Genomic DNA, 53,107 nt, shown 5'->3' with positions numbered 1-53,107 from the left:
GAGCCCACCGGCACCGTCGACTTCCCCACCACCAGACATGGCCGGTCGAGGTGGGGCGCGAGGGTGTCGATCGCGGCGTCGACGTAGCTCATGTCGCAGCCGTACTCGCCGTGCTTCTGCGGCGTGTTCACACACACGAAGTGCACGTCGCCGAAGGCCGCCGCCTCCGCGTACGAGGTGGTGAAGCGCAGCCGCCCGGTCGAGCCCTCGACCCCCGCCACGTGCTTGCGCAGCAGGTCCTCCAGGCCCGGCTCGTACATCGGCACCCGGCCCGTGGACAGCAGCTCGACCTTCTCCTTGACCACGTCCAGGCCGAGCACCTCGAAGCCCAGCTCCGCCATCGCGGCGGCGTGCGTGGCACCGAGGTACCCCGTGCCGATCACAGTGATTCTCAACGACATCCGTGCAGGTCCTTCGAACTATCGGCGGATTCGGCGGAGTCCGCGCCGGGCGGCGCTCCGCAGCAGGTCGGTGGCGCCGCCCCGGCCTCCGGGAGGGCCGTCGGCGGACGCCGGCTTCGGTGCGGTGGCGGCGGCCGTCGCGGTGGCGGTGGACTCGCCGGGCCCGGAGGAGTTCGGCCCGGCGGTGTCCTTCGCCGCCGTGGCGGCCCTGGTATCGAGCGAGGACTGCGCGAGCAGTGCGCCGATGACCGCCTGTGCCGCCGCGGCGGCCGTGATCGTCGCCTCCCCCGGCGGCGAGGCCCGCCCGCTCGGCCGTTTCGCCAGCGAGGCCAGGTCGCCGACGACGTCGACGCCGAGTCCGGCGATCGTGGCGGTCATGTCCTCGGCCAGCTCGGTGGCCTCGGCCACCGCCCACTCGGGGGTGGTGACGCGCGCCTCATCGCGCCCGGGCTGGTACTTGTCGCGCATCCGGCGCAGCGCCCCGGCGCGTACGACCTTGCCGTGCCGCTCCACCGACCAGCCGCGGCGGTGCGACTCCTCGTTGAGCAGCCGGACCAGCTCGGCCTCGCCGTGGGTCATCGACCGGTTGTCCTTCTCGTCGTAGACGAGGAACCCGGCGGGCAGCCCGGCCAGTTCCTCGAAGACCCGCAGCTGCATCTGCTGGTCGGACTCGTCCTGCACCAGGACGGTCACGTTCTCCGGGCCCGCGGCTGCCGCCCAGCGGGCGATCAGCTGGTCGTGCCGGTGCCGACGCCAGAAGCTGGGCGTCGGCTCGATACCCGGCTCGCGGTGGAACATGGCCTCCAGCCAGTCCTCGTACGACGAGCGCAGCCCGTTGCGTACGTACTGCTGCCACTGCGACGGCAGGATCTTCAGCAGCGGCCGCAGCGTGACGACCACCTGTACCCGCTCCCCGCCGCCGAGTTCGGCGACGACCTCGCGGGCGGCGTCGTCGCCGGCGTTGGAGAAGTACTCGCTGCTGATGACCACCCGCCGGTCGCCGGCCTCGGCGCACTGCTCCAGCAGCCGCCGCCAGCGCTCCATGCCCGGGCGGTCGCGCTGCAGGAACACGTCGAGGTGCTCGCGTACGGGCGTACCCGCCGGCCCCGGGAACTCCACTCCGATCTTGGCGAGCGCCGCCGAGACCGGCTGCCGCTTGGTGCCCGCGTAGACGACGTCGTACGCGGGCAGCCGGTCGCGGGCGCTGTGGAAGGCGCCCTGCAGCGCGGTGGTGCCGGTCTTGTGCGGGCCGATGTGCAGGATGCGGCCCCCGCGGGGCACCGTGGGCACCAGCGTCGGCGGCGTTGGCTGCGTCGGCATCAGGAGTCCTCTCATCTGACGCTCCCGGGCAACTGGTCGTTCAGCCAGTCCGTAAGCGTCTCCATGTACGTCTCGGTGATGTGCTCACCCGCCCGGTAGACGATCACGTTGCCGATGACGGCCGGGCAGGTCCCGTCCGGGCACAGCTCGGGCGCGAGGTCGATGACGCGGACCCCGGCCCGCTTCGCGGCCTCGGCGGTGACCGGCTCGTAGTCCATTCCCTCGCGCAGCGGGAACGCGCAGTCGGTGAGCTGGTCGGTGGCTGCCGACACGCACGAGGGTATGTCCTGCGGCGGGTACGGAATGTCGGCGAACGCTGTGACGTCCGCCCCGTTCTTCTCCAGCTCGCGCAGCGTGGCGGACATCCCGTCGCGCAGCGCGGCGGTGTTGGCGTCGCCGTCGAGCTTGTCGCCGCCGCGCATTGCCGCCTGGTCGTCGCGGTTGCCGACGAGCACGAGGTCGGCGCCCTCGTCGGCGATGTGGTCCACCGCGGAGGCCCGCCACTGGTCGCACTCGGTGTAGTCCCGCTCGTACTGCCGGTTGTAGATGGTGACCTTGGCGGGGGTGCAGGCGGACTTGGTGAGGATCAGCAGCCGCCAGCCGCGCTCCTCGGCGACGGTGATCAGCGCCGGGGCGTACTGCGCGGCGTGCGAGTCGCCGAAGAGCGCCACGGTGGTGTCCGCCTTCTTGTCGCCGTAGACGCAGCCCTCGGCCTCGGTGTCGCGCTGCCCGGCGTGGCAGCCGTTGCCGTACACCACGCCCTCGTCGGCGTCGGCGTCCTCGGGCAGCGGGCTGAGCGCGGAGGCGGACTCCTGCATCCGCGTGGAGTCCTTCAGCGCGGCGGCGCCGACGGCCTGGTCGGGGTCGGCGAGCTTGATGGTCGGCACGGTGGCCCAGGTCAGCCAGCCCAGCAGCGCGCCGGCGGCGGTGCAGGCGAGGCCGAGGACGAGGCCGCGGCGCACCGGGGCGAGCGCCCGCGAGACCCGTACCGGGTTCTCCACCAGCCTGTGCGTGAGCGCGGCGGGCACCCAGCTGGCCGCGACGACGACCGCCAGCTGGGCGGTGCTGATGCCGGGCCACTTGACGGTGGCGAAGGCGACCGCCGGCCAGTGCCACAGGTACCAGGAGTACGAGATCCGCCCCACGTACCGCATCGGCGCGGTGCCCAGCAGCCGCGCGCCCAGGGTGTCCTGCCGCGCGGCGCCGGCCGCGATGACCGCGGCGGCGCCCAGCACGGGCAGCGCGGCGGCGGAGCCGGGGAAGGGGGTCTCGTCGGTGAAGGCGAGGGCGGCCAGCGCGATGCCCGCGAGCCCGGCGGCGGCGAGGCCGCCCGCGAGCCACCCCGGCACCCGGCGCCAGGCGTCCGCCGGCACCAGCGCCAGCAGCCCGCCGACGGCCAGCTCCCAGCCGCGGGTGAAGGTGGAGAAGTACGCGGCGCCGGCCTCCTCGCGCGTGAGGTAGACCGAGTACGCGAACGAGGCCACGGCGATGCCGCCGAGCGCGACGGCCAGCCGCGGGCGCACCGCCTTGCCGCCGCGGCGCGTGCACCACCAGCCGATGGCGATGATGAGCAGCGGCCAGACCAGGTAGAACTGCTCCTCGACCGCGAGGGACCAGAAGTGCTGTACGGGGCTGGCGTCGGCGCCCAGCGCGGAGTAGTCGACGGCGAGCGACGCCTGCTGCCAGTTGACGACGTACAGCGCCGCGGCGGCCAGGTCCTTCGCGACCGTCTTGCGCTCCACCGGCGACATCAGCAGCCACGCCAGCAGCGCGACCGCCGCGAGCACGACGGCCGTCGACGGCAGCAGCCGGCGGGCGCGGCGGGCGTAGAAGCCGGTGAGGGAGATCCGCCCGCTGCGCTCCAGCTCGCGCACCAGCAGCCCGGTGATCAGGAAGCCGGAGATGACGAAGAAGACGTCGACGCCGACGTAGCCGCCGGAGATCAGCGGCACCCCCGCGTGGTACAGCAGCACCACGCCCACGGCGACGGCCCGCAGGCCCTCGACGTCGGGGCGGAATCCGCCGCCGGGACCGGACGCGCGCCGCGCGTCCGGCCGGGACCGGCGCTCGGTCGGATCGTGCGCTTCGAGCGCCGGGGCCTGCTGGCCGTGCATCAACCCTCCGGGTAACGGGACTGGCGGTGTCGTCGCATCCGCCGGGACTTCACTTGCGGGCGGCGAGCCGGGCCCGGGCACCGCGCAGCACCCCGGCGAGGGTCCGGCCGCGGGCCGGTGGCGCGCCGGAGGAGTCGCCGGGGCCGGCTTCCGCGGAGCCTACGGGCACGGTCCAGCCGAGGTCGCCGGCGTGCACGGTGACCTTCGGGGTCCACGCGTCGCGCCGGCCGCGCACCTCGCGCGGCAGCCGCAGCCGGGCGCGGTACGTCCGGACGGCGCCGGAGGTCCTGCGCGGCTCGGCCACGGTGGAGGCGATCACCCCGGCGGGGCCCTCGACGTCGAGCCTGACGGCGTCGGCGGGCAGCCCGGTGAGGGTGGCGCGCACGTCGACGACGAGTTCGTCGCGGCGCGTCTCGCGCTGGGCGGCGGCCTCGATCCGCTGGTCCGCCTTGTGCTTGATCTCGCCGACCTCCAGGGTGAGCAGGCCGGTGGAGCGGATCGCGTAGAGCGTGACGACCTGGCCGGAGCCGGCGTACGCCGGGATCACGTGGGCCGCGGGCCGCCTGAGCTGGCTCGCGGTGCGCTGGTCGCCGAAGCGGGTGACGTGGGCGTCGCCGCAGGCCAGGGAGAGGTCCCAGAGCGCCTCGCCGAGCGGTTCGCCGCCGCCGGCGGTCGCCGGATCGACGTCCAGCCGGAAGTTCTGGTAGCCCTCGTCGTCCTGCTGCGGCTCCAGCGTCAGCGGCAGCCGGTGCCGGACGATGCCGCCGCGCTGCTCCAGCAGCAGCTCCGGCGGGGCGCTCCAGCCGTCCGGCGCGGGCGCCTTGACCTTGCCGGAGAGGTGGACGACGCCGGTGTCGGCGTCGAGGTCGGCCTTGCCGACGCGGAACGGGACGGGCAGCTGGTCGGTGACGTCGTAGAACTCGTCCGGGATGCTCCTGGCGGGATCGCGGAAGAACGGGTAGCGGGCGTAGACCCGGCCGTTCTCCACCAGGTGCGCCGCCTCCCGGTCGCCCAGCTTGCGGTGGTACTTCGACGCCGTGATCAGGTCGTCGAGGTCGCCGCGGCGCACCAGCTCCATCAGCAGCCGCTCGATCACCGACAGCCCGGCCGCCGTGCCCTCGGTGTACCACTGGCCGAACAGCTGGCGCATGTCCTGGAAGGCCGTCTGCCGGTCGCCGGCGTCCTTCTCGCGGCGCAGCTGGCGGATGGTGTGCGGCAGGTCGATGGAGTAGTGCCGGGCCAGCAGGTGGTCGCGGCGCGGGCCGTCCGGGACGTGCTCGCCGACCAGCTCGAACATGGCGCGCATGAAGCGGATCCGCGGTGCGGTGCCCTTGGTGACGGAGGTGTTGTTGCCGCCGTCGTCGCGCTTGACCCAGTACACGCAGTCGTAGTCGGCGATCACGCTGATGCCGCCGGCGTGCAGGTAGGCGGCGCTGGTGAACGGCTGGTCCTGGCCGACCCGCAGCTCGGGGCGGAAGCGCAGCTTGTGCCGCTCGACCAGCTCGCGCCGGAAGAGCTTCATCGGGTTCAGCGTCCAGTAGACGCGGGAGCTGAACACGTCGGTACGGGCCAGGTTCTGGTGGTACATGGAGGTCGGCGCGTTGCGGCCGTTGACGCCGACCATCTTGCCGGCGACGACGTCGGTGCCGTTGGCGTCGGCGGTCTCGACCATCCGGGCCAGCGTCTCGCGGCCGAGGTAGTCGTCGGCGTCGAGGAAGAACACGTACCGCCCGGTGGCCCGCTCCAGACCGACGTTGCGCGGGCCGGCCGGGCCGCCGGAGTTCTCCTGGTGGATGACGGTCAGCCGGGGGTGCGCGGCGGCGAGCCGGTCGAGTTCCGCGCCGGTGCCGTCGGTGGAGCCGTCGTTGATGACGAGGATCTCCAGCCGGTCGACGCCGATGGTCTGTTCCAGTACCGAGGTGACGCTGCGGGTGATGTACGGCATCGAGTTGTACGCGCCCGTGATCACCGTGACGTCGGGTATGGATGTCATCGTGCTGATCTCCTTCAGACGGCGCGCTCGAGGTTGCGGCGCTCGGACTTCTCCGCGAGCGCACGCACGGCCTCCCCGAACCGGACGACGGACGCGGGCTCGTCCGGCCCGAGCAGGTACTCCTTCAGTTCCTCGCGCGCGGCGCGCAGCGGGTCCGCCGCGGGGTCGGGGACGGCGGCGAGCAGGTCGTCGAGGCTGGCGGCCTCGGGGTCGAGGATGACCGCCGCGCGTACCGCGGTGTTCTGCCGCATGAACTCCTCCTCCCCCAGGCCCGCGGAGTCGGTCACCGCGTACGGCTTGCCGCTGGCGATGAAGTCCGACACGACGCTGGAGATGTCCGAGACCATGCCGTGCGAGACGTTGAAGCAGTCGTACAGCCGCGGCCGGTCGCCGGTGACCACGCGGTGCTCCCACCAACCGAAGGAGCGCCAGTACGCGTCGTTCCACTCCTCCTTCAGCCGGGCCACCTCCGCCTCGCGGGCCGGGTCGACCACGGCGTCGCGGGAGGTCTGCGCCTCGTCGGCGGCCTCGTCGGTGAGCCGGCCGAGCCGCTCCAGCTGCGCCTCGATACGCACCAGTTCGGCCCGCGCCTCCTCCCGCCCGGCCTGTTCGGCCGCGGCGGCGCGCACCCAGCGGGGCTCGGCGGCGCGGCGCGTACGGGCCTGTTCGACCATGGCGACGATGCGCTCGTGGGCGGCCTTGGCGAGCGGGCTGACCATGCCGGTGAACGGGTGCGGCTTGTACAGCACCCGCACCGGCTCCGCGGCGGCCAGCAGCCGGCGGACGATGTTCTCGCCAGCGAGGATCAGCGAGGTGTTGCCGGGGTCGTCGGTCCAGCCCTCCCACGTGGGCGCGTAGAGGATGGTGGGGATGCGGTCCGCGGCGGGCGCCTCGGCGGGGCGGATCGGCGCCAGCTGCGGGCGGCCGACCTCCACGATGGCGTCGTCGCGGACGCCGACGTCGGCCAGCGCGTAGCGGTCGCGGCCGGCCCGGCCGGCGGTCCACACCTCGTCGTAGACCTTGGCGTACGGGTTGATGCTGGCGACCTTGTCGCTGTCGCCGTGGCCGATGAAGACGTGCTTCATCGTGGGCACCCGCAGCAGGTGGATGTTCTTGCCGACGTTGGCGGGGTAGAGCGCGACCCGCACCGACGACAGGTCCATGTTCATCAGGTGCACCGCGGACGGCACGCACGCCACCGGCACGGTCGTGGAGGCCAGGCCCGGCAGCGTGTGCTGCTCGCGCACGATGAGCAGCGGCCGCTCGTCCAGCGCTGCCAGGTCTCGCAGTGTCTCCAGCCACATGTTGATCTGGTACGTGGACTCCTTGGTGCCGGAGAAGTAGAGCACCAGGGTCGGCCGGTAGGCGCGCAGCCACTCGTCGAACCACTCCAGCACCGCGTCCCGCTTCGGCGGCAGGCCGCCGGGCCGCAGGTAGTACGTCACCACGGCGATGTACAGCAGCACCAGGCCCAGCGTCACGGCCATGCCGGCGTAGCCGTACGCGCCGCGGCCGGTCTCGGCGGCGACGAGGACGCCGGTGACCGCGAACAGGTCGAGGTGCTGGACCTTCTCCGCGGCGCGGTGGGTGAGCCAGCGGGGCGCGGCGTCGGAGATGCCGAGCGGCGTCAGGTCGATGTTGCGGGTGACGACGGGCAGCTTGCGGCGGTTGCGCAGCAGGGTGAGCAGGCCGCTGTGCGGCGCCTGCAGGGTGGCGACGAGGGCGAAGCAGGCGATGGCCTCGTAGCCGAGGGTGTCGCCCGCGACGTCCATCCGGGCCAGCAGCAGCACGAGCAGCAGCTGCCGCAGCATGAAGCGCAGTGTCAGACCGGCGCGGGCCCGGGAGAGCCGGTTGAGCAGGTAGACGTTGCGACGGTGCAGGAAGTGGTCGGAGGCGTAGCTCACCGCGGCCGCCGCGGCGAACGTGCCGAGGCTCGGGATCAGCGCGGCGAGCAGCATCAGCGGGTACGAGACCAGCATCAGGACGGCGGCGGCGAACTCCGCGGGGCTGCCGACCCGGACCAGGCGAAGGAGTGCCCCCGTCACCGCACACCCGCCTCGGCGCCGCCCTCGCTGCGGTCGAGGACCGCGGCCAGCGCGCGGTCGACGTGGGAGCCGCTGGAGCCGCGGGTCGGATCCTGTTGGCGTACGTCGATGACGTGGCCTGTCATCTCGGAGAGCAGCACGTCGAGGGAGGTGCGGGCGACGGCCTCGGAGGGCAGCAGCGAGCCGTCGGGCTCCTCGCCGAACGCCTTGGTGCGCATCGGCGTGGCGGTGCGCTCGGGGTTGATGCAGTTGACGCGGACACCGTCGCCGGCCCACTCGTCGGCGAGGGCCTGGGTGAGGTTGACGACGGCGGCCTTGGTGGAGGAGTAGAGGCTGTACTCGGCCCGGCCGCGGGTGTAGCTGCTGGAGGTGTAGAGCAGCAGCTGGCCGCGGGTCTCGGCGAGGTACTTGTGGGCGGTGCGGGCTATCTGCACCGGGGCGAGGTAGTTGACCCGCAGGGCCTCTTCGAGGGCGGCGTCGTCGGTGTCGGCGAGCCGGCCGATGCGCAGCACGCCGGCGGTGTTGACGACGTAGTCGATGCGGCCTGTCTCGTCGTAGGCGCGGCGTAGCGCCTCCTCGATGTCGGCGGGGTTCTCCACGTGGGTGCCGGTGGTGGAGCGGCCGAGGGCGTAGACGTGCGCGCCGCAGCCGCGGGCCAGCTCGCTGATGTCGCCGCCGATGCCGTACGAGCCGCCGAAGACGACGAGCGTGCGGCCGTCGAGGAGGCGGCGGTGGGCCTCGCCGTCGCCGTGCTCGGGGGCGGAGGTGGAGGCGAGCTGGAAGAGCTTGTCGGCGATGAAGACGTCGACGGGGTGGGTGACCTTCATGTTGTACTCGTCGCCCGCGACCACGTGGATCGGCACATCGGGCAGGTACTTCAGCACCACCGAGCAGTCGTCGGTGGCCTGGAAGTTCGGGTCGTCCGCGGCCACTTCGTACGCCCGCCGGATGGTGGAGAGCTTGAACGCCTGCGGCGTCTGCCCGCGGCGCAGCCGGGAGCGGTCCGGGACGTCGGTGATGAACTCGCCGTCCTCGCCGTGCCGCCGGGTGACGATGATCGTGTCGGCGGAGGGGATGGCGACGTCCACGGCCTGGTAGCGCTCCAGGGCGGTGACGCAGTCGGCTATCACCCGGGCCGAGAGCAGGGGGCGTACGGCGTCGTGGAAGAGGACGTTCGCGTCCTCGCCGGCGGCGAGGTCCGCGCCGATCGCGGCGATGGCGCGCTCGGTGGTCTCGTTGCGGGTCTCCCCGCCCTCCAGCACCCGGCGCACCTTGGTCAGGCCGGCCTTGGCGACGATCCGCTCCACGTCCTCGACGTAGCCGGGGGCCATGAGGACCAGGATCTCGTCGACGCCGTCGGCCTGCTCGAAGACCGCGAGCGTGTGCTCTATCACGGTCTTCCCGGCGATCTTCAGCAGTTGCTTGGGTATGGAGAGCCCCACGCGTTGCCCGGTGCCACCCGCCAGCACCACGGCGGTGGTTCGGGTGGCCTGGGCGGACGTGCTGGCTGCCGGCTCCGTGGGGGCGCCTGTCGACACTGCTGCTCCTGGATGGTCATCGTGAGCGTCGGTCGAATTCGGGGTGAATTCGGCTCGACTGGAAGACATTTTAAAGATGTGCAAAGTTGTATCCGGTTACGGGCTGAGGACGAGATCGTCACCTCCCCGTGATCAGGACGCCGGCCGTGCCACCCCCCGGCCACTTCGGCCGAGCCACGCGCGCAGGACGCGCGCGGGATTGGCGCTCTCCACCCGTACCGACTGAAGAGGCAACTCGGACCTGCTGTTTCCGGCGATCCGCAGGGCGAGGTGCCAGACGCCCGGCTGGGGCACCCGGATGCGGGCGGTGAAGTCGCCCTTGCCGTCCGTGCCTTCCGTGCCGATGGCGCCGTCGGTCGCGGGGGCGGGGAGGGCGACCGTGACCGTGCGGCCGTCGCTCGCGCGGGTCGCCGTCAGCTCCAGCGCCACGGCGGGCAGCCGCGTACGGCGCCGGCCGCGGACCGCTAACACCCGGGCGTCCCGCCGGTCCTGCGCGACGGTGAGGGACGCGGGCCGCACGAAGGAGCGCGCGCCGACCTGGTGGGTGACGTCGAACACGGCGTCGGGCAGGCCGAGGCGGGAGTCGCGGAAGTACGGGTAGTGGGCGAAGACCCGGCCGTCCTCGACGGTGAAGCCGGCGGGCGCCGGCCAGCGCACCGGCTTGCCGCCGTCCTGGGCCGCGAGCGCCCGGCGGCGCCTGCGGATGTAGCGGACGACGGCCACCGCCTCCTCGTACAGCCCGCGCCGCACCAACTCCCCCTGCAGCCGCACGATCGCCGGGACCTGCGCCATCGCCGCCTCGCTGTACCAGCGGGCGACGGGCGCGTGCAGCGCGGCGAACAGGGCGCGGGAGCGGGCGGGGTCGTGCTCGCGCTCGCGGTACACGCCGCGCAGGGCGCGCTGCAGGTTGACCTGGAAGAGCCGGGCGAGGAGGTGGTCGCGGCGGGGTCCCGCGGGGGTGTGCTCGCCGACGAGGGTGAACATCGCGGCGAACGGGCCGGTGCTGCCGCCGCCGGGGCGGGGGGCTCTGCGGACGGTGGTGGTGAGGTTGCCGCCGTCGTCGCGGAGCACGTAGTAGACGCAGTCGTAGGAGGCGAGCACGGAGATCTTCGCGGCGTGCAGGTACGCCCGGGTGACGAAGATCTGGTCCTCGCCGGTGCGCATGTCCTCGGGGAAGCGCAGCCCGTGGCGCTCGATCAGCTCGCGGCGGAACAGCTTCATGGGGTTGAGCACCCAGAAGACCCGGGAGCGGTACAGGTCGGCGTTCGGCTGGTCGCGCGTGAACATGGACGTCGGCGGCGTCCGGCCGCCGACGCCGACGAGCTTGCCGACGACGACGTCCGAGCCGTTCTCGTCGGCCATGGCGGTCATCCGCTCCAGCGCCTCGGGGCCGAGGTAGTCGTCGGCGTCGAGGAAGAACACGTACCGGCCGCGGGCCAGCCCGATGCCCGCGTTGCGCGGGGCGGACGGCCCGCCGGAGTTCTCCTGGTGCACGACGCGGACGCGCCCCGGGTGCAGCCGCGCGAAGCGGTCCAGCTCCGCGCCGGTGCCGTCGGTCGAGCCGTCGTCGACGGCGATGACCTCGACGGTGTCCGGCGGCAGACTCTGCCCGATCACGGAGTCGACGCACCTCGTCAGGTACGGCATGGCGTTGTACGCGGCGATGACCACGCTGACGTGCGGCTGTTCCACTGGCCCCCCAGACCGATCTCCTTCGGTGCAGACGCAGACCGGTCCGGAGGGCGAATGGTTGTCCTGTGTTGCCGGATTCGTGGCGGGTTCAGCCGACCTTCACGGGCTGGGCTCCCGGCTCGGCGGGGGCGGCGGCCGGCTCCTCGGCCTCCGCCGCCGCGGGCGCGGGCACGGGCGCGTGGTCGTCCACGAGGGTCGCCTCGTCGAACGGCACCCGGCCGGCGAGGACCTGCTCGACCCGGTCCTTGTCGATCTCCTTGGTCCAGGTGCCGATGAGGACCGTGGCCACGGCGTTGCCCGCGAAGTTGGTCAGCGCCCGGGCCTCGCTCATGAACCGGTCGATGCCGACGATCAGGCCGACGCCGTCGACCAGTTCGGGCCGGTGCGACTGCAGCCCGCCGGCCAGGGTGGCGAGGCCGGCGCCGGTGACGCCCGCGGCGCCCTTGGAGGCGACGATCATGAAGACGAGCAGCGAGATTTGCTGGCCGATGGAGAGCGGGTCGCCCATCGCCTCGGCGATGAACAGCGAGGCCATGGTGAGGTAGATGGCGGTGCCGTCGAGGTTGAAGGAGTAGCCGGTCGGCACGGTGATGCCGACGACGGGCCTGGAGACCCCGAGGTGCTCCATCTTCGCGATCAGCCGCGGCAGCGCCGACTCCGAGGAGGAGGTGGAGACGATCAGCAGGAACTCCCGGGCCAGGTACTTCAGCAGCCGGAAGATGTTGACGCCGGTGAAGAACCTCAGCACCAGCCCGAGCAGCACGAAGACGAACAGCGCGCAGGTCGCGTAGAACCCGATCATGATCACGGCCAGCGACTTCAGGGCGTCCATGCCGGTCTCGCCGACCACCGCGGCGATGGCGCCGAACGCGCCCACCGGGGCCACCCACATGATCATGGCGAGCACCCGGAAGACCAGCCGCTGGATGTGCCCGATGCCCGTCAGCACCGGATCCCCCACGCGGCCCATAGCCTGCAGCGCGAAGCCGACCAGCAGCGCCACGAACAGCGTCTGCAGCACCTCGCCCGCGGTGAAGGCGGAGACCATCGTGTCCGGGATGATCCCGAGCAGGAACTCGGTGGTCGACTCCGCCTCGCCTTCCGCGGCCTGCTCGGCGCCGGCGTCCCGGGTCGCTTCGGTGATGTGCAGGCCGTCGCCGGGCTGCAGGATGTTGCCGACGACCAGGCCGATGGCCAGCGCGGCGGTGGACATCACCACGAAGTAGCCGAGCGCGAGCCCGCCGACCGCGCCGACCTTGGCGGCCTTGCGGACCGAGCCGATGCCCAGCACGATCGTGCAGAAGATGATCGGCGAGATCATCATCTTGATGAGGTTGACGAAGCCCTCGCCGATCGGCTTCAGCTCGACGGCCGCGTCGGGCGCGGCGAAGCCGACCGCGATGCCGGCCAGCACGGCGAGGATGACGGCGATGTAGAGATAGTGGGTGCGGTCGCGCTTCACGCGCCTTGCTACGGGGGTGGGTGCAGCCACGTCGCTGCCTCCTGACGGCTCGGTGTCCCTGCGGTCCCGGTGAATATGTCGAGCGGGGCGGATGCCGTCACCATTGCGTTCATTTCGTTCATGTGACCGCTCCGGTCACACTGGGGCCATGCGCGTCCCCCGTCCCCGCAGCCTGGCCGGCCAGCTCTTCGCGATACAGGTCGTGCTGGTCACGCTGATGGTGGCCGGGGCGGCGGCCTTCATGTACGTCACGGCGCACGACCGCGCGGAGGAGGCCGCGGCGCGGCAGGCGGAGAGCACGGCGCGGGCGGTCGCGGCGGCGCCGGGCGTGGCCCGGGCGCTCACCGACGGCCCTGATCCGTCCGAGGCGCTGCAGCCGTACACCGAGCGCGCCCGGCGGGACACTGAGGTGACGTTCATCACGGTCATGGCCCCGGACGGCACCCGCTTCACCCACCCCAACCCCGACGTGGTCGGCGAGCCGTTCCTCGGCCACACCGCCCGCGCGCTGCGCGGCGAGACGTTCACCGAGACGTACACGGGCACGCTCGGCCCGTCGCTGCGTGTGGTCACGCCGGTGCGGGCGGCCGACGGGCGGATCGTCGGGCTGGTGAGCGCGGGGATCACCGTCAAGACGATCAGCGACGAGGTGCGGCGGCAGCTGGTGCCCGTGCTGTACGTGGCGGCGGCGGCGCTGGCACTGGCGGGGCTCGCGACGTACCTCCTCAACGCGCGGCTGCGGCGGCACACGCACGGGATGAACGCCGGCGAGCTGAGCCGGCTGCACGACTACCACCAGGCGACGCTGCACGCGGTCCGCGAGGGCCTGCTGATGCTCGACGGCGCGGGGCGGATCGCGCTGGTCAACGACGGGGCGCGGGAGCTGCTTGGCCTCCTGGGGAGCGGCTCGGGCCCCGGCTCCGGGGACGACGTCGTGGGCCGGCCGGTGGCCGACCTCGGGCTGCCGGGGCCGCTGACACAGGCGCTGCTGTCGCCGGAACCGCGGGTCGACGAGGTGCACCTGACCCGGGACCGCACGGTGGTCGTCAACACCTCGCCGGTCACCGGCGGCGAGCACCGCGGCACGGTCGTCACGCTCCGGGACGTCACGGAGCTGCAGACGCTGACCGGCGAGCTGGACTCCGTACGGGGTTTCGCCGAGGCGCTGCGCTCGCAGGCGCACGAGTCGGCGAACCGGCTGCACGCGGTCGTCTCGCTGATCGAGCTGGGCCGGGCGACGCAGGCGGTGGAGTTCGCGACCGCGGAGCTGGAGCTGGCGCAGACGCTGACGGACCGGGTGACGGGCGCCGTGACGGAACCGGTGCTGGCGGCGTTGCTGCTGGGGAAGGCGGCGCAGGCGAACGAGCAGGGGGTGGAGCTGGTGCTGAGCCCGGACAGCCGGATCGACGACGGCGTGCTGCCGCCGACGCTGCCGGTCCGGGACCTGGTGACGGTGCTGGGCAACCTGGTCGACAACGCGGTGGACGCGGCGGCGGAGGGTGCGAGGTCCCGGACGGCGTCCGGGGTACGGAACGGCGGCGGCGGTGCGCCGCAGCCGCAGGTGCGGGTGACGGCGCGGGCGGCGGGCGGCGAGCTGCTGCTGCGGGTCGCGGACGACGGCCCGGGGGTGGACCCGGAGCGGGCGGAGGAGGTCTTCGAACGCGGCTGGACGACGAAGCGGGCCGGCCCCGCGGGCCGCGGCCTGGGCCTGGCGCTGGTCCGCCAGGCGGCGCGCCGGCACGGCGGCGAGGCGACGCTGACGCGGGCGGCGGAGGGCGGCGCGGTGTTCACCGTAACGCTGCCGCTGGGGGCGGGGGCGGGGGGCGGCGCGGAGGGCTGGCCCGCCGAACCCGCCGACGCGAAACCCCCCGGGGGCTCCGGGTGACCGCCGCCGGGCGCTCCGCGCCCATCCGCGTGCTCGTCGTCGAGGACGACCCCGTCGCCGCCGACGCCCACCGGCTCTACGTGGAGCGCGTCCCCGGCTTCGTCGTCGCCGGGTCGGCGCGCTCGCGCGCCGAGGCGGTCCGCCTCCTCGACCAGGTCCCCGTCGACCTGATCCTGCTCGACCTCTACCTCCCCGACGGCCACGGCCTCGCCCTGCTCCGCTCGCTGCGCGCCGCCGGCCACGCCGCCGACGTCATCGCCGTCACTTCCGCCCGCGACCTGGCCGTCGTCCGCGAGGGGGTGTCCCTGGGGGTCGTGCAGTACGTCCTCAAGCCCTTCGCCTTCGCCACCCTGCGCGACCGCCTCGTGCGCTACGCCGGGTTCCACGCCGCGGTCGGCGAGGCCGGCGGCCAGGACGAGGTGGACCGCGCGCTCGCCACGCTCCGCGCGCCCGCGCAGGCCGCACTCCCCAAGGGCCTGTCCGGCCCCACCCTCGCCGCCGTCACCGACGCCCTGCGCCGGGCGGGCGACGACGGCCTCACGGCCACCGCCGCCGGCGAGGCCACCGGCACGTCGCGCATCACCGCCCGCCGCTACCTGGAGCACCTGGCGGAGACCGGCCACGCCGTCCGCGCCCCGCAGTACGGTCAGGTGGGCCGCCCGGAACTCCGCTACCGCTGGTCCGACGCCCGCCCCTGACCGCGCCCCCCGCCCGAAGCGCACCGACGCGGGCTGCCCGTACGGTGCGTAGGGGATCCGGACCGTGGTCGTTCCGGGTCGGCTCCGGCTCGTCCGGCGAAGGCTCGACGCCGGCCCGCCGCGCGAGCCGCCCGCGCCGGCCTCCCCGCTATCTGATGCCTTGGCGGCGCAGCGTCTGGGCCAGCTCGTTGGCGTGCTGCAGCATCGTCTCGGCAACGTGGGCGACCTCGCGGTCGGACGCGCGGGATGCCGGCATCGAGCAGCTGATCGCGTCCGTGGCCGGGATGCGGTAGCCGACCGAGGTCGCGACGCAGCACAGCCCCGGGGTGTTCTGCTCCCGCTCCAGCGCCCAGCCGCGGGCCTGGCTCGCCTCCAGCTCGGTGTGCAGCGCGGAGCGGGTGGCGACGGTGCTCTCGGTGAGCCGGGTCAGCGTCTCGTCGGGGAGGATCGCGTTCACCTCGTCCGCGGTGCGTTCGGCCAGCAGCGCCTTGCCCAGCGCGGTGGCGTGCGCGGGCAGTTGCCGCCCGACCCGGGAGACCAGGCGCTTGGGCTCGGTGGCGTCCCTGGTGGCCAGGTAGATGATGTGGGGTGCGTCCAGGCGTGCGTAGTGCGCGGTGTATCCAGTGGCGGCGCGCAGGCTCTCCAGCTGCCGGACGGCGAAGGGGAGCGCGGGGTCGTGGTCGAGATAGGCGGTGCCGGCGAGCAGGGCGCGCGGGCCGACGCCGTAGGTCTGCTCGCCGTCCGTGGTCTCGATCCACTTCAGGGACGTGAGCGTGCGCAAGAGCGCGTAGAGGCTGGAGCGCGGATAGCCGGTGCGCTCCTGGAGCTGGCCCAGGTTCAACGCGTCCGCGGACTCGGCCAGCACCTCCATGATCCGGGCCGTGCGCTCGGCCGACTTGACGGGGCCGCGGCCGGACTTCGACTCGGGCACCCCCGTCGCGGTGTCGCTCTCCACCACTCTGTCACCCCTTGAGAAAGTGCGCTCCATCATACGGGACGGGCATCTGATGGTGACTGCCCTCCATGGATACAGCTTGCATCCACATACGAGAACGGCTACCTCCGAGATCCTCATACGCGGGCATTGTCTTCATCCGTAGACGTATGACAGGGTGTCGTCATGTCCCCTGCTGCTTCAGGCGCCGGGAAGCACCTGATCACCGATGTACGGGTGACCCCGGTGGCCTTCCGCGACCCGCCCCTGCTCAACACCGTCGGGGTACACGAGCCCTTCGCCCTGCGCACGGTCGTCGAGGTGGTGACCGACAGCGGCGCGTACGGCCTCGGTGAGTCCTACGGCGACCTCCCCCACCTGCGCCGGCTGGAGCACGCCGGCCGCCGCATCGTCGGCCTCGACGTCTTCGACCTGAACGGGCTGCTGCGGGCCGTCACCGCGTCGCTCGCCGACGACAGCGGCGAGGGCGGCCACGGCATGGGCGGAATGGTGCTGACCTCCGCCGGCGCGGATCGCGTGGTCTCCCCCTTCGAGGTGGCCGCGCTCGACCTCCAGGGCAAGATCGTCGGACGGCCGGTGAGCGACCTGCTCGGCGGCGCCGTCCGCGACCGCGTGGCGTACAGCGCGTACCTCTTCTACAAGTGGGCCGGTCACCCCGGCCAGGACGAGGACGAGTGGGGCGCGGCACTCGACCCCGACGGCGTCGTCCGCCAGGCCCGCCGCATCGTCGACGCGTACGGATTCACCGCGATCAAGCTCAAGGGCGGCGTGTTCGCCCCCGAGGAGGAGGTCGAGGCGATACGCGCCCTGCGTGCCGCCTTCCCCCACCACCCCCTGCGCCTGGACCCGAACACCGCCTGGACGGTGGCCACCTCCGTCGAGGTCGGCCGCGCGCTCGACGGCGTGCTGGAGTACCTGGAGGATCCCACCCCCGGCATCGACGGCATGGCCCGGGTGGCCCGCGAGGTGCCCATGCCGCTGGCCACCAACATGTGCGTCGTGGCCTTCGACCACCTCCCGCCGGCCGTGCGCGCGGAGGCCGTCCAGGTCGTGCTCTCCGACCACCACTTCTGGGGCGGCCTGCGCCGCTCCCAGCTGCTCGGGGGCATCTGCCAGACCTTCGGCATGGGCCTGTCCATGCACTCCAACTCGCACCTCGGCGTCAGCCTCGCGGCCATGACCCACCTGGCCGCCGCCACCCCCAACCTCGACTACGCCTGCGACACCCACTGGCCGTGGAAGGACCCGGCGGAGGACGTGATCGTGCCCGGCGCACTCACGTTCCGGGACGGCGCCGTCGCCGTGCCCACCGGCCCCGGTCTGGGCGTCGAGCTAGACCGGGACGCGCTGGCCCGGCTGCACCGCCAGTACGTCGACTGCGGCATCCGGGAGCGCGACGACACCGGCTACATGCGCCGGTTCGAGCCCGGCTTCGACCCCACGTGCCCGCGGTGGTGAGCACGCCGCTGCACGTCCTGGTCACCGAGCCCGTGATGGGCCGGTTCCGGGACGTACTCACCGCGGCGGGCGACGGGCCGACGCACCGCTGGACCTTCGCGTACGGCGGACCCCCCGCCTCCCGCCGGTCCCCCGCCTCCGGCAGCCCTCCCGCCTCCGGCAGCCCTCCCGCCTCCGGCAGCCCTCCCGCCTCCGGCAGCCCTCCCGCCTCCGGAAGCCCTCCCGCCTCCGGCTACGAAGCCGCGGTGCGCGCGGCGGCGGCCACGGCGGACGTCCTGGTGTGCTCGGCAGCGCCCGTCGAGCTGCTGGCGGGCATGCCGCGGCTCAGGCTGCTGCACGTCACCGGCGCCGGCTACGACAAGATCCCCCTGGCCGCGCTGGGCCCCGGCGTCCGGGTCGCCAACACCTTCCACCACGGCCGCTCGATCGCCGAGCACGTGATGATGGTGTCGATGATGCTCCTGCGCGGTGTCGCGCGCGCCGAGCGGAACATGCGGGCCGGTGTCTGGCGCAACGCGATCGTCGACGACTCCTATCCCTTCGGCGGCATCCTCGCCGGCCGGACCCTCGGCGTCCTCGGCCTCGGCGAGATCGGCGCCGCGGTGGCCCGTACCGCCGCCGCGCTCGGGATGCGGGTACGCACGGTGCGGCGCAACCCGGCCGCGCCGCTGCCCGCCGGGGTCGACGTCGACTGGATCGGCGGCCGGGACCGGCTGCACGAGCTGCTCGGCGGCTGCGACGTGGTCGTGGTGACGGTGCCGCTGAGCGAGGAGTCCCGCGGCCTGGTGGACGCGGCGGCGCTGGCCGCGATGAAGCCGTCCGCCGTCCTCGTCAACGTCGCCCGCGGGCCGGTGGTGGACGAGAAGGCGCTGCACGCCGCCCTGTCCGGGCGGACCATCGCCGGCGCCGCCCTCGACGTGTGGTGGCGCAACCCGCGCGAGCCCGGGGCGCCGGCGCCGTCGCACCTGGACTTCACCGGGTTCGACAACGTGGTACTCACCCCGCACCAGTCGGGCCACACCGAGGAGACGTTCCGCGGCCGGGCCCGCGACATCCGGGACAACGTCGACGCGCTCGCCGAAGGGCGGCCACTGCGCAACGTCGTCAACCGCTGAACCGCCCGGTGGTACGGCCCGACCGGGGCGTCGGGCGGCCCTCAGATCAGCTGCCGGCCGATCAGCAGCACGGCTCCCACCGCCGACATCGCGATGGCGGACCAGCGCAGCCGCCGCTTGTCGAGATGCCGGTTGACCTGGCGTGACAGCGCGTACCCCAGCAAGGTCCCGGGCGTCAGCAGGGCGGCCGTCACCAGCGTGTCCGTGCCGACGGAACCGGTGAGCGCGAGCACACCCACCGACAGCACGGAGCCGATGAGGAAGAAGCCGCTCATCGTGCCGCGCAGCACCGGGCCGTCCTTGCCCTGCCACACCAGCGCCATCGGCGGTCCGCCGATCGACGTCGCCGTGCCCAGCAGCCCGGACGCGGAGCCGGCCAGCACGAGGTTCTGCCGGCGCGGGCGCGGCGCCCAGCCGAACGAGGCGAGTGCGACGCCGCCCAGCACCACGCCCGCGAGCAGCAGCGCGAGGCCGCGCGCCGGCAGCGTCGCCACCAGCAGCGCCCCCGCCAAAGTGCCCGGCACCCGGCCCACGAGCGCCCAGCCGGTGCCGCGCAGGTCGATGTGCTCCCGCTCGACCATGGTCACCAGCAGGGTGACCATGGCCGCCAGCATGATGAGCGTGCCCGGGATGAGGGTGGGGTCGACCAGCGCCACCACCGGCGCGGCGAACATCCCCATGCCGAAGCCGATGGACGCCTGTAGGCAGGACGCGAGCACCACCGCGACCGCGATCACGAGATAGCCGGTGAGCGTCACCCCGCTCCCCGGCCCGCCGGCACCGGCTCTGCCCCCTCCCCCATCGGGTGGAAGCACGCGGCGGTGTGCCCGCCGTCGTCCGGGTCGGGGGTCAGCTCCGGCGAGGTCGCGGCGCACTCGTCGGTCGCCTTCCAGCACCGGGTGCGGAAACGGCAGCCGGACGGCGGGGAGAGCGGGGACGGAAGCTCGCCCTCCAGGATGATCTGCTCGCCGCGCCCGTCCCCGTCGAGCGAGGGGGCGGCGGACATGAGCGCGGCGCTGTACGGGTGCCGGGCGCGGCCGAAGACGGCCTCGGTGCCGCCCTGTTCCACGATCCCGCCGAGGTACATCACCATCACCCGGTCCGCGACGTGCCGTACCACCGACAGGTCGTGGGAGATGAAGACGTAGGAGACCCCGAGCTGCCGCTGCAGGTCGTTCAGGAGGTTGAGCACCTGGGCCTGTACGGACAGATCGAGCGCGGAGACGGGCTCGTCGCAGACGATCACGTCCGGGTCGAGCGCGAGCGCGCGGGCGATCCCGATCCGCTGCCGCTGGCCGCCGGAGAACTCCTGCGGGTAGCGGTGCTCGTCGCCGGCGCGCAGCCCGACCAGGCCGAGCAGCTCCCGCACCCGCGCGCCGCGCTCCTTGGCGGAGGGGTACAGGTCCTTGTGGGTGCGCCACGGCTCGCTCACGATGTCGCCCGCCGTCATGCGGGCGTTGAGGGAGGCGAACGGGTCCTGGAAGACCATCTGCACCCTGCGCCGCCACTGGAGCAGTCGCGCTCCCTTGAGCGTGAACGGATCCACCCCGTCGAAGCGGACCGTGCCGCTGTCCGGCCGCTCCAGCATGAGCAGCGTGCGGGCCAGCGTGGACTTGCCGCAGCCCGACTCGCCGACCAGGCCGAGGGTCTCGCCGCGGCTCAGGTCGAAGGAGATGCCGCCCAGCGCCCGCAGCTGCCGCGTCCGGCCGCCGCTGCGGACGGGGAACGACTTGGTCAGGTCGCGGACCTGGAGCAGGGGCTCGTCGGCCGTGTCCGCTGTGTGGGTCATCACTTCACCTCGGCAGAGAAATGGCAGGCGGCCGTGCGTCCGGGCGCGGTCTCGGCGGGCTCCGGCCGGCGGGTCCGGCACAGGTCTCGTACCAGCGGGCAGCGGTCTTGGTAGACGCAGCCGGGCGGGATGGAGTGCAGGTCCGGCGGGGCGCCGCCGATGGACTTCAGGTCGTCGCCGCGGGCGGCGTGCACCGGCACCGAGTCCAGCAGGCCCCTGGTGTACGGGTGCCGGGGCCGGTCGAAGACGTCCCGTACGGGCCCGGACTCGACCACGTTGCCCGCGTACATCACCACGACCTCGTCCGCCTGCTCCGCGACGAGCGCAAGGTCGTGGGTGATGAGCACGACGCTCATGTCCCGCTCGGTGCGCAGCTCCCGCAGCAGCTTCATGATCTGGGCCTGCACGGTCACGTCGAGCGCGGTGGTCGGCTCGTCGGCCAGCAGCACGGACGGGGAGAGCGCGACGGCGATGGCGATCAGGAGCCGCTGGCGCATGCCGCCGGAGAACTGGTGCGGATAGGTGTCGACGCGCGTCTCGGGCTCGGGGATGCCGACCCTGGCCATCAGGTCGACGGCCTCCCGCCGGGCCTGCTTCCGGGAGAGCCCGCGGTGGATCCGGAACGGCTCGGCGAGCTGCGTGCCCACCGTGTAGACGGGGTTGAGCGCGGTCAGCGCGTCCTGGAAGACGATCGCCAGCTCGGGCCCCGCCTTGGCGCGGCGGGTCTGCTCGTCGGCCGCGACCAGGTCGGTGCCGTCCAGCAGGACCCGGCCCTCGGCGACCTCGGCGGTGGGGTCCAGCAGCGAGACGATGGCCTGGGCGGTCATCGACTTCCCGCAGCCGGACTCGCCGAGCAGCGCGAGCGTCCGGCCGCGCCGGGCGCTGAAGCTCACCTTGTCGACGGCGCGCACGGTGCCGTGCGGGGTGCGGATGTCGACGCTGAGGCCGTCGACTTCGAGGGCGGTGCCGGTCACGACTGTGCCTCCTGGGGTGCCGGTGCGGTACGGGCGCGGCGGCGGGCCCGGCGCGGCAGCGTCAGCCGCCAGCGCTGGGCGGGGTCGGTGGCCAGCCGCGCCCAGGCGGCCAGCACGGTCGCCGACACCGTCGTGACGACGATGGCCAGGCCGGGGAAGAACGTCAGCCACCATGCGGTCTGCAGGTAGTTGCGTCCCTGGGAGACCATCAGGCCCCAGCTGACGTCGGGCGGCTGGATGCCGATGCCGAGGAAGCTCAGCGAGGACTCCGCGAGCATGACGTAGCAGAACTCCAGGGTGGCCAGGGTCAGCAGGGTCGGCAGCAGGATCGGGAACACGTGCCGCCGGATGATGGCGCTGCTGGAGGTGCCGAAGGTCCTGGCCGCGTCGACGAAGAGGCGGCTCTGCAGTTCGGTCGACTCCGCCCGGGCGGTGCGCAGGTAGACCGGGATGCGGGTGATGGCCAGCACCACGACGAGGTTGGCCACGCTGGGCGAGAAGACGTACAGCACGACGACCGCCATCAGCAGCGAGGGGAAGCTCATGATGATGTCGGCGACGCGCATCACGAGCGTCTCCCGCAGGCCGCGGTGGTAGCCGGCCCACATGCCGATCAGCGCGCCGGCCGCCAGCGCGAGCGCCACCGCGGGGACCGCCACGCTGAAGGTGGTGCGGGCGGCGACGACGAGCCGCGCCAGCACGCTCTGGCCCAGCGGGTCGGTGCCCAGGATGCCGAGCCAGCCGTTGTCGAAGGAGAACGGGGGCTGGTTGGTGTTGTCGAGATGCTGCTCGGTGGCGGCGTCTCCGACCAGCGGCGGGCCTATCAACGCGGTGAGCACGATCAGCGTCAGCACCGCCGCGGCGGCGGTCGCGACCCGGTCGTGCAGGAGCATGCGCCACAGGCTGACCCGGCTGTCGCGGGCCGGGGCGGGGGGATCGGCCCCGGCGGCGGCGTCGGAGCCGGTGGCGGCGTCGGAGCCGGTGGCGGTGGCGGTGGCGGGACGGCCGTCCGCGGCCTTGTCGAACAGGGAACTCACGGCGTCCTCCTCAGACCGTGGCCGTCTCGCGGACGCGCGCGTCGAGCAGCGCGTAGCAGACGTCGATGATGATGTTGAGCACGAAGATGGTCACGGCGGTGAGCAGCACCGCGGCCTGCAGCACCGCGAAGTCCCGGCCGGTGATCGAGTCGATCATCAGCTTCCCGATGCCCGGCCAGCCGAAGATCGTCTCCACCACCACCGCCCCGTTGACGAGCGAGACGGCGAGGTCGCCGGCCACGGTCAGCGCGGGCGCCGCTGCGTTGCGCAGGGCGTGGTGGCTGACCACCCGTACGCTGCCGGCGCCCTTGCTGCGGGCCAGCCGCACGTACGGGGCAGACAGCGCGGAGACCATGGCGCCGCGCACGACCTGGGTGAGGACGCCCAGCGGGCGGATCGCCAGGGTGGCGACCGGCAGCACCCAGGACAGCATGCCGTCGCTGACGCCCGAGGTGGGCAGCGCCCCGAGGCCGACGGCGAAGATCCACACCCCCGTGATCGCGAACCAGAAGTCGGGCACGCTGGCGGCGGTCATGGACAGGAACGAGGCGATGCGGTCGGCCAGGGAGTTGGGGCGGAAGGCCGCCCAGCTGCCGATGACCACGGCGCCGGCCACGGCGATCAGCATGGTGGCGAAGGCGAGCTGGAGGGTGGCGGGGAAGGCCCGCAGCGCCATCGTCGCCGCCGACTCGCCGGTGCGCAACGACTCGCCGAAGTCGAGCTGGAACACGCCGCCGAAGTAGTCGGCGATCTGCTGCCAGATCGAGTCGTCGAAGCCGTTGCGCTCGGTGAAGGCCGCGCGCTGGTCGGGGGTGGCGGATTCGGGCAGGTACAAGGATGCGGGATCGCCGGTGAGCCTCGCGAGCACGAAGACACCGAGAAGCACGGCGGCGAGCGGCAGGATGCTGGTCAGCACGCGGCGGCGGAGGAAATGGAACATCGCTGTCCCCAGGTGGGAGTCGGTCGCCTGCGGCCGGCGCCGGGCGGGGCGCCGGCCGCGGGCGCGGTCAGTCGGCGGGTGTGAACTCGGCGATCCGCATCTCGTCTCCGGTCGCGGAGTTCGGTCGGTAGCGAACGTCCGGGGCGAGGGCGATGACGCCGTACATGTGGGCGACGTAGGCGTACTGGGAGATCTCGTCCGGCTCCTCGGCGAAGACCTCGGCGAGCGCATCCTGCCGCTCGGCTCCGGTCTTCGCCTCGGCGGCCCGGATCTTCCGGTCGAACGCGGCGGTGCCCCCGGAGCTCTGGAAGCCATCGCTCAGCAGGTACTGGTCCATGCTGAAGGCGGAGTCGCCCGCCTGGTTGCCGTGCTGGATCAGCATCAGGTAGGGGCCCGCGTCCTCGGGGAAGGGGCGTTCCTGGAACTCGGTGCTGCCGGCGGTGTCCTTCATCTCGATCTCGACGTTGAGGCCGAGGTCGTCCAGCTGTTTCTGGAGGACCTGCACCGTCTCGTTGACCTTGGGGAACAGCGCGGTCCGGCTGATCAGCCGGATCGGCTCGTCCACGTCGACCCCGTCGGCCTCCGCGTCGGCCAGCAGCTGCCTGGCCTTCGCGAGGTCGGTCGGCCAGGGCCGCAGGCTCTCGTTGTGTCCGACGACTCCCTGGGGCACGAGCTGGGCCGCGGCCTTCGCCTTCCCCTGGAAGAGCGAGCCGGCGATCTCCTTGCGGCCGATCGCGTAGTTGATCGCCTGGCGCACCCGCCTGTCGTCCAGCGGTGGCTCGGTGACCTGCATCCGCAGGGCGGTGGTCTCGTTGTTCGGATACTGTTCCGCGGCGTCGCCGGCACCGTCCTCGGGGCTGAGGGAGGTGGCCACGTCGACCTCGTCGTTGGCGATCATGGCGGCGCGGACGCTGCCCTCGGTGCGCCACTGGTAGTCCACGCTGCCGTAGGCGGGTGCCCGGCCCCAATACCGCTTGTTGGTGGCCAGGGTGAGCCTCAGCCCCGGCTCCCAGTTGGCGATCCGGTAGGGGCCGGTGCCGACCGGCTCGCGGACCTTCTTCCCGGAGTCGGTGGACGTCGGCACCATCTCGATGAAGGAGAGCCGGAGCGGAAGGATCGGATCCGCCTCCGGGGTGGCCACCGTGAGCGTCCGCGCGTCCGGCGCCGCCACCTTCAGGTCCGCGTCTCCGAAGACGTAGCCCTCCACGTTGCAGCCCAGTTCGGAGTTGACGGCCCGGTCGATGGAGTAGGCGGCGTCCTCGGCGTCGAAGCGCGAGCCGTCGCTGAACTTCACCCCCTTGCGGATCCGGTACGTCCACTCCGTGTCGGAGGTGCGTTTCCAGGAGGTCGCGAGCTTCGGCTCCAGCTCGCCGGTGCCGGGGTCGCGTTCGGTCAGCGGCTCGGTGATATTGGACCGCACCACCACCCCGGTCGAGGTCAGAGAGGCCTCGCACGGCTCCAGCGTGGGCGGCTCCTCCTGCAGCACGATGCGCAGCGCGTCGCCGTCCGCGGTCACCGAGTCGCTGTTGGCCACGGTGCAGGCACTCGCCGCCAGCGCCGAGGACAGCACCAGCGACACGGCCGCACGCCGACGGCGCCCACCGGCACGCGCCGGGCGGGAGTCGGGAACAGGGGACATGGGATTCCTCCACCGCGGCATCCACCCCTGCGTCCACAGATGTAGATGCTGTCTCGATTAGTGAACGCACGGTAGAGGGGCATCCGGAGAGGCGTCAAGGGACCGCACAAGCCTTGCACGTCGTACTCATATGCAGACATCGTTTTCATCGATGTGTCTCATCTGTTAGCTTGACAACCTGCCGCGCCTCACCGTCCGACCCTGGAGAACCCCCATGGCCCGTTTCTCGCCCGCCGACCTAGGCCGCGTCCTGGGCTCCGGCCTGCTGTCCTTCCCGGTCACCCACACCACCGCGGACTACGCCTTCGACGAGCCGGCCTACCGCGCCCACCTGCAGCGGCTCACCGGCTACGACGTTGCGGGCCTCTTCGCCCCCGGCGGCACCGGCGAGTTCTTCTCCCTCACCCACACCGAAGTGGAAACGGTGCTGCGGGCAACGGTCGCCGAGGCCCCGGACGGCCTGCCCGTCGTCGGCGCCGCCGGCTACGGCACGGCGACGGCCACCGCGATGGCCCGGCAGGCCGAGGAGAGCGGGGCCGACGGGATCCTGCTGTTGCCGCCGTACCTGACCGAGGTCGGGCAGGAGGGCCTCCACGCCCACGTCGCGCGGGTGTGCGCGGCCACGTCCCTCGGCGTGGTCGTATACCACCGCGCCAACGCCCGCTTCACCGCCGGAACGGTCGCCCGCCTGGTGGCGGAGTTCCCGAACTTCATCGGGTTCAAGGACGGCGTCTGCGACATCGACCTGATGGCCACGCTGCACGCCGAGCACGGCGACCGGCTCGTCCTCATCGGCGGCCTTCCCACCGCCGAGACCTACGCCCTGCCCTACCTCGAACTCGGCGCCACCACGTACTCCTCGGCGATCTTCAACTTCGCGCCCCGGTGGGCCGTCGACTTCTACGCCGCGGTACGCGCCCACGACAAGGACCAGGTCTACGCCCGGCTGCGCGAGTTCGTCCTGCCGTACCTGGCGATCCGCGACCGCGCCCCCGGCTACGCCGTCTCGATCGTCAAGGCCGCGCTCACCGTCTCCGGCCACCCGGCGGGCCCGGTCCGCCCGCCGCTGACCGATCTCACCGAGAACGAGCACGCCGAACTCGCCGGGCTCGTGAAGCGGGTGGTCTGACATGACCCCCGACGACACCGGCGGTGACACCGCCTCCGCGCCCCCCGGCACCCCCGTCGTCACGGCGCTGCGGGTGGTCCCGGTGGCGGGCCACGACAGCATGCTGCTGAACCTCAGCGGCGCGCACGGCCCCTACTTCACGCGCAACGTCGTGCTGCTGACCGACTCCGACGGCCGGGTCGGTGTCGGTGAGGTGCCGGGCGGCGAGGCGATCCGCCGGACCCTTGAGGACGCGGCCCCCCTGGTCACCGGCCGGTCCCCCGCGCGTCACCGGTCCGTCGTACGCGATGTCGGCGCGGCGTTCCGCGACCGCGACCGCGCCGGCCGCGGCGCGCAGACGTACGACCTGCGCACCACCGTGCACGTGCAGGCCGCCCTGGAAGCGGCCCTGCTGGACCTGCTCGGCCAGTTCCTCGGCGTACCCGTCGCGGAACTCCTCGGCGACGGGCCGCGGCGCACCCGGGTGCCGGTCCTCGGCTACCTCTTCTTCGTCGGCGATCGCCACCGCACCGACCTGCCCTACCGCGACGAGCCGGACGCCGCGGACGCCTGGAGCCGGCTGCGGCACGAGGAGGCCCTGACGCCCGAAGCCGTCATCGCCCTCGCCGAGGCGGCCCGGGAGCGCTACGGCTTCACCGACTTCAAGCTCAAGGGCGGCGTGCTTCCCGGTGAACAGGAGGTCGAGACCGTTCGCGCGCTCGCCGCGCGCTTCCCGGACTCCCGGATCACCCTCGACCCCAACGGCTGCTGGCCGCTCGCCGACGCCGTCCGCCACGGCCGCGCCCTGCGCGACGTCATCGCCTACGCCGAGGACCCCTGCGGTGCCGAGGACGGCTACTCCGGCCGGGAGGTGATGGCGGAGTTCAAGCGCGCGACGGGGCTCACCACCGCCACCAACATGGTCGCCACCGACTGGCGGCAGCTCGGGCACGCGATACGCGCCGGTGCCGTCGACATCCCGCTGGCCGACCCGCACTTCTGGACCCTGGCGGGGTCGGTCCGCGTCGCCCAGCTGTGCGAGGCGTGGGGGCTCACCTGGGGCTCGCACTCCAACAACCACTTCGACATCTCCCTGGCGATGTTCACCCACGTCGCCGCTGCCGCCCCCGGAGCCATCACCGCCATCGACACGCACTGGATCTGGCAGGACGGCCAGCGGCTGACCGCCGACCCGCCGGTCATCGAGAACGGGGGGATCGACGTCCCGACCGCTCCGGGCCTCGGCGTCACCGTCGACCACGACCGGCTGGAGGCCGCGCACGTGCTCTACCTCCGCGAGGGCCTCGGCGCTCGCGACGACACCGTCGCCATGCGGTACCTCGTGCCCGGCTGGCGCTTCGACCCCAAGCGCCCGGCGCTCGACCGCGAGCCGGCCGGAGGTCCGGTCCGCGGCGCGGCCGGGGAGGGAACCGACGCATGACCCGCCCCGCGACCGCCGGCCGCGTCCTCCGGGTCGGCCCGCTGGGCCCCGCGCTCACCGAGACGCTGCGCACCTCCTACGACGCCCTGGAGCTGCCGGACGAGGGCCCGGAACGGGCGGCATTCCTCGCCGCGCACGGCGGGGACGTCATCGCCGCCGTGACCTCGGGCCGCTACGGCGTCGGCACCGACCTGATGACCGCGCTGCCCCGCCTCGGCGCCGTCATCAACTTCGGAGTCGGCTACGACACCACCGACACCGCGCTCGCCCGCCGACGCGGCATACTGGTGAGCAACACCCCCGACGTGCTCACCGACTGCGTGGCCGACACGGCCCTCGGGCTCACCCTCGACCTGCTCCGCGGGCTCTCCGCGGCCGACCGCTTCGTACGCGCGGGGCGGTGGCCGCGCGACGGCGGATTCCCACTGATGCGCAAGGTCAGCGGCGCCCGGGTGGGCATCCTGGGCCTCGGCCGCATCGGCCGCGCCATCGCCGCCCGGTTCGCCGCACTCGGCTGCCCCGTCAGCTACCACAGCCGTAGCCGGGTGCCCGGCACCGCCTACGCCTACGCCGGCTCCCCCGCCGCGCTGGCCGCCGAGGTGGACGTGCTGATCGTCGCCACGTCCGGCGGCGCCGGCACCCACCGCCTGGTCAGCCGCGCCGTCCTGAGCGCGCTCGGCCCCGACGGCTACCTGGTCAACGTCTCCCGCGGTAGCGTCGTCGACGAGGACGCGCTGGTCGAGATGCTGACCACGGGCGCCCTCGGCGGCGCCGGCCTGGACGTCTTCACCGCCGAGCCGCACGTCCCCGAGGCCCTCTTCGCCCTGGACAACGTGGTGCTCCTGCCCCACATCGGCAGCGCCACGGTCCACACCCGCGCGGAGATGGAGCGCCTGGCCCTGGACAACCTCGCCGGCTTCCTCGGCCGCGGCACGCTCGTGACGCCCGTACCGAAGACGGCCTGAGGACGGCCTGGAAGACGACCGGGTCAGCGGCGGGCGCCGACTGCGCCTGCCGGTCGTCGAGATGAGGCGATGGCCGGCTTCGTCCCTCCCGGTGGCTGAAAATCGTCGGTATAACAACGTTGTCACCGATAGGGGCGAGCCACGTCAGAGGCATTGACCGGACATCCGGACAGCCGTACTTTCAGCGCAATCTCGCCAGCGCCGCAGGGAGGTCCCCCCGTGCACCGTCCCGTTTCCCCCATGCTCGCCACCGCACTGACCGCCGTCCTCGCCGCCACCGTGCTCTCCGGCTGCGGAGACTCGGGCAGCGACCCGGACACCGTGAAGATCCAGTTCAAGAAGTCCACCGACGCGAAGAACAAGATCTTCGACCGCGAGATCGAAGCGGTGAAGAAGGAGTTCGAGAAGAAGTTCCCCGGCAAGACGGTGGAGCTCATCCCCGTTCAAGTGCCGGACGAGCAGTACTACACCAAGGTCCAGCAGATGCTGCGGTCCCCCAAGACCGCCCCCGACCTGGTCTACGAAGACACCTTTCTGATCAACTCCGATATCACCGCCGGCCTCCTCACCCCGCTCGACGACTACCTCAAGGACTGGAAGGACTGGGACCAGTACATCGAGACGGCGAAGACCGCCGCGCAGGGCGAGGACGGCAAGACGTACGGCGTTCCGGACGGCACCGACACCCGCGGGCTCTGGTACAACAAGGAGCTGTTCGAGAAGGCCGGGCTGCCCGCCGACTGGCAGCCGAAGACCTGGGACGACGTCCTCGAAGCCGCCCGTACGATCAAGCGCGAGCTGCCCGACGTCATCCCGCTGAACGTGTACACCGGCAAGCCCGCCGGCGAGGCCGCGACCATGCAGGGCTTCGAGATGCTGCTGTACGGCACGGGCGAGGACCCGCTGTACGACCCGAAGGCCAAGAAGTGGGTCGCCGGCGGCAAGGGCTTCACCGACGCCCTCGACTTCGTGCACACCGTCTACAACGAGGGTCTCGGTCCCGAGCCGCAGGAGGCCCTCGACCCGAACATCGGCACCAAGGTCGGCACCGAGTGGCTGCCCGAGGGCAAGCTCGCCATCGACCTGGACGGCTCCTGGATGTCGAACAACTGGCAGGAGACCGGCCCCAAGCCGTGGCCGGAGTGGACCGAGGTTCTCGGCCAGACCGCCATGCCCACCCAGAACGGCCAGGCACCCGGCCGGGTCAGCATGTCCGGTGGCTGGACCTGGTCCATCCCCGCCAAGGCGAACAACCCCGACCTGGCCTTCGAGTTCATGAAGGTCGCCCAGTCGCGGAAGAACAACACCCGCCTGACCATCGCCAACGGCCAGATCGCCGTCCGTGAGGACGTCGCCGCCGACCCCGACTACCAGTCGTACGTCCCGGGCGTCGAGTTCTTCACCGACCTGGTCGAGGACACCCACTACCGCCCGGCGCTCCCGGTCTACCCGCAGGTCTCCACCGCCATCCAGGAGGCCATGGAGCAGGTGACCACCGGCGACTCCTCCGCCGAGGACGCCGCGAAGGGCTACGACGAACAGCTCGATTCGATCACCGACGGCGAAGTGGTCGAGAAGTAGCCCCCGCGAGCAGCCCCGAGAGGCCATGGTGACCAAGCACGTTCCCGCCCCCGCCGGGCCCGGGGAGGCAGCCGCCGGTACGGCGGCGCGCGTCCCCGGGCAGGCGGGCGGCGGCCACCGCCACCCCACCGGACCGCGGAAGGCGGGGCCGCCCCCGAACTCCGTGCTGCGCGCGCTCCTGCGGGCGCTGCCCGTGGGTCCGTCCGTCGTCCTGATGCTGCTGTTCCTGGCCGGCCCCATCGCGTACTGCGTGTGGATCGCCTTCACCGACCTGCAGCTCTCCGGCCAGGCCGAGTCGTCCTTCGTCGGCCTGGAGAACTTCCGTACCGCCTTCGGCGACGAGGGCTTCATCAACGCCGTCTGGCTGACGCTCGTGTTCACGATCCTGTCGTCGATCGTCGGCCAGAACACGATCGGGCTCGCGCTCGCGTCGCTGATGCTGCGGGCCTCGAAGACGGTACGTACCGTCACGGGCGCGATCGTCATCACCGCCTGGGTGGTACCCGAGGTCGTCGCCGGCTTCCTGCTCTACGCCTTCTTCCGCGACGAGGGCACGCTCAACTCCGTTCTCGACTTCCTCCATCTGCCCAGCCAGAACTGGCTGTACACGCTGCCGATCCTGGCGGTGTCGTTCGCCAACATCTGGCGCGGCACGGCGTTCTCGATGCTCGTCTACTCCGCCGCGCTCTCCGAGATCCCGAAGGAGATCACCGAGGCCGCGGAGGTGGACGGCGCGGGCGGCTGGCGGAAGCTGTGGCACGTCACGCTGCCGATGATCCGCCGCTCGATCGCCACCAACCTGATGCTCAATACCCTGCAGACCCTCTCGGTCTTCGGGCTGATCTGGGCGATGACCCGCGGCGGCCCGGGCGACCGCAGCCAGACGCTGCCGCTGTTCATGTACGAGCAGGCGTTCAAGAACAACCTGCTCGGCTACGGCACGGCGGTCGCCCTGCTCCTGCTGCTGGTCGGCGCCCTGTTCTCGCTGGTGTACATGCGGATGCTGCGTACGGAGGTATGAGCCGATGCCCACATCCACGCTCACCCGCGAGGACGCCTCTCCCCCGGGGTCCTCGGCCCACCGGCGGCGCGGGCTGGCGCGCACGCTCACCGGCCGCAAGTACAGCCGGCGGCTGGCCGCCGACCTGTGCCTGCTGCTGGCGGCACTGGCGTTCCTCCTGCCGCTGGCCTGGCTGGTCTTCACGTCCATCGACGCGGACTCGGGCCTGACGGCCCGGCCGCCGAAGGACGTCACCTGGGACAACTTCGATGCGGTGATGACCACCGACATCACCTTCCGGCCGCTGCTCAACAGCCTGATGCTGTGCGGCGGGGCGACGGCCGTCACGGTCGTCGCGGCGGCGCTCGCGGCGTACCCGCTGTCGCGCTTCCACTCGCGGTTCAACCGTCCGTTCATGCTGACCATCCTCTTCACCACCAGCCTGCCGATCACCGCGATCATGGTGCCGGTCTACGGGCTGTTCGTGCAGATCAACCTCATCGACACGATGTCCGGCACGGCCTTCTTCCTGGCCAGCTCGCAGCTGCCGTTCGCGATCTGGCTGATGAAGAACTTCATGGACGGGGTGCCGAAGGTGCTGGAGGAGGCGGCCTGGACGGACGGCGCGTCGTCGATGCAGGCGCTGGTCCGGGTCATCCTGCCGCTGATGGGCCCGGGGGTCGTGGTGGTGACGATCTTCTCGTTCATCATGATGTGGGGGAACTTCTTCGTCCCCTTCATGCTGCTGCTCAGCCCGGACCAGATGCCGGCCTCCGTCTCGATCTTCGAGCTCTTCGGCAACATGGGTTCGGTGGTCTACGGGGAGCTGGCGGCGTTCTCGATCATCTACTCGGCGCCGGCCGTCCTGCTGTACGTGCTGATCGCCCGCCGCCTCGGCGGCGGCTTCGCGCTGGGCGGCGCGGTGAAGGGCTGACCGGGGCCTGGCCGCGCCCTCCACCGCAGCCCACGGGGCCGCGCGCACGCGCCTGACGGGGTCCGCCCGCCGGGCGCGTGCGTACTGCCACGGATCTACGCGGTGGCGTCAGCCGCCGATGTTGACGTCGACGCAGGCGTAGAAGGCGTTCGCCGTGTCGGCGACGTTCCACACGGCGAGCACCTTCTGCTTGCCGGTGATGCCGCCGAAGTCGACGGTGTGGCTGAACTCGGCCGGCGGCTGGGCGCCGCCGTCGTCGAACTCCGCGACCTTCTGGCCGTCGACGAAGTACTGCCAGGTGCTGGTGCTGTGCCGGGCGGTGATCTTCCAGTTGAACGTCGTGGTGTTGCCGACGTTCGTGACGGCCCAGCCCTTGCCGTCGTCGTCGAGTTCGGCGAAGCCCTCGTTCCCGCCGCTGCAGCTGGTCAGGCCCTTCGGCCCCTCGACGCTCTGCGGCTCGTACTTGATGGCGCCGCACTCGACGACACCCGTCGCACACTGGTCCTGGCGGCTCGGCGGGTTGGTGATCCAGCCGTGCGCGCTGGCCTGCTGCGAGGGGATGGCGAGCAGGAGCAGCGGGGCGGCGCCCGCACCGACGACGGCCGCCTTGACGGCTTTACGGCTTTTGCCGGCACGCTTGGTGCTGCGGTGCATACAACTCTCCTTGCATGGGGGGTAATTGGTCTAGACTTTAGCTATTGGCCGTTCACCGTCAACCCCTGCAGCCCGCACGCATCTCTCCGTGCCCCTCCCCCCGCCTTCGGCGGAACGCACGGTTGATAACGGGGTGCTTCACTACCTACGGTGACCGTGTGACGACAAAGGCGCCCGGCTCCGGCGCCGGTCCGCCGGAGTACCTACCACCTTTCGACCCCACGGCGGCCCGTCGATTACGCCGCGCGTTAGGGCTCGGCCACGACCACGTCGCGTACGGCATGCGCGCCGCCTACGGTCTGGCCGTACCCGCCACCGCGGTCGCCGACTGGGAGAAGGGCCACGCCCGCCCCACCCGCCACGAACTCGACGCCCTCGCCGGCGCCCTGTGGTGCACCCCGGCCGACCTCATGGGTTCCCCCACCTCCCTCCACGCCCACCGCCAGGCCCACGGCCTCCCCCTCGACGACGTCGCCCGCCACATCGGCATGGACCCGGCGACGTACCTCAGCGCCGAACAGACCGGCCGCTGGCCCGGCACCGAGTCCCAGGCCACCCGCCTCGCCTACCTCCTGCACCTCCCCCTCCCGGACCTGATAGAGCTCACCGGCCGCAGCGAGCCCCTGGCCCGCCACCTCCGCGAAGCCGCCACCACCCGCTGGCAGCCCCAACTCCGCCCCATAGCCCGCCTCACCCGCCTCCACCGCCGCCCCCTGGAACGCGCCCTGAGCACCCTCCACGAGGAGTACCAGGCCCGCATCGCGGCAGCCCGCAACTGGGGCGAAGACCCGAGTCCGGAGACCACGGCGGCGGTCGCGACCTATCTGCAGCAGGTGCTCCCCCGCTTCTGGGAACTCCTCCGCAACTGAGGCCCGAGGGCGGCCTTCACCAACCGGTGCGATCGTCGCTACGGTGTACGAAACGGAAGCGACCGCGTGTACGCCTTAGGGGGCGGTACCGGTGGGCACCCGTCCGACGGACTGGCACGTACTCGACCTCGACGAGGACCCGGTACCGGGGGACCCGGAGCGGGTGAAGCAGCTGGCCCGGGAGTTACACGACTTCGCCGACGACGTGGCGGACGCGTTACGCCAGATCAAGGGCATGGCGGGCGAGGACGCGCTGCTGCGGTGGGCGGGGAAGACGGCGAAGGCGTTCCAGGACGAGTTCGAGGAAGTCCCCAAGAACCTGAAGAAGCTGCAGCGTTCGTACGACCTGGCGGGCGACGCGCTCGCCGCGTACTGGCCGAAGCTGGAGCGCGCCCAGTCGATGGCGGACAGGGCGTTGGCCCGGGGCCGTGAGGCCCGCAACGAGCTGACGTCCGCGACGGGCCGGCTGGAGTCGGCGAACTCCTGGGTCGACCGGGCGACGAAGAAGACCGAGGAGTACGACGAGAAGGAGGGCAAGGACAAGCCCGACGAGTCGGAGGTACGGGCCGCCGCCCGTAACGCGACCGACGCCAAGTCCGCCCAGTCCAGCGCCCAGACGGCCGTCGACAACGCCGAGTCCGGCCTCGAAGCGGCGAAGAAGCTGGCCGCCGACGCGAAGAAGATGCGCGAAGACGCCGCGTCCGACGCCAAGGACAAACTCGACGACGCCTCCGACGCCGGGATCCAGAACCGTAAGTGGTGGGAGAAGGCGGTCGACTGGGTCAAGGACAACTGGGACACCATCGTCAGTGTCTGCAAGGTCATCGTCGCCGTCCTCGGCATCGTCGTCCTGATCATCGGCGGCCCCCTGGCGTGGGTCGTTCTCGCCGCCGCCCTCGTCGTCCTCGCCGACACCCTCGTCAAGTACATGAACGGCGAAGCATCTCTTTGGGACGTCGCGTTCGCCGCCCTCGACTGCATCCCCGGCATGAAGGGCCTCACCACCCTCAAGGGCCTGGCCAAGGGCCTCAAGGGCGGGCTGAAGGCGATGAAGGGCCTGAAGGCTATGAAGGCCGGGGTGCTGGGCCTGGCCAAGCGCGGCGTGACGATGCTGGACGACGCCGCACAGGGCGCCAAGGGCGCGTTCAACCGGATGAAGAGCATCGTCTCGAAGTTCACCGACCCGGTCGACCTGGCCACCGGGGCGATGTACCTGCCGCAGACCGACATCGAGCTGCCCGGCATTCTGCCACTGACCTTCTCCCGCCGACTGGGCTCGACCTACCGCTGCGGCTGGTGGTTCGGCCCCACCTGGGCCTCCACCGTCGACCAGCACCTGGAGATAGCGACGGACCGGGTGGTGTTCGCCACCGAGGACGGCCGCCTGCTCGCCTACCCCACCGGACCCGGCACCGACACGCTGCCCGAGTCCGGGCCCCGCTGGCCGCTGGCGCGACTGGAGACCGGCGGCTACACGATCACCGATCCGATCACCGGCCACACCCGCCGCTTCACCCCACCCGACGACGACGGCCTGTGCCTGATCGAGCAGATAGCCGACCGCAACGGCCACACCCTCACCTTCACCTACGACGACGAGACCGGCGCCCCGACAGGCATCCGCCACTCCGCCGGTTACCACCTCACACTCACCACCGAAGACGACCGCATCACCAGACTCGCTCTCGCCGACGCGGCCGACGACGGCTCCGACGTGGTGATCAAGCGGTTCGGCTACGACGAAGCCGGCAACCTGAGTGAGGACATCAACTCCTCCGGCCTGCCGCTGCGCTTCACCTACGACGAGCGCCTACGCGCAACTTCGTGGACGGACCGCAACAACCGCCGCTACGACTACATCTACGACAAGCACGACCGTTGCGTCGCCGAAGGCGGCGAAGCCGGCCACCTCGCCGTCACCCTCGACTACGACGGCACCCACCCCGACTGGCCCGACGCCACCGTCACCACCCTCACCAACAGCGACGGCCACGCCACCCGCTTCGTCGTCAACGACAACTGCCAGATCATCGCCGAAATAAATCCCCTCGGCCACACCACCCGCACCGAATACGACGAAGACCACAACGTGATTGCCGAGACCGATCCCTTGGGCCGGAGTAGTACGTTCACCTACGATCCGGTGGGCCACGTCACAGCGATCACTCGGCCTGATGGTGAGACCGCCACCGCCACGCACAACCGCCTCGGCCTACCGGTAACAGTCGTCGAGATGGGCGGTGCGATATGGCAACAGGAATACGATGAGCGCGGAAATCGCACCAGCCTTACCGACCCTGCCGGCCATACCACCCGCTTCGCTTACGATCACGAAGGCCGTCTGGAAGCGGTAACAGACGCCTGCGGACAGACGACTCGCGTGCGCTGTGACGCCGCGGGTCTGCCCACGAAGTTCATCGATTCTCTCGGTGGCAGCATGAGCTACCGGCGGGACGCCTTCGGCCGCCCGGTCACGGTCACCGACGCGCTCGACTCAACAACCAGGTTGGTGTGGACCACCGAGGGAAGGCTCGCCAGCCGTATCGACGTGGGTGGGGATGTCGAATCGTGGGCATACGACGGTGAGGGAAACTGTGTCCAGCACACCGACGCAATCGGCCGGGAGACCCGCTACGAGTACAGCCACTTCGATCTTCTGGTGGCACGCGTCAACCCCGATGGTTCACGTCACGAGTTTACCTACGATGCGAATCTGCGGCTGGCCGAGGTCGCCAACTCCCTGGGTCACACTTGGAAATACACGTATAACCCCGCGGGCCGGTTGGTGGCCGAAGTCGACTTCGACGGTCGAACCACGGCCTACACTCTCGACGCCGCCGGACAGCTCACCGCACGGACCTCAGCTACCGGTGAGACGATCACGTACGAGCGCGACGCCCTCGGGCAGGTCGTAGGCAAGGATGCCGCCGGGTCGGTCACGACATACGCCTACGATCTGGCCGGACGACTGATGGGTGCCCGCGGCGCAGACGCCGAGTTGACCTACCAGCGTGACGAACTCGGCCGCATCGTCTCCGAGGCAATCGACGGACGGACCACCACCTACGCCTACGACGCTCAGGGGCGACGCATCCACCGCACCACCCCCACGGGGGCGCAGACGACCTACGGTTACGATGCGGCCGGGAGGCGCAGCACGGTGACCGCATCCGGTCACACGCTGGACTTCACATACGATGCCGCCGGTCGTGAAACCGCCCGCCACGTCGGTGCAGCCGTCGTGCTGGACTCGACCTGGGACCCGACGGGCAGGCTGGTCAAGCAGGCGCTCACCGCCACCGGTGCTTCGGGGCCGGTGCAGCAACGTTCCTACACCTACCGCGCCGACGGTCATCTCTCCGCCGTGGACGAGCAGGTGGGTGGACGGCGGACCTTTCATCTGGATGCCGCTGGCCGGGTCACCGAGGTGACCGCCCCAGGATGGTCAGAGTCGTACGCTTACGATCCGCTCGGCAATCAGACCCATGCGACCTTGCCAAGCAGGCACGCCCACGCGGAGAGCGCCGGCGCTCGCGCGTACTCCGGCACCTGTCTCACCCGCGCTGGACAGTACCGATACGAGCACGATCTTGCAGGACGGCTGACGCTGCGGCAGAAGATCCGGTTGTCGAAGAAGCCGGATACGTGGCACTTTTCCTATGACATCGAAGACCGTCTGACTCAAACCACCACCCCCGATGGAACCGTCTGGCGTTATCGCTATGACCCGCTCGGCAGGCGTACCAGCAAACAGCGGCTGGCCGCGGACGTCGAGACCGTGGTCGAGGAGACGGTCTTCACCTGGGACGGCCCCACCCTGATCGAGCAGACCACCCGCGCGCCCCAGTATCCCCATCCGGTCACCCTCACCTGGGACCATCAGGGCTTGGCGCCGATATCCCAGACCGAACGCATCACCGACGCCACCACTCAAGCCGAGATCGACTCCCGCTTCTTCGCCGTCGTCACCGACCTGATCGGCGCCCCCCGGGAACTGGTGGACGAGACGGGTGAACTGGCCTGGCACACCCGCACCACCCTGTGGGGCAACATGATGTGGGCCACCACATCGACCGCCTACACACCGCTCCGTTACCCAGGCCAATATCACGATCCGGAATCCGGGCTGCACTACAACGTCCACCGATACTACGATCCCGCCGTCGCCCGCTACACCACACCCGATCCACTCGGCCTCACGCCCGACCCGAACCCCGTCACCTACGTTCAGCACCCGCACACCGAATCCGATCCACTCGGCCTCTCGCCATATTCAGCCAGCTCTCCTCCGCGGACACTCTTCCACTACACCGACGAAGCCGGACAGCAAGGCATTGTGGCGAGTCGGGAGCTTCGCCCCTCGCTCTCCGCAGTGAACCCGAACGACGCCAGATACGGGGATGGGCAATATCTGTCTGACATAGCACCAGGTACCAGAACCAACGCTCAACTCTCACGAGCGTTCATCGGCCAACCGTTCCAGGGGTCACGCTTCTCGCATTACGTCGAGATCGACGTATCCGGCCTCAACGTGATACAAGGGCGGGATAATGTATTCGTGGTTCCTAACAGCGAACCCTTGGACTTGACCGACAGAATTGTGAGCTGGGGATCCAACTGATGCGGTACTTGAGAGTGACGTGGCACCATGAACTACCCGATGAGCCGGTGGAGCTGTACAGCGAGATCGACGAATCTGGCTGGGAGGTCCGTAAGGTGGAGGTTCACCGCAATGGCCGACGCGACTACGCCGGCCCCGAGCAGGCAACCGGAACCACCATGCTCAGCGAAACCAGATTTCCGAGCATCGAAGAAATCGCCGCACAGGAGGAATTCACTCCGCATGCCATCACGGGGGATGAATTCGAGCGGGTCTGGCAACAGGCTACCTCGCGCTGAGCCCGCGGGACGCGGTTGCGGGGTTCTGACGGACACCGAACCCGGCCGGAGTCCTACGGTGGTCCCGTGATCCTTCCGAAGGTCCGGGATCCCCGCTTCGTGACCATCCGCCGTGGCGGCTCCCTCACCGACGCGCACCACCACCTCCTCGCCCTTTGGGCCGCCACGTGCGCGGAGCACGTCCTCGGTCACTTCGAGGCCGCCCGGCCCGGGGATCCGCGTCCGCGACAGGCGATCGAGCACGCCCGGGCCTGGGTGCGTGGCGAGGTCAGGATGATGGATGCCCGGGCGGCCGGCGGGCATGCGATGGGGGCGGCCAGGGATCTGCGCGGGGCGGCGCGGCATGCGGCTTACGCCGCGGGGCAGGCCGCGGTCGTCGCGCACGTTGCCGCTCATGAACTCGGCGCCGCCGCCTACGCGATAAAGGCCGCCCGCGCCGCGGTGCCGGCGGACGAGAGCGAGGCCGCGGGGCGGCGCGAGTGCCGGTGGCAGCGTGACCGGCTTCCGGAGGAGATCCGCGCGCTCGTGCTCGACGACCAGCGGCTGCGCAACGACATCTGCTGGTCGGTGTTCGACTGCTGAACCGGGGACTGGCGGGATCTGAACGGGCCCGGCGGGGATTTGTGTGAAGATGTGCACAATCACGGGAGGTTCTGACGGACACCGAACTGGCCGACGCCGTCGGCGAGACCATACGGACCGCGCGGCTCGACCTGCTCCCGCTGCGCGTCGAGCACGCCGACGAGATGGCCGGCGTGCTCGGCGACCCCGCGCTCTACGAGTTCACCGGCGGCTCGCCGCCCTCGCTCGGCGAACTGCGGGCGCGTTACGCGCGGTTGGCCGCCGGGGCGCCCGGGGGCGGGACCGTGTGGGGCAACTGGGTGCTGCGCCTGCGGGCGGACGGCGTGCTGGGCGGATACGTGCAGGTGACGATCCGGGACGCGGTCGCCGAGGTCGCCTGGGTCGTGGGGACTCCGTGGCAGGGGCGGGGCATCGCCGGGGAGGCCGCGCGGGGGCTGGTCGCCAGGCTCGGGCGGCTGCCGCTGCGGGCCGTCGTCGCGCACGTCCATCCTGATCACCGCGCCTCCGCCGCCGTCGCGGCGTCCGCCGGGCTGGTGCGTACGGACCTCGTCCACGACGACGAGGCCGTCTGGCGACTCGATCTCACCCCGCCGGGGGCCCCCGGCCCTGGCCCCGGCCACCGGAGGAGCCCCCGCCCCCGGCCCGGTGAGCGCTAGCGGCCGATCTCGTCCAGCTCCGCGAATTCCTCGCCGGAGAGCCGGAGTCCCGCGCCGGCGACGTTCTCGCGCAGGTGCGCCACCGCCGACGTACCGGGGATGAGCAGGATGTTCGGCGACCGCCGCAGCAGCCAGGCCAGGGCGACCGACATCGGCGTCGCACCCAGCCGGGCCGCCACGGCGGACAGCGTCGCGGACTGCAGCGGGGTGAAGCCGCCGAGCGGGAAGAAGGGCACGTAGGCGATGCCCTTGCCGGCGAGGTCGTCGATCAGCTCGTCGTCCTGGCGGTGGGCGAGGTTGTACATGTTCTGTACGCACACGATCGGCGCGATCGCCTGTGCCTCGGCGACCTGTTCGGCCGTCGCGTTACTCACGCCGAGGTGCCGGATCAGCCCCTGCTCCTTCAGTACGGCGAGGGCCTCGAAGGGCTCGGCGAGCGAGCCGGGCCGGGGGCCCTGGGCGTCGCCGAGCCGGAGGTTGACCACGTCGAGCGCGTCGAGGCCGAGGTCGTCGAGGTTCTCGCGGACGGCGCGGCGCAGGTCCTCGGGGCGGCGGGCGGGGGGCCAGCCGCCCTGCGGGTCGCGGACCGCGCCGACCTTGGTGACGAGGTGCAGGGAGGTGGGGTAGGGGTGGAGCGCTTCGCGGATGAGCTGGTTGGTGACGCGGGGGCCGTACGCGCCGGAGGTGTCGATGTGCGTGATCCCGAGGGCGACGGCCTCGCGCAGGACGGCGAGCGCGCCGTCGCGGTCTGTGGGCGGGCCCATCACGCCGGGGCCGGCGAGCTGCATGGCGCCGTAGCCGACGCGGGTGACGGTCAGGTCGCCCAGCGGCCAGGTACCGCCGGGGAGTGGTGCGGAGGGGGTGTTCATGGTGACGCCTTTACGGTTGAACCGGTGCATACGGGGCTGCTGCCCGTGCCGTGATGGTCGCACCGATGAGAGCGGCGCATCCAATACCGACCCGGTGGCCTGTCATACCCGGCAGGTATCACCGACGTACGCTGTGGTCATGGACACCCTGGAGACCCGCGAGCTGCGGTACTTCGTCGCCGTCGCCGAGGAACTGCACTTCGGCCGCGCCGCCGCGCGCCTCGGCATGGCCCAGCCGCCGCTGTCCCGGGCGATTCAGCAGCTCGAACGGCGGCTCGGCGTCCGCCTGCTGGAGCGCGACCGCCGCGGAGTCGCACTGACGGGGGCCGGGGAGATGCTGCTGCACGAGGGCCGCGCGGCCCTCGACGCGACCACCGCCGCCGCCCGCCGCACCCGCCGCGCCGGCGGTGCGGACGGTCCGGGCGACGCAGACGGTCCGGGCGGTCCCCGTAACCGCCTGGTGCTGGCGGTGAAGGCCGCCGCGTCCCACGAGTTGCTGCACAAACTCCTCGACGCCTACGCGGCCGAGCCCGGCGCCGCCGAGGTCGAGGTGCTGCCCAGCGGCACGTGCGAACAGGGCGCGATGCTGCGCGACGGCCGCGCCGACGTGGCGCTCATGCACGCGCCGTTCAACTCCCTCACCGGATTCGACAGCGAGGAGTTGCTGACCGAGGGGCAGATCGCCATCCTGCCCACCGCGCACCCCCTGGCCGCGCGCACGACCCTGACCCTGGCCGAGGTCAGCGACATCCCCGGCCTGCCGCTCGCCCGCTGGTCCCGCGACGACACGCACCCGCCCGGCCCGGGCCCCGAGATCCAGGACCAGACGCAACTGGCGCAACTGATCGCCCTCGGCCGTACGGTGGCCGTCTTCCCCGACTCCGCCCGCGCCTGGCTGTGGGCCGAGCACACCGCCGTGCCCCTGACCGACGCGCCCCCGGTCGTCACCCACATCGCGTGGCCGGCGCACAGCCGCTCGCTCGCCCTCGCGCGGCTGGTCCGGACGGCAACGCGGTTGTGACGCCCCCGGGCGGGGCGCCCCGCTACTCCGCCGCCTGCGCCCGCTGCCACGCCAGGTAGTCCACCACCAGCTCCGGCGGGTTCGCCTCCGCCGTGAGCGGGATCTGCTCCTCCGGATCGTCCATGTCGAACAGCACCACCGGCACCGGCCGCCCCAGCACCTCCTCGACCCGGCCCGTCTCGTGCAGATGCCGGGCCACGTCCACGCAGTCCTCGGCGAGTCCGCGCACAGCACGTCGTACACCGTGGACCACCGGTCCGAGAACTGCTCCTCGTCCTCGAACCACAACCCCTTCGCCGTCGCCTCCGCCCGGTGCAGCGCGGTGCCCACCGGGTCCTCCGGCACATGGCCGACGCGCTCGAAGCCGTCCAGGATCCAGTACGCGTACGACCACCGCACCTCGCCGTCCGGATCCAGCTCGGCGCGCGCCGCCTCGCACTCGCGGCGGATCTGCGCCTCGGTGTTGTAGCCGACGGACACGTACGGATAGCGGGCGTCCTGGTCGACGCGGTAGAGCGACAGGGCGACGACGTAGATCTCGGGCCTCAGCTCCTCCGGGAACGTGTCCAGGATCCGGTACGCCTCCTGCTTCAAGTGCTGCCGGAACGTCACCTCCTGCCCACCCCTCCCAGGCGCCACGACCGCTGCGGGCCCACCATCATGCCCCCGCCGGCCCCACCCCGACAGCCCTCTCCAGGCCCCGGGAAGGCCCGGGGGCAGCAGCGCCCGCCAGGCGGCGCGGCAGTCGACCCCCTCAGGCGGCGCCCGTCAGAACACGACCTCCGCCTCGTCCATCCGGTGCGCCGGCACCCGCTTCAGCTCCCGCGTCGCCTCCGCCAGCGGCGCCATCACGATGTCCGTGCCGCGCAGCGCCGTCATCTGCCCGAAGTCGCCGCGGTGCACCGCCTCCACCGCGTGCCACCCGAAGCGGGTCGCCAGCACGCGGTCGTACGCCGTGGGCGTGCCGCCGCGCTGGACGTGGCCGAGGATGACCGGCTTGGCCTCCTTGCCCAGGCGGCGCTCCAGTTCGCCGGCCAGGCGGTTGCCGATGCCGGTGAAGCGCTCGTGGCCGTACTGGTCGATCTCGCCCTTCTGGTACTCCATCGTGCCCTCCGCCGGGTGCGCGCCCTCGGCGACGCAGATGACGGCGAACTTCTTCTGCCGGTCGAAGCGCTCCTCGACCATCTTGCACAGGTTGCCGATGTCGAACGGCCGCTCCGGCAGGCAGATGCCGTGCGCCCCGCCGGCCATGCCGGACTCCAGCGCGATCCAGCCCGCGTGCCGGCCCATGACCTCGACGACCATGACGCGCTGGTGGGACTCGGCGGTGGTCTTCAGCCGGTCCATCGCCTCGGTGGCCACGCCGACGGCGGTGTCGAAGCCGAAGGTGCGGTCGGTGGCGGAGATGTCGTTGTCGATGGTCTTGGGTACGCCGACGACCGGCATGCCCGCGTCGGCGAGCATCGCCGACGCGGTGAGGGTGCCCTCGCCGCCGATCGGGATGAGCGCGTCCAGGGCCAGCTCGCGGCTCAGCTCCTCGGTGTTCTCGCAGGCTTCGCGGAGCCGGTCGCGTTCCAGCCGGGAGGAGCCGAGGACGGTCCCGCCGCGGGCGAGGATGCCGCCGACGGCGTTGAGGTCCAGCTTGAGGTAGCGGCCTTCGAGCAGGCCCTTGAAGCCGTCCTCGAACCCGATCACCTCGTCGCCGTGACCGGCCACGGCCCGGTGGACCACCGACCTGATCACCGCGTTCAGACCGGGGCAGTCTCCACCCGCCGTGAGTACTCCGATGCGCATGTCTCTCCCGCTCGGTCCAGTCGCATGCCTGATCGAAGCGATTCTCCCATGCTCCGAGAGTCACCCGCCCGAACAGCCGGTTAACCCTGAGTCACACCCGGCGGTCACCTCGCCGTCACACCGGTCGTCACACCGGGCCGTCACCCCGCCGTCACACCGGTCGTCACGGGAACGGCCGCCGCGCGTCCGCCCCCGGCCCGACGGTATGGTCGGACGGGACCGCGACGGATGGAGTGCAGGAGTGGCCCGCAGCGTCTACGTCGCCGGCATCGGCCGCGGGGACGGCCGCCAGGTCGTCGAGCTGGGCATGATGGAGCTGCTCTCCCGCCAGGTCGACCGGGTCGGGATCTTCCGTCCGCTGGCCCATGCCGGCGCCGACGCCCGCGACCCGGTCTTCGACCTGCTCCGCGCCCGCTACCGGCTGAGCCAGCCGCGCGCCGGCGTGCTCGGCATGACGTACGAGAACGCCTCCGCGCTGCAGGCCGAGGAGGGTACGGACGCGCTGGTGGCCCGGCTGGTCGGGCGGTTCCACGAGGTCGCCGCGGACTACGAGGCGGTGCTGATCCTGGGCACCGACTTCGCCGACACCAACATCCCGGCCGAGCTGGCCCTCAACGCCCGCCTCGCCAACGAGTGCGGCGCCGCCGTGCTCCCCGTCGTCGGCGGCGCGGAGCAGTCCGCGGACTCGGTGGTCGCCGAGGTCCGCAACGCCCACGACGCCTACGCCTTCCTCGGCTGCGACGTCCTGGCGATGATCGCCAACCGCGTCGCCCCGGCCGCCGCCGCACCGGCCCGGCAGGCCGCCGGTGAGGTCGGCCTGCCCGTCCCGGTGTACGTCGTCCCCGAGGACGCCGGCCTCGCCGCGCCCACCGTCGCGCAGATACGGGACGCGCTCGGCGCCGGGCTGCTGGCCGGCGACGCCGGCGGGCTGGCCCGTGACGTACGCGACTTCGTCTTCGGCGGCGCGATGCTGCCCGCCTTCCTGCCGGCCCTGAGCGAGGGCTGCATGGTCATCACGCCCGGCGACCGGGCGGACCTCGTCGTCGGCGCGCTGGCCGCGCACTCCGCGGGCTCCCCCGCCATCGCCGGGGTGCTGCTGACGCTGGACGAGCGGCCCGGCCCGGACATCATGGCGCTGGCCGAGCGGCTGGCGCCGGGGACGCCGCTGCTCACGGTGGCCGAGGGCTCGTTCCCCACCGCCGCCGCGCTGGTCGGGCTGCGCGGCGAGCTGAACGCCGCGACGCCGCGCAAGGCGGACATCGCCCTCGGCCTCTTCGAGTCGCACGTGGACTCCGCGCAGCTCACCGGGCGGTTGACGGTGGCGGCGAGCGGGCGCGTGACGCCGATGATGTTCGAGCACATGCTGATCGAGCGGGCGCAGGGCGACCGACGGCACGTGGTGCTGCCGGAGGGCACGGAGGAGCGGGTGCTGCTGGCGGCGGAGGTGCTGGTACGGCGCGGGGTGTGCGATCTCACGCTCCTCGGCGAGGAGCAGACGATCCGCAGGCGCGCGGCGGAGCTGGGGCTGAGCCTGCCGCTGCTGGGCGCGGACGAGCCGGCGGCGGAGCCCGGCGGCGCGGCCTCGGCCCGGATCACCGACCCGCGTGTCTCGCCGCTGCGCGAGAGCTTCGCCGAGCTGTACGCGCAGTACCGCGCGCACCGCGGCGTCAGCGTGGAGTTGGCGTACGATGTCGTCGGCGACGTCAACTACTTCGGCACCCTGATGGTGCAGCAGGGCCTGGCCGACGCGATGGTCTCCGGCGCCGCGCACTCCACGGCGGCCACCATCCGCCCGGCGTTCGAGGTCATCAAGACCGCACCGGGCGCCGCGATCGTCTCGTCCGTCTTCTTCATGTGCCTGGCGGACCGGGTGCTGGTGTACGGCGACTGCGCGGTCAACCCCGATCCGGACGCCGAGCAGCTCGCGGACATCGCCATCCAGTCGGCGGCGACGGCCGCGCAGTTCGGCGTCGAGCCGCGGGTGGCGATGCTGTCGTACTCCACCGGCACCTCCGGTTCCGGCTCAGGCGTCGACAAGGTGCGGCGGGCGACCGAGCTGGTCCGGGCGCGCCGGCCGGACCTTCAGGTGGAGGGCCCGATCCAGTACGACGCGGCGGTGGACGCGACCGTCGCCGCCGCCAAGATGCCCCACTCGCGGGTCGCCGGGCAGGCCACGGTGCTGGTCTTCCCCGACCTCAACACCGGCAACAACACGTACAAGGCGGTGCAGCGCACGGCCGGCGCGATCGCCGTGGGGCCGGTGCTGCAGGGGCTGAACAAGCCGGTGAACGACCTGTCCCGGGGAGCGCTGGTCCAGGACATCATCAACACGGTCGCGATCACCGCCGTCCAGGCGCAGGGCACCGCCGCTCAGGCGCAGGGCACCGCCGCACCGGCGCAGGGCGGTGCGCGGTGACCGCCGCGGCCCCGACCCGGGTGCTGGTGCTCAACTCCGGCTCCTCCTCGCTGAAGTACCAGCTCATCGACATGGCCGGCCCGACCCCCGGCGCCGACCGCCCCGCCCGCGGCGTCGTCGAGCGGATCGGCGAGCCGCAGACCCGGGGCGGGGTGGCGGACCACGCGGCGGCGCTGCGCGCCGTGGGCGAGGAGCTGGCCGCCGCCGGGCACGGGCTGGACTCGCCCGACCTGCTGGCCATCGGCCACCGCGCCGTCCACGGCGGCACCCGCTTCACCGCGCCGGCCCTCGTCGACGACGGCGTGCTGGCGGAGATGGAGAAGCTCGTCCCGCTCGCGCCGCTGCACAACCCGGCGAACATCGCCGGCATCCGCGTCGCCCGGGAGCTGCGCCCCGACCTGCCGCAGGTCGCCGTCTTCGACACCGCCTTCCACGCCACCCTCCCCGAGCACGCCTGGCGCTACGCCCTGGACACGGCCACCGCCGACGCCCACGCCATCCGCCGCTACGGCTTCCACGGCACCTCCCACGCCTACGTCTCCCGGACCGCCGCGGAGCTGCTCGGCCGCGATCCGGCGGGCCCGGAGGGGTTCAACGTCATCGTGCTGCACCTCGGCAACGGCGCCAGCGTCTCCGCCGTCGCCGGCGGCCGGTGCGTGGAGACGTCGATGGGGATGACCCCGCTGGAGGGCCTGGTGATGGGTACCCGCAGCGGGGACCTCGACCCGGCGGTGATCTTCCACCTCGCCCGCGAGGCGGGCATGGACACCGACGCGATCGACACGCTGCTCAACAAGCAGAGCGGGCTGGCCGGCCTCTGCGGCGACAACGACATGCGGGAGATCGGCCGCCGGATCGCCGAGGGCGACGAGCGCGCGCGGCTGGCCTTCGACGTGTACGTCCACCGCATCCGCAAGTACGTCGGCGCGTACACCGCCGTGCTGGGCCGGGTGGACGCGATCGCGTTCACCGCCGGCGTCGGGGAGAACTCAGCCGCCGTACGGGAGGCGTCACTGCGCGGCCTGGAGGTACTCGGCATCCAGCTGGACTCCGTACGCAACGCGGTGCGCGGCTCGGCGCCCCGGGTGGTCTCCGCGCCCGGCTCGAAGGTGGCGGTGGCCGTGGTGCCCACCGACGAGGAGCTGGAGATCGCCACGCAGACCCGCGACCTGGTCGGCGAGCGCGGGTTGTCGCTTCCTCCACCGCAATAATTCCGGTTGAGAAGCTGTTGTCTTTCCGTACTTGATCACCGTGTTGTCGCTGTTCAGGCATAGTGCCGGGGTTTCCGTGGCAGGCAGAGCACGTCGTGTCGGCGTGGCTGTGGAGGTGCGGAATGCCGTCGGTGATTGGGCTGCTGGAGGAGCGGGAACGAGTTGCCGCTCAGCGGGTGGAAGCGCTGCGGGCTGAGGCGGACCGGGTGCTGGCCGCGTTGCGGGAAGCGGAACTCGACTGGGAGCGGTTCGTCGTCTCCCGGGAGACCGTGGTGGAGGTTCTGGCTGGCCCGGATAGCGTGGAGGAGGCTGACTCAGAGTCCCAAATACGGTGCGAGGGTTGCGGCGGTAGCAGCGCAAGCGAGGTAGTTGCGCGCATGGTGGAAGCCATATGTGGCGTGCACGGTGTCGGGCAGGTCGAGGGTCACGCCATGGAATGCCTTGGCCAGCCGGGGTGGGATGGCCACCGGGTCTCCGGGGTCGGCTATGTTCACCCAGCGCTCGACACCTGGCGGCCGGAAGCCCATTTCACGGCCCGCGGCGCCGTCCTGTGTGGGCGACGGCTGCAGACGCGGGAATACGGCTTTGGGCAGCGCGAGAGGGGAGCCGAGAGTGAGTAGAAGGGGTACTCGCTGTTTGGATTTCGTGTGGAGAGCCTCGTAGCTGACCACCGTGCCTAGCGAGTGCGCGATGACGACGTCGGGCTGGTGCTCCGCGATGAGGTCTTCGACAGTTCGGCGGGCTCGACCTCGGGCTTCAGAGTCGGGAGTGCGTAGATACGTGGCGACTTCTCGGAAGAAGACCCGGATGAACAGGTGCGTGAGGCGACCGTCCAGGCCGAAGTGTTCGGCGATCCAGGAGGCGGCCTGACGGAGCGGCAGGGTGAGTGCGCCCTGGGCGACCGGGGTTGGTGCACCGAGCTCGGCCAGCCAGTCGGCAAGCATTCCGGCGGCTAATTCGTCGGCGAGTTCGTCGTCCGAGCCCTGTCGCCGTGCCGTGGCGTTCAGGGCGGGAGCGTAGTAGGCGAAGGCAACGTTCAGGCGTTCTGGCTCGATGCCCAAGCCACGGGCCAGATGGCCCGTCCAGTCGGCCGCGTTGGCGTGACGGACTGCGTCGGCAGCTCGGCGCGGATCGTGGTAGCCGACCCCGTGGACCGCGACGACTCGCAACCGGGCATTGGTGTCAACCACGAGCGCCTCCAGGCGGGTTCGGTTCCATGATTACGATGTCCGGACCCACCACCAGGGTGAGGAGACCCGTCGGGGCCAGGCCCAGGTCCTGACATGCGTCGGGAAGCGGCAGAACATAGATTTCCGAGCCGGTGCGCAGATCCCACATTCGCGCAGTGCTGTTGGTGCCTCCGGCGACGGCGATCGGCGTGCCGTTCAGCTCACCGAGGGCGACTGCGGTCACCCTGCCGGTATGACCTTTCAAGGTACGGAGTCGTCGCTGGCTGTGCAGGTCCCACACCTGCAGGACTCCCCTGGTGGTGCCGGTGACGGCTATCAGTGTGCTGTCCAGCTCGCCGAGGGCGACCGCCGTGATGCACTCGCCATTGCCGCGTAGCACGCACATCCTCGATCCGGTGCGCAGATCCGAAATCGAGAGGTCACCGCTTCCATCAGCGGTGACAGTTATCGGCGTGCTGTCCAGCTCGCCGAGGGCGACTGCGAACACTCCGTCTGTGCCGCGGGTGAGTTCGCAGAGCTGTTGTGCAGTACGCAGGTCCCACACCACTGCGTGTCCGCCGACGCTGCCGGTGACGGCGATCGGTGTGCCGTGCCACTGGGCCAGGGCCACTGCAGTGACGCACTCGTCGTGACCTCGCAGCGCGTGCAACTGCTGCCCGATGCCCACATCCCACACGCCTAGGCCACCAGCCGTATCACCGGTGACGGCGAGTGTCGCCCTGTTCGCCCCGTCCGCGGTATTCACCGTGCCCACTGTGATCGCCGAGATGAGACGGCTACCGCGCTCGGTTATGGTTTGGAGCAGAGCCCCGTCGTGCAGATCCCATACGTTCAGGAAGCCGCCATCGCCATCGTCACCAGTGCCGTTGCTGGTGACGGCGATCGGTCTGCCCTCAAGTTCGCCGAGCGCGACGCGGAAGGCGCGTTCGGCGCCGACCGTGCTCCGCTTTTCGGCGCACGGGTCCCACACGTGGGCAGTGCCGTCGGAATTGCCACTGACCGCGATCAGCTTCCCGTCCAGCTCGCCGACAGCGATTGCGCAAACCTTCGCACCGTGCCCGCGTACGCTGTGCAGCCGCTCGCCGGTGCCCGAATCCCGGACCAGTACCGTGCCGTCTGCATCGCCGGTGATGACGAGCGGGGTGTCCGCTGGCCCACTGAGGGCGATGGCAGCGACTGGTCTTTCATGTCCGGTCAGGGTACGAAGTTCCTGGCCGGTGCGCAGGTCCCAGCTATGGACGGCACCGTGTTGATCGCCGATGAAGGCGACCGTCCGGCCGGCGAGGTCGCCGATGACGATGGGCCGTTTCGGTGGTGGTGGGTAGCCGATCATGGGTGGCATTGTCATCGAGCGCAGCTTGCGCCCGTCGCGCAGACTCCACAGTTGCGCAGAGTTTTCAGTGTCGGTGACGGCGATCGGCTCGCCGTCCAACTCGCCGAGGGCAATGCTGCTGTTCTGCCGGTTGCCGATTTTCTGCCTGAGTGTGTATCCGGTGCGCAGATCCCAGCCGCGGATCTCCGGATGATGCTCGTCAGGAAAGATGCCGTCTGGAGCGTAGCTGTTGGTAAACGCGGTTGGCGTCCCGTCGACGACGCCGACCGCGAGGTCGATGAGTCTGCCGATTCCGGAGCCGTGGGACAGTATGTGTAGGAGCTGCATGCTGTGCAGATCCCAGATCCGCGTGCTGCCGTCATTGCTGCCGGTGATGGCGATCGGGACGCCGTCCACCGCGCTGATCGCGATTGAGGCGATGGCGCCGCGGTGTCCGGTGAGGCTGTGGAGACGCTGGCCGGAGCGTAAGTCCCAGATGTGCACCGCTCCGCCGTCCGTGCCGGTGGCGGTGATCGCGGCATTTTCCAAATGGCCGATCGCGACGGCGGTGACCCTGCTGTCACCGGTGAACAGGGTGTGGATGTGGGTTGGGGTGACCCCGCTGCCGGTCGCCCATCGCGGCGTCCAGGTGAGGGGGCGACCGAACTGGTTGGCGAGATCTGCCCGACCGTAGCGGGCCGCTTCGATCGCGAGAAGCAGTCGCCGGTCCTGGAATGTCGTGCCGGGAGCGCTGTGTCGTGGGTATCCCGCGCGGTAGATCGATGCGATCGCTCTGGCTTCTGCGGAATCGACGTCTGGGAGCTCGCGGACCAGCGCCTGGGGGACGCAGTGCACCAGGAACTCCGGATCCTGCACGAGTTCATCGAGCCTGCCGGCCATAACGGCATGGCGCGCCAAGTTCTCGAGCAGGTATGGCTCGGCGTCGACCCACCTTCGTCGGCCGTCGAGGTCTGTCGGCACGGTCTCGAGCAGTCGCGCCAGCACCTGGCCGCTGAATAGCGCGCTGGTCTCGGTCCCTCCCCGGTCGTGTTCCGATTCCGGCTCGACCCGGGAACCGTCCGGCCGGTACGGGCGCCAGCGGAGCGCTTCGGCGAGGCTCTCGTGGAACAGCCGGTACAGAGTGCTGCCGTCGACGTCGATGTCCCGACGCAGGTAGAACCGGCTCTTCTCCAAGCAGGTCCGGATCTGTTCGATCGGCAGCGGTGTGGAGGCGTCGGCCAGGTCGAAGGCGGAACTCACCCGGGCGATAACGCGCTCCGGTATGCCGCGTCCTTCGGCGAAGGCGACAGCGGTCAGGACGGCGCCGGTCGACCACGACGTCATGTGTTCGAGATCGTGGGCTAAGAGCTGGTCCAGATCCCCCGGGACGGCCCGGCCGACCGCCGCCGCCTCCTCGGCGTCCCGCAACGGGGGCCTGCCGATGAGGGTTTGGGTGTAGAGGCCGACCACCAGGAACTCGCCCCACTCCAATGGGCGGGCGGCCAGGGCTTTGGCTGCGGCGCGGGCAAACGCGCGGGCCGCCGGTCGGCCGTCCACCGTGCGGTACCAGGCGGCGTCGGCCAGCAGCTCTTCGACGTATGCCTCCAGGACCTCGGTGCGCCGGTCGGCGTCGGCCGTGTCGAGATCGAGCAGGCCGTGGTTTTCGGCCGCACGGTTCAACAGCGCCGTGAACCGCTGCTCGTGCCGAGCACCGATCAGCAGGCGCACGGCCGGGCCGCCGTCCGGACGGCGGGCGTCGGCTAGTGGCAGGAGCAGGCCGGTCACCACATCGATAGGGCGCTGCGCCTCGTCCAAGGCATCGATGATGATTGAGCACGGTCGGGGGTCCTGGCCTGCTGTTGCGAGTGCGACGAGGTCCCGAGCCGTCCAGCCCTCGCTTGGCCGCTCGGCCACGGCCGAGCCCAGCTGTCGGGCGATGGAATCAGCGATCTGATCCCGACCGAGCTTGCGGGCGTGCACCGCGATCAGGCGCGGATTCTCGGCGGGCTTGGCCGGCAAGTGGCCCCACACGTGCCGGTAGCGGGAACGGAGCTCGGGATGCGCGGCGCACACCAGCGCCCCGATCAGTGCGGACTTGCCGACCCCGGGTTTCCCCGTCACCACCCGCAGATCGGCGTCGTCGTCGCCTTCGAGCCAAGCGGCACAGGCGCGCAACTCGGCTGCGCGCCCCTGGAAGTACCCGCGAGGTGCCAGCCCTGCGCCCGGTGCGGTGCCAGCGGCGCGAGTGGCGAAGTGCTGCTCGTCCAGTGCTTCATCGATGAACGGCCGCAGCGCCTCGTCCACGCCAGCCACGCGGACCGCCGTCGTGTCGAACGCGGGGTTCGGAAAAAACGGCAACTCCTCGATGCGATCCGTCCACGGAGCCCGGTTAACCTCGATGTGCTGTATGCCGCCCTCGGCATGGTTAAACCGTGCGATGTGCAGATCGACTTCACGGGCGATGACCCTCGGGTCAATGAACTCCACCGAGGGGTCCACGCGCAGAACCCCTGTGGTGTACTGGTCCATGACCTCGGCCAGAGCCCGGCTCAGGCGAAAATCGTACGCGCTGCTGCGGGAGTCGGTCGCGGCCAAGACCCAGGCCCGCCGCTGACCGGGGCCGAGGTTCTGGTGCCACGGCAGGGTCGCCGCCAAGCCCGACACGCACATGTCGAGGATGAACAGCACGACTGGCCGCGGCTCATCGCGACCATCCTCGACATACTCGAGCCAACGCTCAACCGGCTCGGCGAGGTCTCGGCCGTCCGGCCCCACCACGACGAGCTTGCCGCTGCTGCGCGTCGGGCGTCCGTGCGCGACCACGTGGACGACGACGACGTCGGCCCCGCAGGATACCGCTGCTTTGACGCCGGTGACGAGTCGTGCCGGATCAGTGGTCCGGCCAGCAAACTGTGCCACGTAGCCCAACCTTGTGAAGGCCCGTTCGACCACCTTGGCGTGCCGGGGTGCGTCGGTCAACGGGTCCAGGGCATCAAGAGGCGGCGGGCCAGTGTCTTCACTCCCTTCTGCATAAGTCAACGACACACCGGCGGCAAAGACGACTCTTCGGTGCTCGGCCACGCGTACCCCCTCATCGGCCAACACCACCTCGCGGGCTCGCTACGCGATCCCAACGTTAGCCTGAAGGTGAGCCGCCTATCCCGCAGCGGCGGGCCTTCCAGATACACCAGCGCGCCTCCGATCCTCGGATGCGCCTGCAGCAGGGTGTGTACAACAGACGGTGGAACTGGATCATGGAGTGACACCGAATGACTGATGTTGTGCCCGAGGCTGAGAACGAGACGTCGCCGGTGCCGGAGGCTGCCGCAGTGCCGGTCGTGGATGACCAGCTGGTCGGGATGCTGGTCGACCGGGCCCGTGCGGAGGGTCTGCAGCTGACCGGCGAGGGCGGTCTGCTGCAGCAGTTGACGAAGCGGGTCATCGAGTCCGCTCTCGACGGCGAGATGACCGAGCATCTCGGCTATGAGAAGCATGATGCGGCCGGCCGGGACGGCGGCAACTCCCGTAACGGGCGGCGGGCCAAGACGGT

Annotated in this window: 40 protein-coding genes; 19 read left to right on the top strand and 21 right to left on the bottom strand. The window is 71.5% G+C overall.

Annotated features, from left to right (window positions below; genetic code table 11):
• From T328_RS33685 to T328_RS33650, 8 genes are all read right to left on the bottom strand, one after another.
• The coding region (locus T328_RS33685; RefSeq protein WP_496500056.1) for a 3-hydroxyacyl-CoA dehydrogenase NAD-binding domain-containing protein at positions 1 to 401 on the bottom strand (401 nt) is incomplete at its 3' end.
• Positions 402 to 419: 18 nt separating this feature from the next.
• Positions 420 to 1,721: a hypothetical protein gene (locus T328_RS33680; protein ID WP_496500055.1), complete on the bottom strand. Its 1,302-nt coding sequence runs from the start codon at positions 1,719 to 1,721 to the stop codon at positions 420 to 422.
• Between the two features lie 11 nt (positions 1,722 to 1,732).
• A complete protein-coding gene (locus tag T328_RS33675; RefSeq protein WP_496500054.1) occupies positions 1,733 to 3,835 on the bottom strand; it encodes an acyltransferase family protein in 2,103 nt (700 codons plus the stop codon).
• Positions 3,836 to 3,884: 49 nt separating this feature from the next.
• Positions 3,885 to 5,828: a glycosyltransferase family 2 protein gene (locus tag T328_RS33670; protein WP_496500053.1), complete on the bottom strand. Its 1,944-nt coding sequence runs from the start codon at positions 5,826 to 5,828 to the stop codon at positions 3,885 to 3,887.
• A gap of 14 nt (positions 5,829 to 5,842) precedes the next feature.
• A complete protein-coding gene (locus T328_RS33665) occupies positions 5,843 to 7,873 on the bottom strand; it encodes a hypothetical protein (RefSeq protein WP_496500052.1) in 2,031 nt (676 codons plus the stop codon).
• Positions 7,870 to 9,411 (bottom strand): D-ribitol-5-phosphate cytidylyltransferase, encoded by a 1,542-nt coding sequence (locus tag T328_RS33660; RefSeq protein WP_496500051.1) that lies wholly within the window; start codon positions 9,409 to 9,411, stop codon positions 7,870 to 7,872. The genes T328_RS33665 and T328_RS33660 overlap by 4 nt, the downstream gene beginning before the upstream one ends.
• Positions 9,412 to 9,543: 132 nt before the next feature.
• Complete coding sequence (locus T328_RS33655; RefSeq protein WP_496500050.1) at positions 9,544 to 11,103, bottom strand: glycosyltransferase family 2 protein; 1,560 nt, start codon at positions 11,101 to 11,103, stop codon at positions 9,544 to 9,546.
• Between the two features lie 88 nt (positions 11,104 to 11,191).
• Complete coding sequence (locus tag T328_RS33650) at positions 11,192 to 12,595, bottom strand: cation:dicarboxylate symporter family transporter (protein ID WP_496500049.1); 1,404 nt, start codon at positions 12,593 to 12,595, stop codon at positions 11,192 to 11,194.
• Positions 12,596 to 12,713: 118 nt separating this feature from the next.
• Between T328_RS33650 and T328_RS33645 the strand changes: the two genes are divergently transcribed.
• On the top strand, positions 12,714 to 14,450 hold the full coding sequence (locus T328_RS33645) for a sensor histidine kinase (protein ID WP_496500048.1): 1,737 nt from the start codon (positions 12,714 to 12,716) through the stop codon (positions 14,448 to 14,450).
• Positions 14,447 to 15,148: a response regulator gene (locus tag T328_RS33640; protein ID WP_496500047.1), complete on the top strand. Its 702-nt coding sequence runs from the start codon at positions 14,447 to 14,449 to the stop codon at positions 15,146 to 15,148. The genes T328_RS33645 and T328_RS33640 overlap by 4 nt, the downstream gene beginning before the upstream one ends.
• 148 nt (positions 15,149 to 15,296) lie before the next feature.
• Here T328_RS33640 and T328_RS33635 read toward each other — a convergent pair whose 3' ends face one another.
• On the bottom strand, positions 15,297 to 16,106 hold the full coding sequence (locus tag T328_RS33635) for an IclR family transcriptional regulator (protein ID WP_496500046.1): 810 nt from the start codon (positions 16,104 to 16,106) through the stop codon (positions 15,297 to 15,299).
• Between the two features lie 162 nt (positions 16,107 to 16,268).
• Between T328_RS33635 and T328_RS33630 the strand changes: the two genes are divergently transcribed.
• Both T328_RS33630 and T328_RS33625 read left to right on the top strand, forming a co-directional pair.
• A complete protein-coding gene (locus T328_RS33630; RefSeq protein WP_496500045.1) occupies positions 16,269 to 17,561 on the top strand; it encodes a glucarate dehydratase family protein in 1,293 nt (430 codons plus the stop codon).
• Positions 17,558 to 18,676 carry a 2-hydroxyacid dehydrogenase gene (locus T328_RS33625; protein WP_496500044.1) on the top strand — a complete coding sequence of 373 codons (1,119 nt, stop codon included), beginning with the start codon at positions 17,558 to 17,560 and terminating at the stop codon, positions 18,674 to 18,676. Before T328_RS33630 ends, T328_RS33625 begins: the two co-directional genes overlap by 4 nt.
• Positions 18,677 to 18,717: 41 nt before the next feature.
• Here T328_RS33625 and T328_RS33620 read toward each other — a convergent pair whose 3' ends face one another.
• The 6 genes from T328_RS33620 to T328_RS33595 all read right to left on the bottom strand — a co-directional run bounded on the left by T328_RS33620 (position 18,718) and on the right by T328_RS33595 (position 25,055).
• A complete protein-coding gene (locus T328_RS33620; protein WP_496500043.1) occupies positions 18,718 to 19,434 on the bottom strand; it encodes a sulfite exporter TauE/SafE family protein in 717 nt (238 codons plus the stop codon).
• Positions 19,431 to 20,465 (bottom strand): ABC transporter ATP-binding protein, encoded by a 1,035-nt coding sequence (locus T328_RS33615; protein WP_496500042.1) that lies wholly within the window; start codon positions 20,463 to 20,465, stop codon positions 19,431 to 19,433. The genes T328_RS33620 and T328_RS33615 overlap by 4 nt, the downstream gene beginning before the upstream one ends.
• The gene (locus T328_RS33610; RefSeq protein WP_496500041.1) at positions 20,465 to 21,439 is read right to left on the bottom strand and encodes an ABC transporter ATP-binding protein; all 975 of its coding nucleotides are present in this window, start codon (positions 21,437 to 21,439) and stop codon (positions 20,465 to 20,467) included. The genes T328_RS33615 and T328_RS33610 overlap by 1 nt, the downstream gene beginning before the upstream one ends.
• The gene (locus T328_RS33605) at positions 21,436 to 22,476 is read right to left on the bottom strand and encodes an ABC transporter permease (protein WP_496500040.1); all 1,041 of its coding nucleotides are present in this window, start codon (positions 22,474 to 22,476) and stop codon (positions 21,436 to 21,438) included. Before T328_RS33605 ends, T328_RS33610 begins: the two co-directional genes overlap by 4 nt.
• A gap of 10 nt (positions 22,477 to 22,486) precedes the next feature.
• The gene (locus tag T328_RS33600; protein WP_496500039.1) at positions 22,487 to 23,416 is read right to left on the bottom strand and encodes an ABC transporter permease; all 930 of its coding nucleotides are present in this window, start codon (positions 23,414 to 23,416) and stop codon (positions 22,487 to 22,489) included.
• A 67-nt stretch (positions 23,417 to 23,483) separates the two neighbouring features.
• Positions 23,484 to 25,055 carry an ABC transporter substrate-binding protein gene (locus T328_RS33595; RefSeq protein WP_496500038.1) on the bottom strand — a complete coding sequence of 524 codons (1,572 nt, stop codon included), beginning with the start codon at positions 25,053 to 25,055 and terminating at the stop codon, positions 23,484 to 23,486.
• Positions 25,056 to 25,269: 214 nt separating this feature from the next.
• Between T328_RS33595 and kdgD the strand changes: the two genes are divergently transcribed.
• From kdgD to T328_RS33565, 6 genes are all read left to right on the top strand, one after another.
• A complete protein-coding gene (gene kdgD / locus T328_RS33590; protein ID WP_496500037.1) occupies positions 25,270 to 26,184 on the top strand; it encodes a 5-dehydro-4-deoxyglucarate dehydratase in 915 nt (304 codons plus the stop codon).
• Between the two features lies 1 nt (position 26,185).
• Positions 26,186 to 27,604, top strand: a complete 1,419-nt coding sequence (locus tag T328_RS33585) for an enolase C-terminal domain-like protein (protein WP_496500036.1) — start codon at positions 26,186 to 26,188, stop codon at positions 27,602 to 27,604.
• Positions 27,601 to 28,569, top strand: coding sequence for a 2-hydroxyacid dehydrogenase (locus tag T328_RS33580; RefSeq protein ID WP_496500035.1), 969 nt, complete (start codon positions 27,601 to 27,603; stop codon positions 28,567 to 28,569). Before T328_RS33585 ends, T328_RS33580 begins: the two co-directional genes overlap by 4 nt.
• A gap of 240 nt (positions 28,570 to 28,809) precedes the next feature.
• Positions 28,810 to 30,150 (top strand): ABC transporter substrate-binding protein, encoded by a 1,341-nt coding sequence (locus tag T328_RS33575; RefSeq protein ID WP_496500034.1) that lies wholly within the window; start codon positions 28,810 to 28,812, stop codon positions 30,148 to 30,150.
• A gap of 25 nt (positions 30,151 to 30,175) precedes the next feature.
• The gene (locus T328_RS33570; protein WP_496500033.1) at positions 30,176 to 31,171 is read left to right on the top strand and encodes a carbohydrate ABC transporter permease; all 996 of its coding nucleotides are present in this window, start codon (positions 30,176 to 30,178) and stop codon (positions 31,169 to 31,171) included.
• Between the two features lie 4 nt (positions 31,172 to 31,175).
• Entirely contained in the window at positions 31,176 to 32,084 is a 909-nt protein-coding gene (locus T328_RS33565; protein WP_496500032.1) for a carbohydrate ABC transporter permease, read from the top strand.
• Positions 32,085 to 32,192: 108 nt separating this feature from the next.
• Here the strand turns inward: T328_RS33565 and T328_RS33560 are convergent, their stop codons facing one another.
• Positions 32,193 to 32,738: a lytic polysaccharide monooxygenase auxiliary activity family 9 protein gene (locus T328_RS33560; protein WP_496500031.1), complete on the bottom strand. Its 546-nt coding sequence runs from the start codon at positions 32,736 to 32,738 to the stop codon at positions 32,193 to 32,195.
• Positions 32,739 to 32,896: 158 nt separating this feature from the next.
• On the opposite strand from T328_RS33560, the gene T328_RS33555 reads away from it, so the two are divergent.
• From T328_RS33555 to T328_RS33535, 5 genes are all read left to right on the top strand, one after another.
• The gene (locus T328_RS33555) at positions 32,897 to 33,607 is read left to right on the top strand and encodes a helix-turn-helix domain-containing protein (RefSeq protein WP_496500030.1); all 711 of its coding nucleotides are present in this window, start codon (positions 32,897 to 32,899) and stop codon (positions 33,605 to 33,607) included.
• Between the two features lie 91 nt (positions 33,608 to 33,698).
• Complete coding sequence (locus T328_RS33550) at positions 33,699 to 38,228, top strand: HYD1 signature containing ADP-ribosyltransferase family protein (RefSeq protein WP_496500029.1); 4,530 nt, start codon at positions 33,699 to 33,701, stop codon at positions 38,226 to 38,228.
• Positions 38,228 to 38,506, top strand: a complete 279-nt coding sequence (locus tag T328_RS33545; RefSeq protein WP_496500028.1) for a DUF6881 domain-containing protein — start codon at positions 38,228 to 38,230, stop codon at positions 38,504 to 38,506. Before T328_RS33550 ends, T328_RS33545 begins: the two co-directional genes overlap by 1 nt.
• Positions 38,507 to 38,572: 66 nt before the next feature.
• Complete coding sequence (locus T328_RS33540) at positions 38,573 to 39,088, top strand: putative immunity protein (protein WP_496500027.1); 516 nt, start codon at positions 38,573 to 38,575, stop codon at positions 39,086 to 39,088.
• A gap of 71 nt (positions 39,089 to 39,159) precedes the next feature.
• Complete coding sequence (locus tag T328_RS33535; protein WP_496500057.1) at positions 39,160 to 39,744, top strand: GNAT family N-acetyltransferase; 585 nt, start codon at positions 39,160 to 39,162, stop codon at positions 39,742 to 39,744.
• On the opposite strand, the gene T328_RS33530 is transcribed toward T328_RS33535, so the two are convergent.
• The gene (locus T328_RS33530) at positions 39,741 to 40,613 is read right to left on the bottom strand and encodes an aldo/keto reductase family oxidoreductase (protein WP_496500026.1); all 873 of its coding nucleotides are present in this window, start codon (positions 40,611 to 40,613) and stop codon (positions 39,741 to 39,743) included. The genes T328_RS33535 and T328_RS33530 overlap by 4 nt on opposite strands.
• A gap of 139 nt (positions 40,614 to 40,752) precedes the next feature.
• Here T328_RS33530 and T328_RS33525 point away from each other — a divergent pair, with 139 nt between their 5' ends.
• The gene (locus tag T328_RS33525; RefSeq protein WP_496500025.1) at positions 40,753 to 41,634 is read left to right on the top strand and encodes a LysR family transcriptional regulator; all 882 of its coding nucleotides are present in this window, start codon (positions 40,753 to 40,755) and stop codon (positions 41,632 to 41,634) included.
• 22 nt (positions 41,635 to 41,656) lie between these two features.
• Here T328_RS33525 and T328_RS33520 read toward each other — a convergent pair whose 3' ends face one another.
• Both T328_RS33520 and T328_RS33515 read right to left on the bottom strand, forming a co-directional pair.
• The gene (locus T328_RS33520; protein WP_496500024.1) at positions 41,657 to 41,863 is read right to left on the bottom strand and encodes a hypothetical protein; all 207 of its coding nucleotides are present in this window, start codon (positions 41,861 to 41,863) and stop codon (positions 41,657 to 41,659) included.
• Between the two features lie 539 nt (positions 41,864 to 42,402).
• Positions 42,403 to 43,428: a 6-phosphofructokinase gene (locus T328_RS33515; RefSeq protein WP_496500023.1), complete on the bottom strand. Its 1,026-nt coding sequence runs from the start codon at positions 43,426 to 43,428 to the stop codon at positions 42,403 to 42,405.
• Between the two features lie 241 nt (positions 43,429 to 43,669).
• On the opposite strand from T328_RS33515, the gene pta reads away from it, so the two are divergent.
• Both pta and T328_RS33505 read left to right on the top strand, forming a co-directional pair.
• Positions 43,670 to 45,844: a phosphate acetyltransferase gene (pta, locus tag T328_RS33510; protein ID WP_496500022.1), complete on the top strand. Its 2,175-nt coding sequence runs from the start codon at positions 43,670 to 43,672 to the stop codon at positions 45,842 to 45,844.
• The gene (locus T328_RS33505; protein ID WP_496500021.1) at positions 45,841 to 47,055 is read left to right on the top strand and encodes an acetate kinase; all 1,215 of its coding nucleotides are present in this window, start codon (positions 45,841 to 45,843) and stop codon (positions 47,053 to 47,055) included. The genes pta and T328_RS33505 overlap by 4 nt, the downstream gene beginning before the upstream one ends.
• A 314-nt stretch (positions 47,056 to 47,369) precedes the next feature.
• Here the strand turns inward: T328_RS33505 and T328_RS33500 are convergent, their stop codons facing one another.
• The gene (locus tag T328_RS33500) at positions 47,370 to 48,245 is read right to left on the bottom strand and encodes a hypothetical protein (RefSeq protein ID WP_496500020.1); all 876 of its coding nucleotides are present in this window, start codon (positions 48,243 to 48,245) and stop codon (positions 47,370 to 47,372) included.
• Positions 48,238 to 52,638, bottom strand: a complete 4,401-nt coding sequence (locus T328_RS33495) for an NACHT and WD repeat domain-containing protein (RefSeq protein ID WP_496500019.1) — start codon at positions 52,636 to 52,638, stop codon at positions 48,238 to 48,240. The genes T328_RS33500 and T328_RS33495 overlap by 8 nt, the downstream gene beginning before the upstream one ends.
• Positions 52,639 to 52,826: 188 nt before the next feature.
• Between T328_RS33495 and T328_RS33490 the strand changes: the two genes are divergently transcribed.
• The coding region (locus tag T328_RS33490; protein WP_496500018.1) for a transposase at positions 52,827 to 53,107 on the top strand (281 nt) is incomplete at its 3' end.

The organism is Streptomyces sp. CNX435 (genome assembly GCF_059570575.1).
This window is presented reverse-complemented; position numbering and strand designations above follow the sequence as displayed.

What these genes read in the sequence shown, in the direction of transcription:
- kdgD (WP_496500037.1), top strand. Translation starts at nt 25,270, where the DNA reads ATGGCCCGTTTCTCGCCCGCCGACCTAGGCCGCGTCCTGGGCTCCGGC.
- T328_RS33600 (WP_496500039.1), bottom strand. Translation starts at nt 23,416, where the DNA reads ATGTTCCATTTCCTCCGCCGCCGCGTGCTGACCAGCATCCTGCCGCTC.
- T328_RS33595 (WP_496500038.1), bottom strand. Translation starts at nt 25,055, where the DNA reads ATGTCCCCTGTTCCCGACTCCCGCCCGGCGCGTGCCGGTGGGCGCCGT.
- T328_RS33575 (WP_496500034.1), top strand. Translation starts at nt 28,810, where the DNA reads ATGCTCGCCACCGCACTGACCGCCGTCCTCGCCGCCACCGTGCTCTCC.
- T328_RS33680 (WP_496500055.1), bottom strand. Translation starts at nt 1,721, where the DNA reads ATGCCGACGCAGCCAACGCCGCCGACGCTGGTGCCCACGGTGCCCCGC.
- T328_RS33515 (WP_496500023.1), bottom strand. Translation starts at nt 43,428, where the DNA reads ATGCGCATCGGAGTACTCACGGCGGGTGGAGACTGCCCCGGTCTGAAC.
- T328_RS33565 (WP_496500032.1), top strand. Translation starts at nt 31,176, where the DNA reads ATGCCCACATCCACGCTCACCCGCGAGGACGCCTCTCCCCCGGGGTCC.
- T328_RS33615 (WP_496500042.1), bottom strand. Translation starts at nt 20,465, where the DNA reads ATGACCCACACAGCGGACACGGCCGACGAGCCCCTGCTCCAGGTCCGC.
- T328_RS33530 (WP_496500026.1), bottom strand. Translation starts at nt 40,613, where the DNA reads ATGAACACCCCCTCCGCACCACTCCCCGGCGGTACCTGGCCGCTGGGC.
- T328_RS33670 (WP_496500053.1), bottom strand. Translation starts at nt 5,828, where the DNA reads ATGACATCCATACCCGACGTCACGGTGATCACGGGCGCGTACAACTCG.
- T328_RS33675 (WP_496500054.1), bottom strand. Translation starts at nt 3,835, where the DNA reads ATGCACGGCCAGCAGGCCCCGGCGCTCGAAGCGCACGATCCGACCGAG.
- T328_RS33580 (WP_496500035.1), top strand. Translation starts at nt 27,601, where the DNA reads ATGACCCGCCCCGCGACCGCCGGCCGCGTCCTCCGGGTCGGCCCGCTG.
- T328_RS33645 (WP_496500048.1), top strand. Translation starts at nt 12,714, where the DNA reads ATGCGCGTCCCCCGTCCCCGCAGCCTGGCCGGCCAGCTCTTCGCGATA.
- T328_RS33630 (WP_496500045.1), top strand. Translation starts at nt 16,269, where the DNA reads ATGTCCCCTGCTGCTTCAGGCGCCGGGAAGCACCTGATCACCGATGTA.
- T328_RS33570 (WP_496500033.1), top strand. Translation starts at nt 30,176, where the DNA reads ATGGTGACCAAGCACGTTCCCGCCCCCGCCGGGCCCGGGGAGGCAGCC.
- T328_RS33525 (WP_496500025.1), top strand. Translation starts at nt 40,753, where the DNA reads ATGGACACCCTGGAGACCCGCGAGCTGCGGTACTTCGTCGCCGTCGCC.
- T328_RS33545 (WP_496500028.1), top strand. Translation starts at nt 38,228, where the DNA reads ATGCGGTACTTGAGAGTGACGTGGCACCATGAACTACCCGATGAGCCG.
- T328_RS33585 (WP_496500036.1), top strand. Translation starts at nt 26,186, where the DNA reads ATGACCCCCGACGACACCGGCGGTGACACCGCCTCCGCGCCCCCCGGC.
- T328_RS33560 (WP_496500031.1), bottom strand. Translation starts at nt 32,738, where the DNA reads ATGCACCGCAGCACCAAGCGTGCCGGCAAAAGCCGTAAAGCCGTCAAG.